Below are 55,823 nucleotides of genomic sequence, written 5' to 3'. Positions count from 1 at the left end.
GGTGTCGAAGACGCAATAGCCATGCGTGATCGTCACCGCCGCCGTGGTGAAGACCGGGTCCAGCGTCGAAAGGTTGGATTGCGGCACGAAGCGCAGCGTGGCCGGCGTGGAGGCGCGCGCCAGCTTCGGCGCGGCCAGGGGCAGGAGCAGCGCCCCCGAAGCTTGCAGAAGGCCACGGCGGCCGAAGGTGCTGGACTTCATCTTTCTCGACTTTCTGGGTCCTGGCGGGCCGGGCGCCATGGAACGCGCCCGGCCCGCCGAAGCTGAAGGGAGCGTGGCCCCCGGATGGCGCCGGCCCTTGTCAGATCCCGGCGAAGCGGCGCACCACATTCTCCAGCATCCGGGAGACGGGGCCATCGAAGGCGGTTCCGTTCCACAGGCTGCCACAGAATGTGATGGAGCCGACAGCAAAGACTGAACCGCCGCCCGGAACGTCGAAGATGATGATCTCCGCGCGCTTCAGCGCCTCCGGGCTCTCCCCCGTCACGGTCGCGATATGGGAGAGCAGTTCCTCGGGCACCGTGACAAAGGAGGCCGGCGGCTGTTCCGACCGCGCCAGGATCACGGTGCCGGGCGGCGTGCCGAGGCGCGGGTCGGCGCGGTCCAGCTCGAACCCCGCCGCCCCGCCGCCAGACAGGCCGTAGTCGCCGATGATCTCGGGCACGCCCTCGAAGATCCAGGCATGACGGGGGTCCTCGGAGGCCGGCAGGCGGCGGTAGAAGGTGCCTTCGAACAATCCCTGTGCGCTGAAGCCGAGGCCCACCAGCGCCTGGGGCGGCCGGCGGTTGCGCCGCCACAGCCCGCCCAAGGCGCCGTCGAGCTGGTGGTAATATTCGCCCGCTTCCGCCGCCCAGGCGCGGATGCCGCCCTCGGCGCGGCGGATCTCGATGACATGCGGGCGGGCGGGATCGCGCGCGATCCGCCAGTAGAAGCCGTTGCCGCCGAGGTAGCACAGCTTGCCGCCATGGTCGCGATAAGCCGTCAGCGCATCCAGCATCCGGCCGGTGTGGTATTCCGGGTGGGAACCGGTCAGGACGGTGCGGTAGGGCGACAGCAGCGCCTCGCCCTCGTCGTCGAGGTCCTCGTCGGTGACGACGTCGAATTCGATGCCGCGCGCTTCCAGCCAGGCGAGCAGGTGGGAATCGGCGGGATAATGCCGCAGCCCGGAACCCTTCGCGTCGTTGAAGGTCAGGAAGCCCGGCCGCATCGTCAGGATCGGCCGCAGCCGGGAGGAGAGCGAGATGCCGCTGTTGTCAGGATGGCGATTATAGGTCGAATGGCTGAAGGCCGGAACATCGTCCGGGTTGTGCGGATAGGCGCCCCAGGCGGCGACGCGTTCCTTGTAGGCGGCATCGGCATTGCCGCGCGCGTGGTTGGCATAGGCCTGGTAGGTGAAGGTGGAGGCCAGGAAGGCCACCGGGGCATGCGGCCCGTCCCGGCGCGGCAGGATGTAGAAGGGCAGCCAGTCCTCGCCATCCTCGCAGGTCAGATGGAAGGCATAGGCGCCGCTGCGCATCCCCTCCGGCACGTCGAAGGCGAAGGAGGGCGCCCAGCCGCAATCGCTGAGGTTATCGGCATGGAAATGGATGGCGGCGTATTCCGCGGGGGCGTGGCGCCAGCAGGTCTCGTTGCCGGTCCAGGCGGCGCCGACCACCCCGCGCGTGGGAAGGTTGATCAGGCTGCCATGCAGCGCATCCGGGCCGGTATCGGTGACCTGCTCGGTGGTGATGCCGTCCGAAAAATCCCAGCGGGCGCGCAGGCTTTCCGCCGGAGCGGCGAGGTGGAGGGGATCGGGCCAGGATTCGACAAAAGCCGCCGCCACCAGCGGGTCCTCGACCTTGCCGGTGAAGTGGTCGCGCGGTGCCGAGGCATCCCGCGCGGCGAAGGTGATGGCGGTGATGGGCGCGGCCCCGCCCGCCGCAGCCTGTGCCGTGACGGCCACGGCGCCCGGCGCGCCCAGCGGCGCCTGGCCCAGCACCACCCGCCCCGTGGCTGGATCATGCGACAGCCAGAGGCGGTACCACACCGCCGGCCGCAGCGGCATGTCCGTGCGCAGGCGGGTGGTGGTGGTGCCAAGGGTGATTTCGGCCTCGGCGCCCTCGGCGCCCGCGCGGATCACGATGCTGTCCGACCCGCCCTCGGCGGCCAGCACCGTGGCGGCGGGCAGTTCCGCCAGCAATTGCACCAGAACCGCCCAGCAGCGCGACTGCCCGGCCTCCAGGCGCGGGCCGCCTTGCACCAGCCCCCAGGACCCCAGCCGCACGGGCTGGTGGTGGCCGTCGAAATGATGGTCGAAAGCCTCCGGAACGGGCCGCAGGTCCAGGCCCGGCCCCGCCGGATTGGGGTCGGCCGAAACCACCCGCACAATCCGCGCGCGGCAGGGGCCGGGGTGGCGCAGGCTGACATGCGCGGTGATCTTCTCGCCCGGGCGGCGGGAGAAGCGGTCGAGATAGCCTGTGACGGGCGGCAGCATCCCCGTCATGCCCGGCGCAGGTTCCAGGGCACGGGGCGCGGCCCTTCCAGCATGCCGGTGAGCGACTTGCGGTAGGCGGTGCGGATGAAGAACTGCCCCAGCGGCACGGTCGGCACGTCGCGGAAGGCGAGCTGCTGCATCTCGTCGCCGATCCGCATGCGCTCCTCCTCCGTGGCCACGGAAAGCCAGCGCGCATTCATGGCTTCCATTTCCTTGCTTTCATACCAGCCGGTCCAGCCGCCCTCGCCCTGGCCGCGGATCAGCGCGTTCTGGCTGGGGGTGACGATGCCCATGCCGCTCCACCAGACCGGGAAGATGTTCCACCCGCCCTCGGAGGGCGGCTTGCGCTGCACGATGCGGCCGAGGACGCTGCCCCAATCCGTCGAAACCAGCTCGGTGTTGAAGCCGATGCGGGTCAGCAGGTCGTGCGCGATCAGCCCGAAGGGCGCGATGGAGGCGAAGTCCGAGGGGTTGAGAAGAACCACCTTCTCCCCCGCATAGCCGCTTTCCTTCAGCAGGGCGCGGGCGCGGTCCAGATTCGCCTCCGCCATCGGATCGGGCGAGGAAGCGCGGCCATAGGGCGTGGTGCAGGGAAAGAAGGAATGACAGACATTGTAGGCTGTCTCGTCGCTGTTGGTCACCGCGCCCATGAAGTCGGGCTGGTGGATGGCGGCGAGCACGGCCTGCCGCGCCTTCGGATTGTTGAAGGGCGGATGCAGATGGTTGAAGCGCAGCACGCCCATATAGCCGGCCGGGTCGCCATTCGCGATGGTGATGTCGCGGCTGCGGCGCAGCACGGGAATCAGATCGGCGCCGACCTGTTCCCACCAATCCACCTCGCCGGCCTGAAGGGCGGCGGCGGCGGTCGCCTGGTCGGGCATCATGATCCATTCGACGCGCTCGAAATGCACCACCTTGCCGCCGGAGGTCCATTCCGGCGCTTCCTGCCGGGGAACGTAGCGGTCGAACTTCCGGTAGGCGGCGCGGCTGCCGGGGACGAATTCATCGGCCGCGAAGCGATAGGGGCCGGAGCCGATGACCTCGGTGAAGGGCTTGGTGGCTTCCGTGTTGCCGATGCGCTCCGGCATGATGAAGGCGGGGCTGGTGCCGGGCTTGGCCAGGGCGTCCAGCAGCAGGGGGAAGGGGCGGGACAGGCGGATCACCAGGGTGCGGTCATCCGGCGTCTGCCATTCGGCCACGGCATTGCCCAGGGTGCGGCCGAAGGTGTCGCGGCTGCACCAGCGGCGCAGGCTGGCGGCGCAATCGCGCGAGCGCACCGGCTCCCCGTCATGGAAGAACAGGCCTTCCCGCAGGCGGATGGTCCAGGTCAGGCCATCATCGGACACGCTGTGGCCCTCGGCCATCTGCGGCTTGACCCGCATCTTGGCATCCATACCGTAGAGCGTGTCATAGACGTAGAAGCTGTGGTTCACCGCGACGCCGGCGAGGGAGGCCACCGGATCGGTGATGGACAGCGCGGCCTGCGGCACGAAGCGCAGGATGCGCGGATCGGCGCGCTGGGCGCGCGAAAGGGACGGCGCCGCGAGCGCCGCGCCCCCGAGCAGGAGCGCGCCGCGGCGCGTGATCTTCTGACGCATAGCCTGTTCCCCTGTCTGCGCGGGACTAGCGGAGTACGCCTTCGGCCCGCAATTCGGACGCATAGTCATCCAGAACGGCGCCAAGCCGTTCCGCAAGGATGTCGATCTCATCTGGCGTGATGGTCAATGGCGGAGACAGCATCAGCCAGTCGCCATAAGCCCCGCGCGAGGTGCGGCGGCAATAAAGCGCCAGCCCGTGCCGCAGCGCGAGCTGCTTCACCCGCTCCGGCGCCACCTTCTCCAGCGGGATCATCTGCTTGCTTTGCTTGTCGGCGACCAGCTCCACGGCCATCAGCAGCCCCTTGCCGCGGATGTCGCCGATCAGGGGGCTCTTCGCGGCCAGGGCTTCCAGCCGCTGGCGCAGCAGATCGCCCATCCGGGCGGCGTTGCCCACCAGGTCGGCTTCCTCGACCTCCCGCAGCACGGCGGCGCCGACCGCGCAGCTCATCACATGCGCGTTGTAGGTGAAGCCATGCATGAACCCGCCCGCCGCGGCCACCACCCGGACCATCTCCTCCGACACCAGCGCGGCGCCGAGCGGCGCGTAGCCGGCGGACAATCCCTTGGCCAGCACGGCGATGTCGGGCCGCGCGGCCGGCCAGTGATCGGCCGCCAGGAAGCGGCCGGTGCGCCCGGCGCCACTCATCACCTCGTCGAAGATCAGCTTCACGCCATGGCGCGTGCAGATCTGCCGCACCGCCTCGTAATAGGAATCCGGCGCCACCAGCGCGCCGGTCGCGAGGCCGCCCACCGGCTCCATGATGAAGGCCAGCACCGTGTCCGGCCCTTCGCGCAGGATCGCCTCCTCCAGCGCGGCGGCGCAGGCACGCGCATGGCTTTCAACCGTGTGATTGGGCGGCAGGCGGTAGCCCAGCGGCGCGGGCACGCGCGGCACCGCGCGCATCAGCGGCCCGAAGATCTCATGCGCGTGCTCGTCGCCCGACACGGCGAGGGCGCCGAGCGTATTGCCATGATAGCCGGGCTGCCGGCCGATCACCTTCCAGCGCGAAGCCTGCCCGGTGACGACAGCATGCTGCCGGGCGAATTTGATGGCGCTTTCCACCGCTTCCGACCCGCCGGACACGATAAAGGCGCGGTCGAAGCCCGGCCCGGCGAGGCGGGCGAGGCGTTCGGCGAATTCCAGGTTGGCCGCGCTTTCGAACTGGCTGGGATAGGCGAACACCGCCTGTCGCGCCTGCGCCTCCATCGCGGCCAGGATGCGGGGATGGCCATGGCCGAGATTGCTGGCGACCGGCCCGGAGGAAGCGTCGAGATAGCGGTTGCCCTCGGTGTCGATCAGCCAGATGCCCTCGCCCCGCGCGATGCGCGGCAGGGGCGACGCGCCGGGCGGGCGCGTGAAAGCCTGGAGGCCGAAGCCGATACCGGAAGAACCCCGCGCGCCATCCATCGAAAGCCCCCCATTCCCCATCCTGTTGTTTGACCATGGGCGTTCGTCGCGCATACGGCCCGGCTGCATCGAGTTGAACGCACTCTTGAGCGCTGCGCAAGAGGCTTCCTCGCGGAAGGCGGCGTTGATATGAGGTCGCCATGCCCGGGAATGTCGGAAGGCCAGGAACGATAGTGTCACGCCAATCCGCGCCGTCCCGCGCCCGCGCCGCGCCGGTCGCCGTGGGGCTCAGCCGGGAAGCGATCCTGGCCGCCGCCCTGGCCGAGATCGACGGCAAGGGGCTGGCCGCCTTCAGCCTGCGCGGGCTGGCCCGGTCGCTCGGCGTCAATGCCAGCGTGATCGTGTGGCATGTCGGCAACCGCGACGCCGTGGTGGCGGAGGTGATCGCCCTGGTGCTGCAGGACAGCGTGCCGCCGCGCATTCCCGGCCAGCCCTGGCAGGACTGGCTGCGCAGCCTGTTCACCCGGTTCCGCGACGCGGTGCGGCGGCATCCCAACACGGCGCCGCTGATCGGCGCCGACGCCGTCTCGAACCTGCGGCCGGACCTCGCGCTGGTCGAGGCCGTGCTGTCCGTGCTGGCGGAGGCGGGCGTGCCGGAGGAGCGGCTTTGCGAAACCTACAACGCCATCCAGGCGGCGCTGGTGGGCTTCGTGACGCAGGAACTGGCCCGCATGCCGACGGAGGATCTGGCATCCTGGCAGGCCGGCATCCAGGCCAACCTGGCGCGGGCCGATGCCGCGCGCTATCCGCATCTGGTGCGGCTGCTGCCTCGCCTGGCGAACCGCGCCTTTATCCTGCGCTGGCAGAATGGCGCCAGCGCGCCGATGGACAGCAGCTTCGAGATTTTCGTGAACTGCATCATCGCCGGGCTGGAGGCATCCCTGCCCGCGCCGGCGCGGGACTGACCCTCCCGGCCGCCGGAAGCCTGCTCCGGCGGGGAGGGGGGTCTCCCGCGAGCCGGAGCGGGGCAGGCGCATGGGGCCATCCCGGTGCGCGAAGGGAAGATGCCCGATTCCCGCCCCCTTCCGGCGGGCCGGGAGGGGCGGGCAACGCCTCCATGGATGCGGGAGGCATCGCCGCGGCGGCGCAGCCGCCCGGGTTTTTCTTGGGGAGCCGGAATGATAAGGTGCCCGGCCCGTTTTTTCGCCCTGGAGAATTTCAGAAAAACAAAGCAAATTCGGATGGAAGGGGACCAAGGGACATAACTGTCAGTTGATTCGCACAAGTGATGAAATTTGATAGCCTTGGTTGCCTTCTCGCAAGGCAGCGCATCAAAACAGGACCTCGCCCATGGCACGCCCCTATCAACCGGCTTCCTCGCAGATCTTTGGCGCGGCTGGCGGCACCCTTCGCGGAACAGCCGGAAATGACGACGTTTACGCCGGCGCCGGCAATGAGATCGTCTATGGGGGCGGGGGCTTCGACTTCATCGATGGTGGTCCGGGCTTCGACATCGCCTTCTTCGACGGCGCGAGCAGCCGGTACAATGTCACAACCGTTGGTGGCGTGGTGGTGGTCGATGACCTCCAGACCGGCACCTATGACTACCTGGTGAATGTTGAGCGCCTCGATTTCAGCGACGCGCAGATCCCGGTCTCGGTGCCGGCCTTCAGCCCGCAGCGCTACACCGCGACGCATCCCGATCTGGCTCTCGCCTTCCGCGACAATTCCGCGATCGGGGCGTGGCATTATGCCGAGATCGGCGCCGCCGAAGGCCGCGCCGCCGCCGGCTTCGACCCGCTGGCCTATATCGCGAGCTATGCCGACCTTTCCGACGCGCTCGGCGTCAATGTCGGCGCCGGCATCAACCATTACGTCCGCACCGGCGTTGTCGAGGGCCGCAGCGTCACCTTCGACAGCTTCACCTATATCGCCAGCAATGACGACCTGATCCAGGCCTTCGGCGCGAATTCGAATGCCGGCTCCACCCACTACATCCAGAGCGGCCGTTTCGAAGGCCGGCCCGTCAACAGCTTCAACGGCCTGGAATACATCGCCTCCCATGATGACCTGATCCAGGCCTTCGGCGCCGATTACGCGAGCGGCACCGTCCACTTCATCACCAATGGCTTCAATGAAGGGCGCGCGCGGGATTCGTTCGACGCGGCCGCCTATCTTTCGAAATATGCCGATCTGCAGCAGGCCTTCGCCGGCAACCTGGATGCGGCGACGGCGCATTACATCAGCTTCGGCTTCAATGAAGGCCGCTCGGACGACCTGATCGGCTGATCCGCGGCGGCAGGGCCAGGCCTTCATCCGAAGGCCTGCGCCACGTCATGCAGCACTGAAAACAGAAAGCCGCCTGCCCCGATCCGGGGCGGGCGGCATTAGCATAGGCATGGCGGCGGGGTTTGGCCCCTGGCCTAGCCGTCCGCGTTGCAGTCCAGAAGATCCTGGATCCTGACACTGGCGGGGTCGGCCGCGGCCCTGGTCTGCAGCCGCACGCAACGGGCGCCGGGCGGCTGGCGGCGCCGGGGATCGAGCGCGGTGGAACTCGCCTGCCAGTCCATCCCCAGCTGCGGCTCGAAAACGCTGGCCGGGTCGAGGCCCAGCGCGACATAGATTTCCCCCAGCAGTGCCGGCGGCAGGCCCAGTTCGCTCAAGGTCGGCAGCAGCAGGCTGGCCGTTTGCAGATCCTGCACCGTCCAGCTGGCGCGGCTCTTGCCGACAAGATCCTCCAGATAGGCCCGGGTCAGCGGGTCGATACGGCGGTCCCGCAGCAGCATGGCGACCCGGGGCGGCATGATGCGCTGCGGCGAAACATCCGCCCCGCGCGGGATCACCGGGCGCAACGGCGGCGGCTCGGCCAGGCGGGGCGCGACCAGGCCCGGAATGGCGCCGCCCGGCACGGCCTGTCGCAGGGATTGGCAGGCCGGGCCGTTGTTCGATGGCCCACAGGCCACGGCGGGAACGCCGGGCTGCCCGGGCAGCGATGGCTGCGCCAGAACCGGCGCTGTCGCCAGGGCCACCATGAGGAAGACAATGGCGGGATCAGCGCGCACCGGCGCCTCCCCGCCCGAATTGCTGGACCTGAATCGAGCCGGCACGGCCGGACTGGGTGATGGCGATGCCGGGCACGCCGCCCGATTGCGCCGCATCGGCGCGAAGCCCGTGGCCGGACTGGCGGATGGCGGCGGAATTGCCGGCGCCGTCCTGCCGGATCGTGGCGCGGTTTCCGGTGCCGGACTGAATCGTCTCGGCGAGGTTGCCGGAGCCTTCCTGGATGATTTCCGCGATATGGCCGCCGCCGCGGGCCAGCAGGCGCTGTTGCGAAACCTGCTCGGTGGTGACGAGGCTGTCCTGGGCAGCGGCCGGCACGGCCGTGAAAGAAGCGAGCAGAGCGAGAAGCTTGCGCATGATGGTCCCCCGAGATGCGCCGGCCAGGATGCCAGGGCGGGCCGGAATGGACCTCAGGGGCGGCATGGCTGCCGCCCCTGAGGAAAGCCGGGGCCGCTGGAGGTGCGGCCCCATCAGCGTCAGCGCTGGTTCTGCACCGCGCGGTTGTTCGTGCCGCCGACCTGCAGGGCGGTCGCGGTGTTGTTGTAGCCGTACTGCGTCTGGAGAACCGTGTTGTACGAGCCGTTAGCAGTCTGGCTGGCGTAGGCAACGTTCTTGGAGTTGTGCTGAATTTGCTGGATCAGGCTCCCCTCGACGTTCGCCTGAACGGCATCGGCCTGATTGGAGTCGCCCTTCTGGTGCTGGATGATGGTGCTGTAGCTGGTCCAGGACTGCTGCGCGCCGGCCCGGTTGTCGCCGCCGTCCTGCTTCTGCTCGATGGTCACGTTGTTGCTGTGGGACTGGCTCGCCCAGGCCTCATTGTCACGGCCGCCCTTCTGCTCCTGCCTGATCGTGCCGTAGCGCACATTGTTCTGCGACGCGTCGGCCGTGTTGCTGCGAACGGACTGCGTCTGGGTGATGTAGGAGTGGCTGGATGCCTCCTGCTTCGCGTTTGCATCCTGGAACGAGCCGCTCTGCGTCTGGCTGATCGCGGAGTTGTCCGAGTGCAGCTGGCGTGCCGAGGCGCTGTTGGAGTGGCTGAGGCTGATGCCGAAGAAGCTGGCGTTCTGTTGTTCCTGGGTGGCCGTGTTGTTGTAGCCGCCGACCTGCTCGATGAAGGCCGAGCTGTTGTCGGAGGCGAAAGCCGCGCCGGACAGGGCGAAGGTCGCGACGGTAGCGAGGAGGAGCTTGCGCATGCTATTTCTCTGAATGGATGTGGGTTGCTGCCTAGGCACCCCGGGGGCTGCGGTTGCCGCCTCCGGAAATCCATCGCGGTCGGAGGGGCATCCTCCCGCCGCGACGCGTCCCCCGGCCATGGCGGGTTGCAGCCCGCCATGGCCGGTTTCTCATAAGCGCCCCGTGGGGCGCGTGCCGTCACTGGCACTGCCGGGCCCGCTCTGCGGTGCCACGGCGGCTGCCAGTGCCGGAACCTCTCCGTCGCGCGTTTCCAGGTATTCCTGGATGACGGCCTGGCCACGCGCCTCGTCGGCGAAGGCCCAGTAGCCCTTCTCGGCGCCTTCCAGGACCATGGCGTGGACCGCCTTCTCGATGGCCTGGCGGACGGCGAGCTGGCGCGGCTCGTTGGTGGTGACGCCAGCCTCGATCTGCAGCAGCTTGTTCCAGCCGACATAGCGGTTGGCCATGCCCTGCAGCCCGACGGAATAGATGGTCTTGTCGGCGGTGACGCTGACCAGCACCTCGCCCGTGGCGATGCTCACGGCGCGGAGATAGATGGACACGTTGTCGCGCCGGTAATCGGTGCTGCCGCCGATGCCCAGGAAGCTGGCGCCGACGCCGCCGGTCAGGACATTGCTGTCATAGCCGATGATCCCGCCCGTCAGCATGACGCCGGCATTGCGCAGGGGCGCCACGGGCGGCAGGCGCTGGCCATCCGGCCCGGGATGCTCGGACCGGTTGGCACGGATGATCTGGCGTTCCTGCAGCAGGTCCGCCAGGCGGTTGCGCTCCAGCACGTTGAACCAGCGATCCGGGCCACCCGCTTCCTTGAGGGCGTTGATCAGGATGCTGGCGCCGCCCTGCGTCACCGCGAAGGAATATTCCGCGAAATTCTCGTTGGGGCGGTGCTGGCCGGTCTGGTCCTGGAAGTTGAACACGGCGACATCCAGCCTGTTGCGCGGGGCGGGCAGGGCGCGGAGTTCGCTGGTGGAATGCGGGCGGGCGCCCAGGCTGGGCCGTTCGGCCATCATGCTGGCGGGGGCGGTGCCGCAGCCGGCGAGGGCGAGAAGGGCGGCGGACAGGGCGAGGGCGGTGCGGAGCGACATTGCGGCGGGCCTCAGTACTGCGGCACGGGAATCTGGATGTTGGTGCGGCCGCCGGTGGTGGCTTCCGTGATGTCGATGTTGATCTGGCCGCCGATGCGGTTGAACTGCACGCTGGTGCCGCCGACGCTGAAGGTGCCGCTGTCGCGCGCGTTCTCGCCCAGGATCTGCTGCCCGACGGTTGCCGCGATCTGGCTCAGCAGGCTGGAGGTGATCTGCCGCTCGAACTGCGCCGCGGGATCGGTGCCGCCAAAGAGCGCGTCCTGCTGCGCCCTCTCCTTCTTGGCTTCCGGGCTTTCCGTGTAACGGAAGTTGTTGGCCCCCGCGAGGCCGAGCAGATAGCTGCCATTCAGCGGGTTGCCGCCAAAGGCGGGGTTCACCGGCTGGTAGACGAGGTCACGCGCTCCTGCCTGGAGCGGAAGGCAGACGGCCATGGCGGCGGCCACAAGCAGGATCCTCATCAGCTCTTTCCCTGGACTGGTTGATGTTTTTTAGACGAATCGCTGAGGAAGACTTAAAACGGATGCAACCGGGGCTGGCAATCCGAAAGTTGCATAAGTTTGCTGTAGGACTTCTCACCTTTGGTTGATGTTCGTTATCGCGCTGTAATTGTTGCGCTTTCGGTTGAAGCCATTTTCAGGGTCCCGCCCGGCAGCGCCAGGGCGCGCCCCGCTCCGTCAGGGGAATCCGGCGGCAAGCGGCTTTTCGGGCTGGGAGGCAGGCGGGGCCTCGGCGGCTGGCGGAACGGCCGCGCCGGCAGCCTGGCTTCGCATGGGGAAAGGGCGCGGCGGCCGGGAAGCTTGCCGCCGTGATCCGGCGGAGATCCTGCTTCCCGGCGGGGTCCTCAGTTCCGCGTGGCCAGGGTGCGTTCCCGCGCGCGGCGCACCCCCCATTCCACCAGGAGCGCGGCGCAGGTCACCGCGATCAGCAGGCTGCTGACGGCGGCGATGGTGGGCTCCACCTCCAGCAGCAGGCTGTTCCAGATCCGCACCGGCAGCGTTTCGGCGCGGATGCCGGCCAGGAACAGCGAGATGACCAGCTCGTCGAAGGAGGTGAGGAAGGAGAAGAGCATGGCCGAAACCACGCCCGGCAGCACCAGCGGCAGCACCACCCGCCGGAACACCCCCATGCGCGTGCAGCCGAAGATCATGGCCGCGCGCTCCAGATTGGGGTCCACCACCTTCAGCGCCGATTGCAGGATGACCAGCACGATGGGCAGGGCCACCACGCTGTGCGCGACCGCGATCCAGGGCTTGAATCCAATGAGCCCGAAGCGCGCGGAAAGGAAGTACAGCGCGATGGCCGTCACCACATGCGGCACGATGAGCGGCATCAGCAGCAGCGCGGTGATGGTCTTGCGGATGCTGAAGGTGCCGCGCGCCATGGCATAGGCGGCGAGGAAGCCGAGCACCGTGGACAGCACGCAGGTCATGGCCGCGATCAGGAAGGAGTTCCACAGCGAGGCCAGCCAGCGCGGATCGCCCAGGAAGCGGACATACCAGCGGAGCGACAGCGTGTCGGGCGGGAACTTCAGGTAACCGTCGCCGCTGAAGGAGGCGATGACGACGATGATGATCGGCGCCAGCATCGCCGTGCACAGCAGCACGACGAGGAGTTGCAGGGCCGCGGTGCGGAGCGTCGGTCCGATCATCGGGCGAAGCCTCCCTCGGCCTTGTCCGAGACGCGGCCATAGAGAGCATAGAGCGCCAGGGTGATGCCCAGCAGCACGATGGTCATCAGCGCGGCGACCGGCCAGTTGTGCGACAGCTCGATCTCGCGCTCGATCAGCATGGCCATCATGATGTCGCCCGGCCCGCCCATCAGCGCCGGCGTGATGAAGAAGCCCAGCGCCAGGATGAAGACGATCAGCGAGCCCGCCGTGACGCCATGCAGGGTGAGCGGCAGGAACACCTTGGCGAACACCGCCATGGGCTTCGCACCCATGCCCTCCGCCGCCTGCAGCAGCCTCTGGTCCACCGCCTTCATGGCGGCATAGAGCGTCAGCACCATGTAGGGCAGCAGCACATAGGTCATGCCGATGATGACGCCGGTGCGGTTGTAGAGCAGGTCCACCGGCTCCGACACGAAGCCGAGGCCGAGCAGGATCTGGTTGATCAGCCCGTTGCGCCCGAGGATCACCATCCAGGCATAGGTGCGCACGATGACGCTGGTGAAATAAGGAATGACGATGCAGAGCAGCACCAGGGAGAAGGCAAGCCCCCTGGCCCGCGACAGCGCGTAGGACAGGGGATAGCCGATGACGAGGACCATCACGGTCACCGTCAGGGCGATGCCGTTGGTGTTGAGGATGGCGCCCAGGATGGCCCGCGAGCCCAGCACGGCCTGGGTTTCGAGCCACACCTCCTCCAGGCTGCCGAGCTCGGTGAGGGATTCCCAGATGAACCAGCCGATGGGGGTGATGAACAACAGAAGCAGGAGCGCCAGGGCGGGCGCGATCAGCGCCCATTTCGCGGCGAGGCGTAGCGGCATCGGCTCACGCCTCCAGAAGCAGGGCGTCGGCCCTCTGCCAGCCGAGGCGGACCGCCTCCCCCGGCTGGCGCAGCACGGTGCCGGACGCGTTGGTGGCGTCGCACAGCACGATCTGCCCGTCGGGCAGCGTCACCTCGTAGCGCACCACATTGCCAAGAAAGGCCGTGTGCCGCACCGTTCCCGCGATCTGGTTGGCCGATGGCGCGCCCCCCTCCGGCAGGATGGACACCTTTTCCGGCCGCACGAAGACCTGCCCCCCGGCGGCCTGCGGCCGGTCGGACGCCACCTCGAACCAGGCGCCGCCGGCGCCGCGCAGCGCGCCGCCCTCGCGCTTCGCCGCAATCAGGTTCGCCTCGCCCAGGAAGCGGGCGACAAAGGCGCTGCCAGGGCGCTCATACACCTCCCGCGGCGGGCCTATCTGGGCGATGCTGCCGCGGTTCATGATGGCGATGCGGTCCGACATGGTCAGCGCCTCCTCCTGGTCATGCGTGACATAGATCACGGTCATGCCCAGGCGGCGGGAGATTTCTTTGATCTCCACCTGCATGTGGTAGCGCAGGTTCTTGTCGAGGGCGCCGAGCGGCTCGTCCATCAGCACCACGGGGGGATGGCCGACAATGGCGCGCGCCAGCGCGACACGCTGCTGCTGGCCACCCGAAAGCTCCCGCGCGAAGCGCTTCTCGAAGCTGGTGAGCTTCACCATCTCCAGCGCCCCGGCCACGCGCTTCGCGACTTCCGGCTTCGGCACCTTGCGCACGTTCAGCGGAAAGGCGACGTTCCCGAACACGTCCAGATGCGGGAAGATGGCGTAGTTCTGGAACACCATGCCGAGGCCGCGGTCGCGCGGCGGCGCGCGCGTCGCGTCCTTGCCGTCGATATGGATGCGGCCGCCATCCGGCAGCGTGAAGCCCGCGATCATCGACAGCGTCGTGGTCTTGCCGCTGCCCGATGGCCCAAGCAGCGTGAAGAACTCGCCTTGCGGAATGGTCAGGGAAATGTCCCTGACCACCGTTTCCGAACCATAGGTCTTGCTGACCGCCTCCAGGCGGACACCCTGGGAAGTGGATGTGCTCATCCGAGAATCCAGCGCGACCACTGGCGGTTGACCCGCTCGCGGTTCGATTCCCACCAGCTCACATCCCGCATGAAGCCGATCTGCTTGGAATTGGGGCCGCCCGGCATGCGCGTCAGATGCTCGGCCGGGACGTGGCCGAAGGCCTTCTGGTTGGTGGGGCCGTATTGCAGGTCCATCGAGTATTTGGCCTGCACCTCGGGCTGCATCATGAAGTCGATCAGCTTCTGGGCATTGGCCTGGTTGGGAGAGCCCTTGAACACGCTGAGCGCCTGGACCTGGATCATGTTCTCGTTCCAGTCGAAGCCGAGGGGCGCGCCCTTGTCGATCAGGGTCTGCAGGCGGCCGTTCCAGATGGAGCCCATCACCACCTCCTGGTCGGACAGCATCTGCGCCGACAGCGCGCCGGTGTCCCAGAACTTGCGGATCTGCGGGCGGATGCGGCTGAGCGACTTGAAGGCGCGGTCGATGTCGATCGGGTAGATCTTGTCGCGCGGCACGCCATCCGCGAGCAGCGCGATCTCCAGATCCGGCTGGCCGGATGCCATGTCGGCCAGCATGCGCGGCCCGGGGAACTTGCCCGCGTCCCAGAAATCGGCCCAGCTCCTGGGGTGTTGCCCTTCGGGGAACCTGGTCTTGTTGTAGGCCAGCACGGTGGAATACACGAAATTGGCGACGCGGGTGTCGTGGCGGTAATCCGCGCCGACATCCTCGGGCTTGCTCCACTTCCAGCTGCCATAGTCGATCGGCGCCAAGGCACCCATGCGGCCCAGCGTCACCAGCGGGCCGTCACCGGTGTCGATCAGGTCCAGCTCCACATTGTTGGCGCGGAACATGGCCAGCAGCTTGGACACGGTGGCCGCCACGGGCATCACGGTGATGCCGGTTTCCTTGGTGAACGGCTCATAAACATGGCGGCGCATGATGTCGTCATAGGCGCCGCCCGGCGTGCGGACGATCACCTGCCCGGCGGCCCTGGCCGGTCCGGCGATGACATAGGGGGCGGCCAGGGCCGCGCCGCCCAGCATGAGGAAGCGGCGCCTGGAGGGTGAAAGGGTCAACCTGTCGTTTCGCATGTCGGAACTCCTGTCAGGTTTCGCGGCGTTGACGGTCAGAAGCGGGTCGCCGAATAGGGCGCGGGATCAATGGCCGTCGGCCGTCCGGCGGCGAGCTGCGCCACGAGCTTGCCGCTGGGCGGCCCGCCGGTCATGCCGAAATGGCTGTGGCCGAAGCAAAGGAACAGGCCGCGATGCCCCGGCGCCGGCCCGAGAACGGGCAGGCTGTCCGGCGTCGAGGGCCGGTGGCCCATCCACAGCCTCGGCTCCTCGGTGCGCAGGTCCGGGAACAGGCGCCGCGCCTGCTCGTGCAGCACCTTGGCGCGCCTTTCGTCGGGCGCGGCCTCCAGCCCGGCGATCTCCACCGTGCCGGCGACGCGGATGCCCTCCTCCATCGGCGTCATCCCGAAATTGCGGCTCTTCTGCAGGATGGGCAGGCGCAGGGAGATGGAGGGGGCGGGCAGCATGGCGTGGTAGCCGCGCTCGGTTTCCAGCGGCACCCGCACGCCCAGCGGCGCCAGCAGCTGGTTCGACCAGGCGCCGCCGGCCAGGACGACCTTCTCCGCCCGGTGGTTGCCCACATTGGTGAAGACCAGCCAGCCACGCCCTTCCTCGGGGATCAGCTTCAGCACCCGCTCGGGGAGCACGGTCCCGCCCTCGGCCCGGAACATCCCGGCCATGGTGCGGAGGAGGCGGGGCGGGCTCACCGTGTGGCCATTGCCGGGGATGAAGACGCCGCGCACCACATCCCGCGCCAGGCCCGGGAACATCTGCCGGAGGTCGTCGGCGCCCAGTTCCTCGCTGCGGATGCCATGTTCCTCGCGCAGGCCACGCTCGATCCGGCCGGTCGCGGTTTCGGTGGTGGAATCCCACATCTGCACCTGGCCGGATTGCCGGATCAGGTCGCGATAGGCCGCGTCCCCCAGCAATTCCTTCCAGTCGTGGAAGGCGTTCACATGCAGGGCGCGCATCGCCTTTGCGACCTCGCGGACCCGCTCCATCCGGCCCGAGCGCACCCATTTCATCAGCCAGGGCGCGGCCTTGGGCATGTAGGCGGGGCGGATGGACAGCGGGCCGAGCGGATCGTTCAGCCAGCCCGGCACCTTGCGCAGCATGCCCGGCAGGGCGATCGGCACCACCGTGTCGGCCGACAGCAGGCCCGCATTGCCGAAGGAGGCGCCGCCCGGGGAAGGCAGGGGGTCGATCAGCGTGACGGACTGCCCCATCCGCAGCAGGTTCAGCGCGGCGGACAGCCCCGCCACGCCGCCGCCCACCACGATAACGCCGGAGGGCGCCTCCGCCGCCATGTCACGCGGCTCCCAGATGCGCCGTGGCGATCATCTCGATGCGCATGCCGGGCGCCAGCAATTCCTTGACCACCACGGTCGCGCGGCAGGGGAAGGGCTCGGTGAACACGTCGCGCCACACCGCGTTCATGGCGGGCGCGTCGGCGCCGTCCACCAGGAACACCTGCACCATCATGACATCGGCGAGCGAACCGCCCGCCCCTTCCATGGCGATCCGGAGGTTGTCCAGCGTGCGGCGGGTCTGCACCGTGATGTCGCCCTGGACGATCTCGCCGGTGACGGGGTCCTTCGGGATCTGCGCGGTGAGGACGAGCGGCCCCTTGCGCACCACGCCGGAAATCGGCCCCTTGGAAGGAACCAGGCCGGTCTTGACGGCTTCGAACATGCTCAGTCTCCGATGTCGTTGATGATGAGGCCGCGGGGAAAGCGGGTCAGGCGCTCGGGCCCGTCTTCCCGCACCAGCACGGTTTCGCTGATCGAGGCGCCGCCGGCCGAGGCATAGATGTGGAAGACCATGCCGGCCTCGACCTTCCACCCGGCGCCGGGATGCAGAATGCGGGTGAAGTCGCTGGTGCGCGGCGTTTGCGGCGCGTAAAGCCCCAGCGTGTAGCCGGTGATGTTGTCATAGGCGGGCCGCAGGCCGGTGCGGATCACGCCGTCCCGCAGGATGGCATCCACATCGGCGGCGACCGCGCCGGGCCGCAGCGCGGCGATCTGCTCGTCCTGCAGCGCGACCAGCGTGTCCGCCGCTGCCGCCAAGCTGGCCGCCGGCCGGCCGAGGCTGACGCAGCGCATGATGCGGGCGCTGTAGCCGGCGATGCGCGGCGTCAGCTCGATATGCACCACGTCGCCGGCGGAAAGCGGCACGTCGCTGAGATGGCCGTGCAGGAAGTCCCAGCCGGTTCCGGCGCTGATCGGGCCGGGCGGGCTCGGATCGGCGCCGAGCTCCACATAGGCCGAGACGGCGATGCGGGCTGCGTCGCGCTGCGTGCCGCCGGGGACGCAGGCGGCGGCGGCGCGGCGCAGTGCCTCGTCGGCGACCGCCGAGCAGCGGCGCAGCAGCCCGATCTCGGCGGGCGACTTGATGAGGCGCAGCTCGTTCACCATCGGCCCCATATCCACCAGCTCCATCCCCGGCAGCGCGGCGCGCAACTGCCCGAAGCGATGGACCGACATGGCATAGGAATTGAAGTCGAGGCCAAGCCTCGCCCGCGACAGGCCCCTTTCGGCCAGGGCGGCGGCGAGAACCGGCATCGGGTCCTCCCAGTCGCGATAGGTCGGGATGTCCTTGATCCAGGTGCGCTGCCGGCATGGCGCGGCGTCGAGGGCGCGGATCAGGAAGAAGGGCTCGGCATCCAGCGGCACCACGACGCAGCGCCAGCGGTTGAGCGAGCTGCCATAGCCCGACAGCCAGGTCATCGCCTCGATCTCGTCGAGCAGGGCGACGCCGATGCCGGCGGCCTCCATGCGGTGCCGCAGCGCGGCGAGCCGGTCGGCGTATTCCTTGGTGGGGAAGGGCGTGTTGTCCATCACGGCCGCGCCTTGGCGGGGGCGGAGCGCCAGCCATCCATCCGGTCCCGGAGCTGGTAGGAAGCGCCCACCAGGGGCAGGAACCAGGGCCGGCCGGAATAGCCGGGCATGGTCGGGAAGGGCATGCGGGAAAAGGCGGAAGCGCGGTTGGCGGCGCCTAGCATCTGCCGCGCCGCGCAGCGCCCGAGATGCGTCATGGTGACGACGCCGCTGCCATTGCAGCCCAGCGCGTAATGGACGCCATCCTGCTGGCCCACATGCGGCATGTAGTCGAAAGCGAAGGCGACATTGCCCTTCCAGCCATGGGTCACGCGCATGCCCGCCAGGTCCGGCATCAGCCCGGTCAGGAAGCCGTGCAGCCGCGCCGCGGAGCGGGTGGCGTCGGCATCGAGGAAGCTGGCGCGGCCACCGAACAGGATGCGGGTGAAATCCGGCGAAGGGCGGAAATAGTAGAGCACCTTCTTGGTGTCGCCATAAACGCGCAACCGGGGCAGCAGGGCGCGCACGCGCTCCTCGCCCAGCGGCTCGGTCGCGATCATGTAGCTGGCGACGGGCACCAGGCGGCGGCGGTGCCAGGGCGTCGCCTCCGCCGTGTAGCCATTGGTGGCGACCATGACCTGCCCCGCCGACACCTCGCCGAGGCTGGTGCGGACGCGGTGCCGGGCGCCGTCCTTTTCCAGCCCGGTCACGGTGACGCCGCCGCGCAGCCCGGCCCCCAGCCTGGCGGCCGCCTTGGCCAGCCCCTGGACGTAAAGCCCCGGATGGAGCGACCCCGCGCGCTCGATCAGCAGCCCGCCATGGTAAAGGTCGGTGGCCACTTCCTCATGGACGCGGCCCCGCTCCAGGATGGTCGCGGTGTCGCGGCCGGTGCGGTTCAGCATCTCCGCGCGCCGCTTCAGCGTGTCCAGCGCCTTGGGCGCATGCGCGCCGACGAAGCGGCCGGTCCTGCGGAAGAAGCATTCCACGCCTTCGCGCTGAAGAAATGTCTCGAACTCGTCGAAGGAGCTTTCGGCCTCCTCAACCATCTCCTCCAGCAGCCTGGCGTCGAGGGTGTGCAGGTCCGAGCGGGCGCGCCCGAGGCTGCCCGCCCCCGACAGCGCCCCGCCATTGCGGGAGGAGGCGCCCCAGCCGATCGCCTCGCGGTCCAGGACCAGGGCTTTCACCCCGCTCCGGCCCAGCTCGATGGCGGTGGACAGCCCGGCGATGCCGCCGCCGATGATCACGACATCGGCCGTCCCGGGCAGGGGCTGCGGGCTGCCGGCGGGCGGCGGCGGGGCCAGCTCCCACCAATAAGGCCGCTCAACGAAATCGGGGGTGAAAAGGTCTGGTTTCATGCTCACGCCGGAACTCTGGCATGCGTCCGGCGCGGGCCACCATCCCAACTCCGGTTATGCGGCCCAGCGCTGGTTATGCCGGGGAGTTTGCGCCCAGGGGAAGTCATGCTCAGGGGAAGTTCCACCCAGGGGAGGTCAGGCCAGGGGAAAGTCAGGCCGGCGGAAAGTCAGGCCAGGCGGGTGACACGGCCGGGCGGCGCTTCCGACAGGATCTCCTCGGCGCATTGGCTCAGCAGCCGGAGAAAGGCGGCCCTGTCGAAGGGGTTGCTCATCCCTTCCGACCAGATCGCCCGGTATTCGAAGAACATGGCGGGATCGAAATCGCGCAGCACCAGGCCGCGCGGAATGAAGGGCCGGGCGGCGAAGGCATCGGTGAAGGCGATGCCGACCCCGGCATGGGCCATGCCCGCCGCGCCGATGATGAGCGGGCATTCCGCCATTTCCACCGGCCGCACGCCCTCGTCCTGCAGCACCCGGTCCACCAGGGTTTGCGAACCCTCATGGCGGGAAATGGCGACAAAGGGCTGCCCATGGAGGTCGGCCGGCCGGATGGTGTCCCGCTCCGCCAGGGGATGGCCCGGCGGCAGGGCGCAAAGCGCGCGCGCCCGGGCGATCAGGAAGGAGCGCAGGCCCGGCACCCGGGGCGAGGCGCTGGTCAGCCCGAGCTCGGCCCGCCGGGACGCCGCCATCGCCATCACGCCCCCGCCGTCCCGCGTCGTGACCGCGAGCCGCTCCGGCCCGCCTTCCCGCAGCCACCGCCCCGCCACGGGCGGCATCAGCTCCTGCGCCAGCACGGGGATGGAGGCGATCACGGCGCGGCGCGGCTGCTCCGTCCGCAGCCGCTCCACCAGATGCGCGATCTCCTCCATGCCCATGAACAGGCGCTCGGTTTCCTCGAACAGGTTGAGGCCGCGCTGGGTGGGAACCAGCCGGCCATGCAGGCGCTCGAACAGGCAGAAGCGGCAAAGCTCCTCGGTTTGCGCCAGGATCTTGCTGACGCCCGGCTGGCTCATGCCGAGGACGCGGCTGGCGCCGGTGATGCTGCCGGTGCGCACAACCGCGCGGAAAACCTCCAATTGCCGGTGCTGCAGGCGGGGCTGTGTCATGCCCGTATTGGAGCAGCCCGGCGGCGTGCGGAGAAGGGGGGCGCGGCGCCGCGCGGAAAAGCTGAACGGACGCGCCCCGCTGTGCCAGGATGCGCCGGAGCGGAGGACGCGCCATGACCGAAACGCATTTCGACAAGGCGGAGCGCCACATCCGGGAAGCCGAGGAGCGGGTCGCCCGCCTCACCGCCATCCTGGAGGATCTGGAACGCCACGCGCCGCAGCGAACGGTGGAGGATGCCCGGCGCACCGTGATCTCCCTCCGCTGCAGCCTGGAGCTGGCGCGCGACCACCTGCAGATCGGCCGCGCGCAACAGGCTTCCTGAGGGCGGCGCCGGGAGGGATGCCCGGCGCGCCGGCCCGGCCCGCGCCCTTTCGCGCGGCCGGCGCCGTCCCCAGATGAAGCGTTCCGCCCCGCAACGCCAGGAGCCCGCCATGCCGGACCCCGACACGGACGAACAGCGCATCCGCGAACGTGCCTATCTGCTCTGGCTGGAGGAAGGCTGCCCCGAAGGCAGGGCCGAGGCGCATTGGGAAGCCGCCTGCCGGCAGGACGCGGAGCGCGAGGCCTATGTCGATGGCGAAGGCGCGGAAAGCTTCCCGGCCAGCGATCCGCCGTCCCACACCCCGGTCATGCGCGCCGGCCGCGGCGCCGGATAGGACGCGCGCGGCGGGAGCGCGCCTCCCTCAAAGGCTCATGAGGCTGGCATTGCCGCCGGCGGCGGCGGTGTTGGTGCTGACCGCGCGCTCCGCCACCAGCATGTCGAGCGGATAGATCCCCTCCCGCGCCGTGATCACCGGACGGATCGGCCCATCCGCCGCGGCGACCCGCATGGCGAGGTCGCGCAGCGCGTCCGGCGCCCCCTCGAACAACACCGCGCCGCAACCGGCGATGCCGCCGGAGCCCGCCCATGCGGCGACGGAAGGCGGCAGGCCATCCGGCCAGGCCGCCGGGCCGCCGGGGCAGAACCTGTTTCCCGTGGCCAGGCAGGCCGCGAGCTGCAGCAGCCCCCCTTCCGCCGTTTCGGCATGGCACAGCACCATGCCACGCGGGCGCAGGGCATACAGGTTCAACTCGCCCACCGGGCCGGGCAGGGCGATCTCCAGCCCAGGCCGGGCGGGGGCGGCCTGCGCCGCGCAAAGCCGCGCCTGATCCGCCATGCCGCGCCCGCGCAGCCATTCCAGAAGCTCCCGCATGGCCGGCGCGGATGGCACGGCCGGCAGGGGCAGATCGGCCGGCGCGGCGGCGAGGAGGCGGCGCAGGTAAAGCGGGCCGCCGGCCTTGGGTCCGGTGCCGGAAAGGCCGTGGCCGCCAAAGGGCTGCACGCCCACCACGGCGCCGATCTGGTTGCGGTTGACATAGATGTTGCCGGCGCCGGAACGGTCCGTCAGCAGCCGGATCGTTTCGTCGATGCGCGAATGGATGCCGAAGGTCAGGCCGTAGCCCGTGGCGTTGATGTCGCGCATCAGCTCCTCCAGGCCGTCGCGGCGGAAGCGGACAACATGCAGCACGGGGCCGAACACCTCGCGCTCCAGCTCGGCGATGCCTGCGATCTCGATGATGGCGGGGGCGACGAAGCTGCCATGGCGGCAGGAACCGGGCAGGGGATGCGCATGCACCCTCCGGCCACGGGCCCGCATGGCGTCGACATGGTCCTGGATGCCGGTTCGCGCCTCCTCCGTGATGACGGGGCCGATATCGGTGGACAGCCGGGCGGGGTCGCCGGGCGACAATTCCGCCAGGGCGCCCTTCAGCATGGCCAGGATTCGCCCCGCCACATCTTCCTGCAGGCACAGCACGCGCAGCGCGGAACAGCGCTGGCCGGCGCTGTCAAAGGCGGAGGCGAGAACATCGGCCACCACCTGCTCCGACAGGGCGGAACTGTCCGCCACCAGCGCGTTCTGCCCGCCCGTTTCGGCCACCAGCGGGATGGGATGGCCGGCGGGGCCCAGGCGGCCGGCCAGCCGGCGCTGGATCAGGCGGGCGACCTCGGTGGAGCCGGTGAACATCACGCCCTGGATTTCCGCGGCGCCGGCGAGGCGGGCGCCGACGGCGCCGCCGCCCGGCAGGAGCTGGAGAACCGCTGGCGGCACCCCGGCCTCGTGCAGCAACGCCACGGCCCGGGCGGCGATCAGCGGCACCTCCCCGGCGGGCTTGGCCAGCACCGGATTGCCCGCCGCCAGCGCGGCGGCGACCTGGCCGGTGAAGATGGCCAGCGGGAAGTTCCAGGGGGAAATGCAGGCGACGGGGCCGAGCGGGCGGTGCGCGGCGCCGAAGCCGCGCGCCTGTGCGGCGTAGTAGCGCAGGAAGTCCACCGCTTCCCGCACCTCGCCCACGGCATTGGGCAGGGATTTGCCGGCTTCCCGCACAAGGGTGCCGAGCAGGGCGGGCATCCGGGCCTCCATCAGCCCGGCCGCGCGGTCCAGCATGGCGGCGCGGCTGGCGGCGGCCGTGGCGGCCCAGCCCGCCGCGGCCGCCGCGGCGTGGGCCAGGGCTGCGTCCACCACCGCCTCCGTGGCCTCGACAACATGGCCCACCACATCGCGGCGGTCGGCCGGGTTGCGGATGGCCCGCGCCGCGCCGCCCGCGCCCGGCCCGCCGGGCGGTGCCGCCCGCAGCGGCGCGGCATCCGCCCGCAGCGCGGCGGCGAGGGCGGCGATGCGGCCCTCATCCGCCAGGTCCAGCCCGGCCGAGTTCGGGCGTTCATCGCCGAACAGGTTCCGCGGCTGGGCGATGCCGTCATGCGGGCGGCCCGGCGGCGACAGGGCGCGCGCTTCCGCGACCGGGTCGGCGACCAGCGCCTCCACCGTCACGGCCGGGTCGTTGATGCGGTTGACGAAGGAGGAATTGGCGCCGTTCTCCAGCAGGCGGCGCACCAGATAGGCCAGCAGCGTTTCATGCGAGCCGACCGGGGCATAGATGCGGCAGGGGCGGTCCAGCTTTTCCGGCCCCACCACTTCCTCGTAAAGCGGCTCCCCCATGCCGTGCAGGCACTGGAACTCGTATTGCCCGGGCTGCCAGCGCGCCGGGTCGGCCATGCTGTGGATGGCGGCCAGGCTGCGCGCGTTGTGGGTGGCGAATTGCGGGAACACCGCGTCGGGCGCCGCCAGCAGCCGCCGTGCGCAGGCGAGAAAGGACACGTCGGTGTGGACCTTGCGCGTGAAGACGGGGAAGCCTTCCAGCCCGTCGAGCTGGGCGCGCTTGATCTCGCTGTCCCAATAGGCGCCCTTGACCAGCCGCACCATCATCCGCCGGCCGGTGCGGCGCGCCAGGTCGATGAGGAAGTCGATCACGAAGGGCGCGCGGCGCTGATAGGCCTGGACCACGAAGCCCACGCCGTCCCATCCGGCCAGGCCCTCATGCCCGCACAGCGCTTCCAGCAGGTCGAGCGACAGGTCCAGCCGCTCCGCTTCCTCGGCGTCGATGTTGAGGCCGATGCCGTGGCGCCGCGCCAGCAGCGCCAGCTCGGCCAGGCGCGGCAGCAGCTCCGCCATCACCCGCGCGCGCTGCGCCCGGACATAGCGCGGATGCAGCGCCGACAGCTTGATGGAAATGCCCGGCCCGTCGCGCAGGCCGCGCCCGTCGGAAGCGCGGCCGATGGCCTCGATGGCGGTGCGGTAGTCATGCAGGTAGCGCGCGGCATCCGCCGCCGTCATCGCCGCCTCGCCCAGCATGTCATAGGAATAGCGGAAGCCGCGCGCCTCCAGCGCGCGGCTGTTGGCCAGCGCGTCCCCGATGGTCTGGCCGGCGACGAATTGCTCCCCCAGCATCCGCATGGCGAGGTCCACGCCGGCGCGGATCACCGGCTCGCCCGCCCGCGCCACGAGGCGGGCCAGGGTGGCGGCCAGCCCGGCCTCCCCCCTCGGCGAGGCCAGCCGGCCGGTGACGACGAGGCCCCAGGTGGCCGCGTTGACGAACAGGGAAGGCGAATGGCCCAGATGGGCGCGCCAGTCGCCGCCGCCGATCTTGTCGCGGATCAGCGCGTCGCGCGTGGCGCTGTCGGGAATGCGGAGCAGCGCCTCGGCCAGGCACATTAGCGCCACGCCCTCCTGGCTGGACAGGGCGAATTCCTGCATCAGCGCCTCGACGCCGCCGCCACGGCGCCCGGCGCGCAGCGCGGCGACGAGGCGGCGGGCGAGGGCGGCGGCCCGGGCTTCCTCCGCCGGAGCCAGGGTGGCGGCGGCGATCAGGGGCGGCAGGCAGTCCTGTTCCGGGCGGCGGCAGGCCGCGGTGATGGCGGCGCGCAGCGGCGGCTGCGGCCGCGCCTCCTCGGTCAGGGCCAGAAAGGGGACCGGCGGGTCTGAAACGGGCAGGTCTGAAACGGGCGGGTCCGGGAAAGGCGGCACGTCATCGCGCATGGCTAGGGGCCTCCTCCGCCGCGCCGGCGGCCGGGACGCGGTCATTCTGCGCCCGGACCGCGCGCCGCGCCACCAGGGGATCGGCCGCGGCAGCATGCATCATCCGGCGCCGCGGCGCGTTGACATCATGGCCGGTGCCGCACAGCCGGCCGCAACATGCGCGCGCCAGGCCGCCCGGCGGCTGGAACGATGTTGCCCGATCGGCTTCATGGGCGGCGCATGCCGTGGGTGCGAGAAGGAGACAGTCATGGCAACGCCGCATGCCCGCGACCTGATGAGCGCCGACGTCAAGAGGATTCCTCCGGAAACGCCCGTTGCAGCCGTGGCGCGGATGTTCGCCAACCAGGGCATCTCGACCGTGGCGGTGTCCGACGAAACCGGCCGGCTGCTGGGCGTCGTCACCGAATCCGACCTGATCCGCCGGCTGGCCAATGAGGACAAGCCGGCCCGCAGCGGCTGGCTGGCGCGCATGTTCGCCGATGACCGGAGCGAGGCGCAGCGCTACATCCAGAGCCACGGCGCGACCGCCGGCGACGTGATGAGCACGCAGGTCGTCACCGTGGGGCCGGAGGAAACGGCGTTCCACATCGCGCGCCTGATGGAGGAACACCGCATCCGCCGCGTGCTGGTCGTGGAGGACGGCAGGATCCTCGGCCTTGTCAGCCGCTCCGACCTCGTGCGGGTGCTGGTGACGGCGGAGCCGCTGACGCCGGACCAGCAATCCGACGAGGGGATCCGCAAGGCCGTGGTGGCGGCCATGCGGCAGGAGCCCTGGGCCGACACCGCCTATATCGACGTCAAGGTCCGCGACGGCATCGTGGAGTTCCATGGCTTCCGGCGCTCGGCGACGGAATACAAGGCGCTGCACGTCCTCGCGCAGAATGTTCCGGGCGTGAAGGGCGTGCAGGACAACACCCGTTCGCTGCCTGGCTATTTCGCCGAATAGCTCAACGGAGGAAGGAGCGGGGCGGGCGGCCCGCCCCGTCACACCACGGGGCTGCGCCCGCCATCGACATTGATGGCGGTGCCTGCGACGTAGCTGCCGGCCTCGCTGGCGAGGAACAGGGCGGTCGCGGCGAATTCCTCCGCGCGGCCGATGCGGCCGAGCGGCACGGGCCGGCCCGCTTCCTGTTTCCATTCCTCGAAGCTCAGCCCGCGCGGATCGGCGGCGTGGCGCCGCACCCATTGGTCGCTTTCGATGATGCCCACCAGCAGGGCGTTGACCAGGATGCCATGCGGCGCGCCTTCATTCGCCATGACCTTGGTGAGCGCCATGCCGGCGGCGCGCGACACGGCGGTGGGCGCGCCCTCGGCCGGCGGTGCCTTGGCGCCAGTGTTCAGCACGTTGATGATGCGGCCCCAGCGCCGCTCCGCCATGCCCGCCCAGGCGAGGCGGGAAAGCCGGATGGCGGCGAACAGCTTCAGGTCCAGGTCCTGCTGCCACAGCGCGTCGGAAACGGAAGGAAAGGCGCCGCGCTGGCTGGTGCCGGCATTGTTGACCAGGATGTCGATCCGGCCGAGCGCCGCGGCGGCCTCGCGGAAGGCGGTTTCGCAGCCTTCCGCCGTGGCGATGTCGGCGCGCACCGGCACCGCGCCGGTGGCCGAGGCGGCTTCCCGCAGATCGGCCTCGCCCCGCGCCACGATGGCGACCTTGCCGCCCGCCTCGGTGAAGGCGCGGGCCATGGCGAGGCCGAGGCCCTTCGAGCCCCCGGTGATCAACGCCGTGCGGTTCGCGAGGGATAGCTGCATGGGACGCCCTTTCTGATTGAGGGAGAGGCGGGAGCCGGCCGAGGATGCCGCTGGCCCTGGCGCCGCCGGCTTCATTCTGACCGACTTCCGGGCGTTCTCAAGCGCCGCGCGGGATTACGGCCCTGTTGACGGCATCCCGCCGTGGTTCTACCGATCTGGTAGAGCCAATTTAAGGCCGCAGGACGGTTCGCCCGTATGCCTTCCCCAAGGCCGAAAACCCCCGCGCCGATCCGGGCGCACCCCGCGCCGGCCCTGGCCGGTGAACAGGGCGCGCCGGGTCCGAAATCATCGCATGTCAGCGCCGCGCCGGCACAAGAGCGCGGCGGTCGGGAGAAAACAGCATGATCCACCGTCGTACCCTTCTGGCGGCCACGGCCGCGGGCCTCGCGGCGCCGGCCCTGGCCCGCGCGGATGCCGTCTCCGCCTATCCCGACCGTCCTGTCAGGATCGTGGTTCCGGCGCCGCCCGGCGGGCAATCCGACATCACCATGCGCCTGGTCCTGGAGGGCATGCGCGGCAGCTTCGGGCAGCCCTTCGTGATCGAGAACCGGGGCGGGGCAAGCGGCGCGATCGGCATCGACCACGTGGCCAAGCAGCCGGCCGATGGCTACACGCTGCTGGTCAGCGTCGCCGGCGGGCTGGTGGTGAACCCGCTGTTCGACAGGCGCGTCCCCTTCGACGCGCTGCGCGACTTCGCGCCGATCACCCAGTTCGGGCTTTCCACCAACTGCCTGTTCGTGCGCGCGGGCCTGCCGGTGAACAGCCTGCAGGAGCTGGTGCGATACGCCAGGGCGCGGCCGGGGGAGCTGACCTATGCCTCCATCGGCAATGGCACGATCTCCCACATCTACACGGAGCTGTTCGCGCGCACCGCCGGGATCGAATTGCTGCATGTTCCCTTCAAGGGCGGGGCCGCCGCCGTGCAGGAGGTGATCGCCGGCCGCGTGGACATGATGATCATCGACTTCACCACCGGCGACCAGCCGATGCGGGAAGGCCTGCTGCGCGGCCTGGCGGTGACGGGCACCAGGCGCTGGCCGCTCGCCCCGGAGCTGCAAACCTTCCAGGAACAGCAGGTGCCGCTGACGCTGATCGGCTGGAACGGGCTTTTCGCGCCCCGCGGCACGCCGCAGCCCATCCTGAAGCGCCTCGCGACCGCAGCCAACAAGGTGGTGCAGGACCCCGCCAACCGCGACCGCTTCCTGCAGATCGGCCTGATCCCCAGCGGCACCACGCCGGAGGAATTCGAGGCCGTCATCCGTTCCGACACGGAACAATGGCGCGAGGCGGTGCGGATGTCGGGCGCCAAGCCCGAATAACGCGGCGACCGTCCCTGCACTCCAAGACCCTGCACCCCCAAGACCGGGCACCTCCAAGACCGGGCACCCCAAGAAAGGACAAGCGAGATGAGGCGGAACAAGCTGCGGGAATTGTTGTCGGCGGGCCAGCCCACCCTGGGCACCCACCTGCTTTCCACCTGGCCCACCCTGGTTGAGCTGGTCGGCGCCGCCGCGGCGTTCGATTACGTCGAGTTCACCGCGGAATACGCTCCCTTCGACCTGCACGACCTCGACAATCTCGGCCGGGCGCTGGAGCTGAAGGGGCTCACCGGCATGATCAAGGTCGAGCAAACGCAATGGACGCACCAGGCCATGCGGGCCATCGGCTCGGGCTTCCAGTCCGTGCTGTTCGCCGATATCCGCACGGAGGCGGATGCCCGGGCCTGCGTCGCCGCCGTGCGGGCGGAGGCGCCGGGCACGGGCGGGCGTCTCGGGGTCGGCATGCGGCGGGATGTGGGCACGGTGCTGGAGGTCGGGCGGCCTTCCTATGTCCAGGCGCTGAACGATGTCGTGATCGCGCTGATGGTGGAAAAGGCGGAATGCGTCGAGGATCTGGAGCGCATCCTGTCCGTGCCGGGGATCGACATGGTGCAGTTCGGCGCGGCGGATTATTCCATGAGCATCGGCCTGGCGGGGCAGTTCACCCATCCCGACGTCAAGAAGGCCGAGCGCCGCACCATCGAGCTGGCGCTCCGCAAGGGGCTGCACCCCCGCATCGAACTGCATGACCCGGACCACGCGGCCGCCTACATCGAGATGGGCGTGAAGCATTTCTGCATCGGCTGGGATGTCCGCATCCTCCATGACTGGTGGTCGGCGAAAGGCCGGGCCATGCGGGCGATGCTGGACCTGCCGGCTCCGCAGGCGCGCGGGCCCCAGGGCGGCGAGGGCGGCGGAATCTACTAGGCCAGGGCGGCCGCGCGCTCCCTTCCCCGCCCCGTGGCGCTTCAACCAGGGCGGGGAAGAATTTTTAGAGACGCGCCTGATTATGTGATTTACATTCCATTAAAGAGACGAATAATCTTGCGCTGAAGCTTCCTCGAGGATGCTCCGAAGACCAGTTGCACCCGCTGTGGAGACCGGCGGGGCCGCGGCCTTGTTGCCATCCGTTCAGCAGGAAGATCCCCCCATGCAGGTTGCCACCCCCCTCGGTACGGCCATTGACATCCCCAACAGCCTCGCGGAGGACCGGCCCTATTTCCGGCCCGAACAGGTCGAGGAGGCCGTCGGCTATTACCGCGACGAAGGCTATGTGGTGATCCGCGGCCTGCTGCAGCCGGAGTTGTGCGACGCGATCCGCGCCGCCTACCGGACCGAGGTGCGGCCCTCCTCCACGCCGATCCTGCGCCAGAAGAACATGCGCTATGAGCGCAACAGCTTCGACCAGGACGGCTTCCTGGCCAACCCGATCTTCAACGTGCAGGACCTGGAAACGCGGCGCTTCGGCCGCTTCAAGCAGAACGCCCTGCTGGGCCTGACGCAGCCATCGCTGGCGCGGATGACGGCGGCGCTGATCGGCGCCGGCCCCACCAAGCTGATCCAGAGCATGTTCTTCGAGGCGCCGGTCGGCACCTGGGCGCATCAGGACAGCTATTACCAGGACAGCGCCGCCGGCATCGGCCGCTGCGTGGCCGGCTGGTATGCGCTGGAGGATGTGGATGCGGCCGCCGGGCGCTTCTATGTCTGCCCGCACAGCCATGAAACCATTCCCGTGCTGCGCAACGCCGGGGAGCTGGATTTCGCCACGGGCCATGACCGCTACAGGAAGGCCGTGGTGGACACGATGCGCGAGCACGGCATGGAGTTGCGCGCGCCCTACATGGCCAAGGGCGATGTGCTGTTCTGGTCGTCCCGCACCGTGCATGGCAGCCTCGCCCCGTCGGGCCGTGGCGTGTCGCGCACGTCGCTGACGGCGCATTACCTGCCGCAGGCGGACGAGATGCTGCAATTCCACACCCGCATCCGCAAGCAGAAGACGATCCCCGTCAACGGCATGCCCGTGGCGCAGCTGCATGACCAGGACGTGCTGCGGAACCGCCTCGTGCGCGGGATCGCCGCCTTTGCGCCGGATTCCTTTGCCGCCGCGCGGAAGCTCGCCATGCAGGGGCTGTTCATGGCGGGCCGGCTGCGTGGCGGCATGGCCACGCCCCGTCCCGCCGGCGCGAAGTAAGGCATGGTTGCCCACCGGGGCCGCGGCGATGCCGGCCCCGGCGGCTTGCATGGCTGAAGCGCCGCTTTGCGCGTCACGCACGCGGCGATCAGTTCTTGACACATATCGTAACGAAAGAGCAACGTCCGCGAACTGGCCGCGGACGGCTTCAACCCCTTCGTCACCAAGCTTGGCCGGAACAGGCGGTCTGCCCCACATCGTCAGGAGGCATCGTCGTGCCCGTCGATCTCACACATCCTGATCCCATTGATCTCGCCGACCCTCGATTCCAGCCGCTGCTCGAGAAGCTGCAAGGCAACATCCTGAAATCCCATGGGCGGGATTACGCGATGCACAGCTTCTTCCGCTTCCGTGGCGACCCCGCGGCGGCGCGCAGGCTGGTGGCGGAACTGACCCGGCGCTACGTGACCTCCGCGGCGGAGCAGGAGCAGCAGATCGCGCGCTTCAAGGCCGGCCATGAGCAGGAGCTTTTCGGCGCCCTGATGCTTTCGGCCAAGGGAATGAAGCTTCTGGGCCTCACGCTGCCGGCCGGCTTCGGCGAGGCCACGCTGCAGCCGGCCACCTCGGCGCCGGTCTCCTTCGCCAATCCGATGAAGGACGCGGCGGCAGTGTTCGCGGACCAGCCCGATCAATGGGACGCGGGCTATCGGGGGGGCGATATCGACGGCATGCTGCTGCTGGCCATGGGCCATGCGGAGGAGCCCTACGACGCCGATGCCATCCCGACCGCCCTGCTGGATGCCGCCAAGGACGCCAATGCGCTGATCGACGGCGCCGCCGAGGTGGTGGCCTTCGAGATCGGCCAGCAGCAGCGGCGCGGCGACGACGCGGTGGAGCATTTCGGCTTCATCGACGGCATCAGCCAGCCGGCGCTCGTCACCTCCGACCTTCCGCCGCCGCAGGACCGGACCGAGAACGATCCATCCGCCGGGCTGGCCCTGGCCCTGCTGCGCGATCCCTTTGTGCGGGACGACGATGCCTGCGGCAGCTTCTTCGTGTTCCGCAAGCTGGAGCAGAACGTCCGGCTGTTCCGGGACGAGGAAGCGAGGCTTGCCGCTGCCCTGGGCGGCATCCCCCGGGATCAGGCCGGGGCGATGATGGTCGGCCGCTTCCAGGACGGCACGCCCACGGTGCTGGCCGGCGCGCCGAGCGGCGCATCGCCCCCCGTGAACAATTTCTCCTACGCGGTCGATCCCGGAACGCCCCCGGCCTTTCCGGCGAAATGCCCGTTCCATGCCCATATCCGCAAAACCAATCCGCGCGGCGACATCGGGCGCCAGTTCGGCGGCGGCGCCGCCGTGGATGAGAATGAGCGGCAGCGCCGCGTGGTCCGGCGCGGCATCACCTATGGCTCCCGCGACAATGATCTGGGCGACGCGCCCAGCGGCGGCGTCGGGCTGCTTTTCCAATGCTACCAGAGCAGCATCCCGGACCAGTTCGCCTTCATGCAGAACAGCTGGGCCAATAACGAGGATTTCGTGCGGCCGGGCGGCAGCGGCCATGACAGCATCATCGGCCAGGGCCCGCGCGGCGTGGAGCAGACCTGGCCCGGTCCCTGGGGAAGCAACGCCACCCGGAAGCTGCCGGGCCAGCGGCAACTGGTCACCGACAAGGGCGGCGAGTTCTTCTGGACCCCCAGCATGCCGTTCCTGCAAAGCCTGACCGCGACCGCCTGAAACAAGCCGGCCGCGCCGGGAGGGGTGCCCCGCATCGTCCCGGGCGCGGCCACCGGCCACCGTGGCCATCATCGGCCGGAGGGCCACCAGCATGACGTTCAACGCGGGCCTCTACGACAACTTCATCGCCGCCCACGATCCCGTCTTCCAGCGCGTTTCCCCATCCTATACCGGCGCGGACACGGCCTTCGACATCGTGATCATCGGCTCGGGCATGGGCGGCGGCGTGCTGGCGGATGCGCTGGCCGACCGCTTCGGGAACGGGCGGCGCATCCTGGTGCTGGAAGCGGGCTCGTTTCTTTACCCGACGCATGTCTACAACTGTTCGCGGCTGCCGAACGACCAGGTGGCGCGACGCTTCGGCTGCGGCAACTTCACGCAGGCGGGCAACAGCGGCCAGCAGGATTTCATCGGCGAGCGCCCGCAACTGAATTTCGGCGGGCGCTCCATCTTCTGGTCCGGCCTGATCCCGGCTTTGCAGCCCTGGGAACTGGATTTCTTTCCCGCCGCCCTGCGGCAGGAACTCGAAGGCGGGCTGCTCGACGAAGCCGGCCTCCTGATGAATGAGGCGGTGAGCATGGGCGACACGGCGCAAGGCATCGTCGACCGCCTGCGAGCCTCGCCGCTCGCCGCCGACTTCATCATCGAGCAAACGCCCCGCGCCCTGCACCAGCCCTATCTGCAGCCGGGCGGCGTGCCCGTTCGCGACTTCTTCGTGGAATCCACGGGTGTCTTCAACACGGCGGAACTTCTGGTCAACCAGCTCAAGCTGTCCGGCGACCAGAACTCGGGCGGCAGGCCGGAAGGGCTGAACCTGCTGCTCAACCATTACGCGGAGGACATCCGGCGCCTGGGCGATGGACGGCTGGAGGTTGTCACGCGCAACACCCTGAACAACGAGGCGCGCAGCTTCCAGGCAGGCCGGGTCGTTCTGGCCGCCGGCTCCATCGAAAGCCCGAAGCTGATGAAGCGCAGCACGATCGGGCGCGAGCTCGACGGCGCCGTGCAGGACATGATGGGACGCGGCCTGACCGACCATCCCACCACCGACACGCTGCACACCCTGGCCACGCATATCGGCGATTTTCCCATCCCGCGGAACTCGACGGCGAAGATCATCTTCTATTCAAGAGGGCTGAAGGATGGGGGCCGCACCCGCTTCCCCTTCAACATCGAGATGAACGTCAACCACGAGTACTGGCACCTGCGGGAAAACGACCCGTCCGCGCCGGAAACGCCGGTCCCGCTCGACGGAACGCCCGTGGTGGACATCAAGTTCAGCTTCGGCAACCCGCTCGACCCCGCCAACGAGATCAGGCCCTGTCCGCCCTTCGGCTACGTGCCGGAGATCGTGTTCCGCAACCAGAGCTGGACCAGCCATCTTTGCGGATCGCGCTTTCCCGCCCTGGCGGGGTGGCAGATGAACGACCAGGAGGTGTTCGGCCTGCTCAACGATCTCGCGGAGCGGATCTTCGCGCGCTTCTCCAGCAACGGCACGCCCTGCGCGCCGATGGCCAGGATGGGCCAGGGCAAGGGCTTTGGCTGGGGAACGGTGCACCACGCCGTCGGCTCGCTCCGCATGCCCGGCAAGGAACGCCATGACGGCCCCTTCCTGCCGGTGAGCGTGGTGGATGAGCAATTGCAGGTGGTGGGCGCGCCCGGCCTGTATGTGTGCGACATGTCGGTGATGCCGTTCAGTTCCGCGGCGAACCCGGTCCGCCATCTCGTGGCCCTGGCCTTGCGGCTGGCGCGGCACCTTCCCTGAGGCGCCAATCCCCCCACCTGCAACAGATCCGCCCCGGCCGCATTCATGCTGGTGCCCGGCATTCCCCGACCGTGCCGCGGGCGGCGAGGCGCAGACGCGAGGCATCATGCAGATCCATTCCGGCCCACCGCCTTCTTCAGGTGTCGATGCCGTTTCCGACCGCCATGCCCTGGACCGCCTGGACGTGCTGGCGAGGCTGCTGGACAGCCGCTGGCGGGTTCCGGGGCTCGGCATCCGGTTCGGCGCGGACGCGCTCATGAGCCTGGTGCCGGGGCTGGGGCCCGCCGCCTCCACGGTTGTCTCGGCCTACCTCATCTGGGAGGCGCGCCGGCTGGGCGTTTCCACCGGCACCCTGCTCCGCATGATCGGCAATGTGGGGCTGGATTCCCTGATCAGCGCCGTGCCGCTGGCGGGCACGGTGGGCGATGTCTTCTTTCGCGCCAATCTCCGCAACATGGCGCTGCTGCGCAAGCATGTGGCGGCGCGGGGCGGCGGCTCTGGATGATCCCGGCGGGCTCCACATGCCGGCTTCCACCATGAATATTGCATTGCAATTCAATCTATCTGGTTTTACCAGATGGGATGGCCTCCAATCCTTCCTCCCCTCACCGGCAGCGCTTCGGGTTCGAGTTCGCCGTGCTGGCCCGGCAATGGCGGCGCACGCTCGACCGTCGCCTGGAACGTGCCGGCCTCAGCGACGCCACATGGGCGCCGCTGATCCACCTCCAGGAATCCGGCGACGGCATCACCCAGAAGGAATTGTCCGCCCTGGTGGGCACCGACGGCTCCAGCCTGGTGCGGCTGCTGGACATCCTGGCCGGCAAGGGCCTCATCGAACGGCGGGTGGATGAAGGCGACCGCCGGGCGCGGCTGATCTTCCTGACTGATGCGGGCCGAAGCGCCATCCGCGACATCCGCTGCACCCTGGCGGTGGCCGAGGCCGAGATGCTGTCTGATCTCAGCGACGCCGAGCTGGCGCTGATGACCAGCGCCTTCCAGCGGATCGCCGCCCGGCTGCGGGCCCTCCAGCCGGGGCGGGCGAAGCCATGAGCCGGGCTCTCCGGCGGGCCTGGCACGGCATCGATCCGCAGCGCCTGCGCTTCTGCCTGCGCACGGCGCTGGCCGCCTGCCTTGCTTTGCTGGTGGCCTGGCTGGCTGGGCTGGAGCATCCCCAATGGTCGGCCATGACGGTGTTCGCGGCGTCCCAGCCGGCGCGCAACATGCTGATCGAGAAAAGCTTCTTCCGCATGGCCGGCACCCTTGTCGGCACGGTCGCCGGCACGCTGGTCGTGCTGGCCTCGGGCGCGGAGCCGCTTCCGCTCGTCATTGGCCTGTCGGTCTGGCTCGGGGCCTGTGCCTGGCTGGGCAATGTGCTGCGCGGGCTGACCTCCTATGGCACGCTGCTGGCCGGCTATTCCGCGACCATGGTCGCGATGCTCGACACGGCCCGGCCGGGCCATCTTTGGGCCCTTGGGGCGGATCGCCTGCTGACCGTGCTGACGGGGGTGGTGATCGCCCTGCTGGTCGGCCTCCTGTTCACGCCGCGGCGCGGCCGCGATCCGATCCTCGACCAGACCCGGCGCCTGGCGGCCAGCGTGCTGCGCCACCTGGCCGGGCGGCTGCGCGGTGGCCCGGACGGGATGCGGGGGAGCCATCGCGGCCTGCTGCGCGAGATGGCGCTGCTGGACGAGGCGGTGGACCCGCACGGCGCGGGCTCCCTCCGCTCGCGCAGGTCGGCACGCGCCATTCGCGCCGTGATCTCGGCCCTGGTATCCGCCCTGCTCTGGCTCCGGAACGACCGGGCTGTTCCGCCCACCCCCGCGGCCGCCGATGCGCTCGAAGCCGCCGCCCAAGGGCTGGAAGCTTCCGCCCCTCCGGCCGAGGTGATGGAAGCCCTGGCACTCGCCGCGGCCCTGTCCGCCTCCTGCCCGGAGGTCCGAGACATCATTCTCGGCATCGAGGGAGCCTTGCGGGGGCATCTTGGCGGCGGCGGCGATCAGCCCCGCGCGCCCCTGCCCCGGCATCTCTTGACCGTGCACCGTGACTGGATCGGCGCGCGCCATGCCAGCTTCCGCGCAACCGGGATCATGCTGCTCCTGGGCGGCGTCTGGGTTCTCACCGGCTGGCCGGCGGGGCCGTACCTCCTGCTCGGCACCTCCGTCATGGCGACGCTGTTCTCGACCTGGGAGAACCCGGCCTGGATCATGCAGCAGGTGCTGATCGGGCAGGCCTTTGGCGGCCTGGCGGCGGTGGCCTGCCGCTGGCTGGCATGGCCCATGGCGGGCTCCGAGCTGATGCTGGTGTTCCTGCTGATGCCCTTCATCCTGCTGGTGGTTCCTCCGCTGGCGCATCCCCGGACGATGTTCGGCGCCACGGATTACGTCATGGCGCTGCTGTTGCTGTCGCAGCCGGCGCTGCCGCTGCGCGGCACCCTGGCCGAGCACCTGTCCCTGGTTCTCGCCGTGCTGGCCGGGCCGATGATTGCCTTGCTGGCCTTCCGCTTCATCCTGCCGGCCGATGCCGGCCGGCGGATGCGCATGCTGGCGCGGAGCATGGTCAATGAGTTGCAGGCCATGGCCGGCGCCCCGGACGCCGCCCATGATGGCGATGTGTGGCGGGCCCGGTTGAACCATCGCCTGCTGGCGCTGCTGCGCTGGTCGGAGAAATCCGCGTTGCGGGGCACGGCGCCAGATGACGGCGCGCTGGCTGTTCTGGCGGTGGGATCGGCGGTGCTGCGGATGCAGGAGCTTCGCGCCCGGGCGCAACTGCCGGCTGGGTCCACCCGCGCCATTGATGCCGCCCTGTCCCGCATCCGGTCGGTCTCCTCCCGCCCCGAGCGGGCTGCCGCCGCACTGGCGCGGGCTGCGGCAAGGCTTGCGGCGGAAGCGCCAGGGGAGGCTCGCCTTCTGCGCGAGGCAAGCGCCGCGCTGCGTTCCAGCCCGGCCTTCTTCCGGCTGGCCGCCTGAAATCCGAGCCGCGCCCCCTTCCCTTCGCCTTTTTCCCGGCGCTTCAGGCCTTCTCGCGCGGCATGGAAAGCCGCGTTCGCTTGTCCGCGCGGACAGCCCTGGCCTGTTCCGCCAGGTATTTCGAATAAAGCGTTTCCATCTGGTCCAGCAGGAAGGCATCGAAGCCGGGTGCGGAACGCTTGTCGATCGTCAGCACCGTGGCGCGCCCCGTGGACGCGATCTTCAGGATCTCCGCGCCGGTGGAATGGGCCCAGGAGCGGGCGGGCTCCCGCTCCCGCCGCAGGCCGTCCTTCTCCGCCCCGGGAGCCTTGGGTGGCTGGCTGAACCGGTCGAGAACCTGCCGGAACCGTTCATCCGACTCCACCGCGCGGAAATCCGGCTGTCCGAGCAGCGCGTCCAGTTCACCCGGCGCTCCGCCCTGGTGGAAGGCGCTGGCGAGTTCCACCCAACGGTCACGCCCGGTCCCGGGCGCCGGCCCGATGGCATCGATGATCGCGGCCGGGATGCGCTCGATCACGGTGATCAGGCGGGATACGGTGGTCTTGTCGGCGCTGAGCGCCAGCATGATCGTCTCGCGGTCATAGCCGCCTTCCTCCAGCCGATGGGCAAAGCGCGCCCGCTCGATAAAGGAAAGATTGGCGCGGGCGCTGTTCTCCTGCCCCTGGGCCAGGATCAGGTCACGGTCGGAAAGCTGGCGGACCACGGCGCGGACCGGCTTCAACAGTTCCGCCGCCGCCCGCAGGCGCCGGTGCCCGAAGGCCACCTGGAAACGGCCCGGGGCAGTCGGGTGTGGCCGCACCAGGATCGGCGATCCCTGCCCGCTTTGCGCGATGCTGTCCCGCAGCGCCCGGTAGTCCTCGTCATCCTGCGCCATCCGGTCGGCGACAAAGGACGCGTCCACGATGCCCGGATCCAGCTCCACGATCACCTGACCCGAGGTCAGCCGCGCTTCCAGCTCCCTGGCCGCGTTGGCGCGGCTGGCCAGGTCGTCGATGCTGCGGGTGACGGCGCCGACCGCGCCGCGTCCGGCATAGGGCAGCCCTCCGGGCCGGGCCGGCTGCGAGAGCGGGGCATCCGGGTTGACGGCCGTCAACTTTGCTCCGGTCAGCCCGGCCAGCAGGTTCTTTCGCGCCATCATCCCCTCCCCCAGGCGGCATGGATCAATTGTTCGACCTCGCCATTCACGGCATCCAGGCATTCCATGGCGCGGTCATAGGTGGCGGGCGTGAACAGCCGGCGCTCGACCTCGTAGAGCGTCTGCTTGGTGATGCCGGCATCGGCGATGGCGACGCTTTTGAGCATCGGATGCGTCAGCACATGCTGCCCGAACAGCGAGCGCATGAAGGCCACCATCTGCGTCTGCGGGCCGTCGCTCGGTTCGTAGCGGGTGACCAGATAACGCAGCCAGTCATAGCGCAGGCTGGTTCCGGCGGCCTTCAGATGCCCCAGAACATCCCCCAGCATCAGCAGGAACTGGCACATCGACATCACGTCCAGCATCTGCGGATGCACCGGGATCAGCACGGCGGTCGCCGTGCACAGGGCCGCCATGGTCAGGTAGCCAAGCTGCGGCGGGCAGTCGATCACCACGACATCGTATTCATCCGCGACGCTGGCCAGAGCGTTGTCGAGGCGGGCGAAGAAATCCCGTCCCGTGGCGCCGCCCTCATGCGTCGCCAGCACCCGCGGCGTGTCGTATTCGAATTCCATCAGCTCGATATTGGCGGGCACAATATCGAGGCCGGGAAAGTTGGTGCGCCGGATCAGGTCGCGCAACGGCCGCGCCTCCTCGTCATAGCGCAGCGCGGCGTAAAGCGTCTCATTTGGGGCGAGGTCGAATTCCGGCTGGAAGCCGTGCAGCGCCGAAAGGCTGGCCTGGGGATCGAGATCCACCGCCAGCACCCGGTGGCCGGTCAGCGCCAGATGCTGCGCCAGATGCGCCGTGGTGGTGGTCTTGCCGCTGCCACCCTTGAAGTTGACGACGGCCACGACCTGGATGTGCTCAGGGCCCCTGCGATGCGGCACATAGCGCCGGCTGGCCCGGCCATTCTCCTCGAGATAAGTGCGCAGTTCCTGGATCTGCTCGGCGGTGTAGGAGCGGCGCCCGGTGCTGGTCACGGCCGGGGCAGGGCCCTTTCCTTCCAGCGACAGGTTCCGCAGATAGCCGCTTTTCACCCCGAGCAGCTTGGCCACCTCTGCCGCCTGGAAGGAACGCAACGGCTTCTGCGCGGCGGGCGGGAACAGTTCCAGCCGGTGCGCCTGGAGCTTCTCCGACAGTTCCTGCGCCTGGGCGCTGATGATGGTGTCGATATCCGCAACCGCCTTGCGGTTTCCGGCCAAGCTATCCATGGTTTCCACTCGCAGATGCGGCTGTAAAGGCACTTTCGCCGCAATATCGCACTTTGCGCCGCTGGCCGGAAGCCAGGTCCGGCGAGGCGGCGGAGTTGACGGCCGTCAACTGGAGGCGCCGCCGCCGCTCAGCATCGCGCAAGCCATGGATGCTGCGTTCCAGATGAAGCTGGCCCTGCCCCGCGCGCCGCAGCATCCCGCGCAGATACCCGCCCGCTCCGCAGGAATGGAAATATTCCGCCGGTTTGGTCGAGATGATGGCGATGGCCACCGCCGCTCCTGGCCGCCCGAGAGCCCGGCACGCCTCCCCATACAGCGTGCGGGGAACGCCCAGGTGGCGCGACAAGGCGGCTGCCGCATCGGCGATGTCGCCCCAATCGGGATGCCGTGTGGCCAGGTAGTCTCCCAGCCTCGGAGCCAGCCGCGCCATCTCCTTCGCAAACAGCCGCGTCCCCTCCACGGGCACCTCAGCCTCCATGGGAAGCAGCGCCAAAGCGGCCGTTGCTTCCCGAGCCGCTACAATAGACCCTTCGGGCTCCGTGGGTTTGTTTGTAGGTATTATGGGCCTGACCACGGTGTCGCCCGAGCCTGACATTTCCGCGTTTTTCACCGCCTGTTCCAGCCAGGCACGGCCCGCCGCCGCCGAGGCCCGCAAGGCAGCGGCCAGGTTTTCGAGGCGTTCCGGGTCCTCGATCCGGCGCGCCTCGCCTGCCTGTTGCCGGGCGGCGTGCAGCCTTTCCTCCAGGGGAAGGGCAGGGAGGCCATGTTCGTGCGCCAGTTCCAGCAGCTGGGCCAGGAACTGGCGCGCCATGCCGGCTTCGCGCCGCAATTCCCGGCAGCGGCGCCGCACCCGTTCGCCTTCCTCCGCCGCATGGAGGAAATCCGCGTGGCGTGCCGCCATGGGCCGCAGGTTGAGCCCCCAGGCCCAGACGATGCGGCCATCCTGGCGGAAGCCGCGGCGCCGGCGGTCCGCGCCGTCGCGCGCCACGATCAGCCGCGCCTCGATGGCGGCCGCGATCAGGCGGCTGACATGCCTCTCGCTGCAATCCAGCACCAGGGCCAACTCGTCATTGCTGGGCCATACGATGGGTTCGGCGCCGGGTTCCCAATCCTGCGGCTGGGTCCAGCGGAACAGCGCCTCCATCAGCGGCAGCAGGCGGTTGTAGCCCAGATAGGGGGCCGCCCGGCGCATCGCCGCCAGAAGCTGGTTCGGGTGCCTGATGCCAGGCGGCAAGCCGCGCGCCTGTTCGACGAGGCGGGCGGCGAGCAGGTGATTGGTCGTCAGCTTGCGCAGGCCGCGCGTCATTCCGCGCGGGAATGCCGGTGTTTCCACGATGCCCATTCCTTCGGTAAAGATGGACCGAGGCGGGCACACGCCCTCGTCAGCGGCGAAACTGCATTTCGCGCTTGACCAGGAGCGGGATGTAAACCTAGAGGAATGACTGTCCAGGACATTCCCTAGGCCATCACGGCCGGCTCGGTATGTTCAGCAAGCCCCGCTCTGCAAAGCGGGGTTTTGCGTGTTCAGGGTTTGCCGTTCGCTTCGCCATCCTCCGTTTCAGGCAAGGGTTCCCCAGCCGCCGCGATGAAGGGGCGGCGGGAAAGCTGGGCCCTGGGCCGGGCGGTGAAGGTCACGATGGTGCCCTCATAGCCGGGCCGCCCGCGCCGCTGCGTCTCGGAAGCCGGGCGGTGCAGGCCGATATCGAACTCGATCAGGCGCTGCGTCTGCTCCAGCTCCGTGAGGAACTGCCCGAAATGCCGCAGCAGGCCACGGGTGCCGACGCGCGCATGCAGATCCTCGATGCCGATCGACCAGCCGGCCTCGTCCACGTCCTCGGATTTGGCGATCTCGTAAAGCCGGCGCTCCAGCGGGGCGAGGTCGAAATACTCGTCCGCGAAGGTCAGCAGGCGGGTGTCGTTCAGGATGCCGCGGTAAAGCCAGGCGCAAAGCGTCACTGAAACGCTGACCAGCTCCTTTTCCTTGCGCGCATTGCGGCGGTAGCGGGTGTTGACCGCGTCGATCCAGGAAAAGACGCCATCCGTGCCTTCCCCCGCCATCTCGATGTTGGTCCGCACCTGGGTGCCCTGCAGCCGCTGCAGCATCTGCAGCAGCCGGTCATAGGCCTTGCCCGCCGTGTCGCGCCCGGCGACGCGGAAGAAGTCATGCGCGGTGAAGGTGAATTCACGGTCCGGCTTCGGGTCGTCGGGCCGCAGCTCGCCTCGCCGCAGCTTCTCGGCCATCAGGGAGGCGATGTAGAGGATCAGGTCCTTGTCGTAGATGGTGGCAATGCCGGCGGGGCCTGGCGCCACCTCGATCCGCACCTGCCCGTCATCATAGCGCAGCACCTCCCGCGTCGGCGCGGTCTTGCCGAGGTGGAAGAACGGATAGGCCATCACGCTGCGCTGGCCGCGCACCTTGCCATGCAGGGGGCTGTCGAACAGGTCGGGCATCAGGGCCCGGCCGCGGCGGGCACGCGCGGCGACGGAGGCCTTGCCCTGCGCTGGCGGGGCAGGGGCCTGGTCGGGAGCCATCGGGGGCTCCTGCCGCGGGGATGTGGTGCGTGCCATCGCTCGGAAGGTGACGTGTCTGCTGTGTTACGGTTCCAGCATGCACAACCCTGGCGGAACCGCGAGGGGCAGGGTTCGGGTTTTCGCCTCCGAAAGCCCTGCAAAGATTCGGGTTTTCGCCTCCGAAATAGGGATTCAGAAGCGAATTGCCCGACGGAGGGCAGTTCGAAACGCATCTGCGCCTGCTGCCTTACATGCCCTCATTCGGGGAAACGGCTCCGAAAAGGCGGGCGAATCGGAGGCTTTCCCGACTCGCCCTCCGCCGAAGGTGACGGGCGGGCAGGATTAGGTGCGATTTCGCGGCTGGAATGCCCTGCGGACCGTTTCCAGCCGGGCCAGCGGCGACCATCCGTGCCGCATCCAGGCCGATCCCGCATGGCAAAGGCCGCGCTCTTTCTGGCCATGCGCCGCATTCGGGGTTTCGCCTCCGTTATTCCGCTGTTTTCCTGGGCATGGCAGGCTGTGCTCCCGTCTGGCTGCCAGGCATAGCGATGATGCAGCGCTGTAGGCCGCAGCTCGTGATTTGTCAATATATTCCTATTTGTGCGCCTGGAACTCGGAACCTCGTCGGGACACGGCGCCGGAAGCTTGATCAGGCCACCGGAGGACGTATATACAAATTGTCTATACGAAAGGAGGCGTGATGACCAGAACCTCGCTCTTCCTGAGCAACAGGACGCAGGCGGTGCGGCTGCCCAAGGAGGTGGCCTTTCCGCCCGGCATCCGCGAAGTGACCATTATCCGCGAAGGCGCGCGGGTGATCATCGCCCCCGCCGATGCGCTGTGGGATGATTTCTTCAACGCTCCGGGCGTTGATCTCGGGGAACGGGCGCAACTGCCGCATCAGGAGCGGGAAGCCTTCTGATGCTGCGCAACATGCTGGACACCAATCTGTGCATCCGGCTGCTGCGTGACCGCCCGCAGGGCTTGCGGCCCCGCTTCAACGTCGAGGCCGACACGCTTTGCATCACCACCATCACCCTGACTGAGCTGCTTTACGGCGCCGCCCGGTCAGCCCGCCCAAACGAGCACCGGCGGGAGGTGGAGGCCTTCGCCCGCCGTCTCGCCGTGCTGCCCTTCGACGAGGATGCGGCGGCGCATGCCGGGGACATCCATGCCGACCTGGCGCGCCGGGGCTGCCTGATCGGCCCTTATGACATCCTGATCGCCGGGCATGCGCGCAGCAGGGGGCTGGTTGTCATCACCGGCAATCTGGGCGAGTTCCGGCGTGTCGAGGGGCTCCGCTCGGAAGACTGGCTGGCCCCGCAATAACAGGCGGGTCCGGGCCATGGATGCCGCGGGGGCCTGCCGGCGCGGCATCCCGGGCACCCCGTCGCGCCCTGTTCGCCGAGGAGCAGGCGGGCCAGGGGAAAGCGGTGGTGGCGATGGCCGCGATCCCCACGGAACGGGCGCCTGCCGGAGATCGCGACGGACCGCCCCTGCGCGACATTGACATACAATCTGACCTAACTGACGCTCGCGCACAGCAAGGGATGCCCAGCCGGCAGGCCGGTCCGGACATCCCCAACCATGCGGAGGAGGAAACCGGGTGGAGCAAACAAGCATGGACGTGGCGCCCGCCAGCACCGACACCTGGCCGGACGAGTTGTTCGACCTGCTGAAAGCCTATGAGGTCCGGCAGGTGGCCTATGTCCCGGATGCCGGGCATTCGCGGCTGATCCGCCGCTGCCAGGCCGATCCCGGCATCAAGGCCATTTCCCTGACCACCGAGGAGGAAGGCATCGCGCTGATGCTGGGCGCCTGGCTGGGCGGCGAGCGCGGCGTGCTGCTGATGCAAAGCTCGGGCGTCGGCAACTGCATCAACATGTTGTCGCTGGCCATCCTGCACCGCACGCCGATGCCGATGCTGGTGACCATGCGCGGCGATTTCGGCGAGTTCAACCCGGCCCAGATGCCGATGGGCAACGCCACCCAGGCCGTGCTGGAGGCCATGGGCACCGTGGTGCGCCGCGCCGACCATGCCGCCGATGTGGCGCCCACCGCCGAGGCCACGCTGCGCATGGCCTTCAACACCTTCCGCCCCACCGCGACGCTGATCGGCCAGCGTGTGCTGGGCGCCAAGACCTTCGGAAAGGACTGAGCCATGGGCAACACCGTTCCTTCCGGCCGCCTGCGCCGGCGCGAGGTCGTCCCGGCACTTCTGGCCGACCGTGGCGGGCTGCTGGTGGTGGCCGGGCTCGGCGCGCCGGCCTGGGACATCACCGCGGCGGGCGACCATCCGCGCAACCTGCCGCTCTGGGGCGGCATGGGCGGCGCGGCGATGATCGGCCTCGGCCTTGCCCTGGCGCAGCCCGAACAGCCCGTGCTGGTGATCACCGGCGATGGCGAGATGCTGATGAGCCTGGGCGCCCTGGCCACCATCGCCGTGGCGCGCCCTGCCAACCTGTCCGTCGTGGTGCTGGACAACGAGCATTATGGCGAGACGGGGATGCAGCCCACCCATACCGGCTCCGGCGTCGACCTGGCCGGCATGGCCCGGGCGGCGGGCATCCCGCGCGTGCCCGCCGTCGCCACCATGGAGGAGGTCGCGGCGCTGCGCGGCGCCATCCATGAGCGCTCCGGCCCGCTTTTCGCGCAGGTGAAGATCGACGCGGAAACGCTGCCCCTGGTGCTGCCGCCGCGCGAAGGCGCGCTGTTGCAGGCGCGGATGCGGGAATCGCTGCTGGGTCCGGAGGCGCATCTCGCCTGACGGCAAGCCCGCGGCCGGCCACCGGCCCGCGGGATGGCGGCACCGGCCCCGGCGGGTGCCGCCATGAGGCCCCGCCGGCGCATCGCCGCCGGCCACGCTGACCTGCAAACGACATCAAAGCTTCACGCAACCCCAACCGCGCCGTCATGCGGCAATTGTAGAGGCAGCCCCGACGCAGAGTTCGGAGCGGCAGTTTGGCGGGCATTTCCCTCACATCGGTAACCAAGAGCTTCGGCGGCAACACCGTCCTGCACGGCGTTTCGCTGGACATCGCGGCAGGCGAGTTCGTGGCCCTGGTCGGCCCCTCGGGCTGCGGCAAGACGACGCTGATGCGCATCGTCGCCGGCATCGAGCAGGCCAGTTCCGGCACGCTGCGGATCCAGGGGCGCGACGCCACTTCGCTGCGCGCCGGCGAGCGCGATGTCGCCATGGTGTTCCAGTCCTATGCGCTTTACCCGCATCTGACGGTGGCCGAGAACATCGCCGTGCCGCTGGCCATGCGCCGGCTGAACGCCTGGCAGCGCCTGCCCCTGCTGGGCGGCCTGATGCCCGGCGCCCGTGCGACCCGGAGGCGGATCGCCGGCGAGGTCGCGGCGGCGGCGGAATCGCTTGGCCTCGGTGCCCTGCTGGACCGGCGCCCGGCGCAACTGTCCGGCGGTCAACGACAGCGCGTGGCGCTCGCCCGCGCCATGGTGCGCCGCCCGGCGGCCTTTCTGATGGATGAGCCGCTGTCCAACCTCGATGCCAGCCTCCGGGTGCAGACCCGGCGGGAGATCGTGGCCATCCATCGCCGCGCCGGCGCCGCCACTCTTTATGTCACGCATGACCAGTCGGAAGCGCTGACCATGGCGGACCGCGTGGCGGTGATGCAGGGCGGGCGCATCCTGCAGGTGGCGCCGCCGCGCGAGATCTATGCCGACCCGGCCGATCTGCGGGTGGCGACCTTTATCGGCTCCCCCCGCATCAACCTGCTGCCGGGCGAGGCGGGACGGGACGGGCTGGTCCGCGTCGGCGACCGGCTCATCGGCCTGCGCTGCGCGGCGCGGGGGCCGCTGACGCTTGGCATCCGCCCCGAGGCCTTTGTCCTGGCCGCCGAAGGGCTGCCCGCGCGGGCCGAGGCGGTGGAGTTCCTGGGCGAATCCGTGCTGCTGCACACCCGGCATGAAGCGAGCGGATCGCCGCTGGTGCTGCGCCTGCCGCCCGAGGCGGCGGGGCGGCTGCCCGCTTCCGGCGCGGCGCTGCATCTGGGCTTCGCGCCCGGCGCGGCGCTGCTGTTCGATCAGGACGGGGCGCGCCGCCGCGCCGAAGCCGTCGTGGCGAGGGAGCCGGCGCTTGTCTGACCTCGCCATTGCCGCGCCGCATCGGCGCGCCGCCGGCACGGGGGAGGCGATGGCCGCCTGGGCGCTGACCCTGCCCGCCGCCATCGCCTATCTGCTGATGCTGCTGCTGCCCACCCTGGCCACCGCCGCCCTGGCCTTCACCGATTACGAGCTGGGCCTCGACGGCTTCCGCTGGATCGGCCTCGGCAATTTCGCCGAGATGCTGGAGGATCGCGGCTTCCTGCAATCCCTGCGCAACACGCTGGTCTATGTGGGCCTGGTGACGCCGGGCTCCATCATTGGCGCGCTTCTCCTGGCCCTGGCGATCGAGGCCGGGACGCGCGGCCGCACGCTGTTCCGCGCCGTGTTCTTTCTGCCCGTGGTGTCGCTCAGCGTCGCCATGGCGGCCGCGTGGCAGTACCTGCTGCACCCGACCATCGGCCCGCTCAACGCCGCGCTGCGCGTGATCGGCATCGAGGGGCCGGCCTGGCTGTCCTCCTCGGACACGGTGCTGCTGTCATTGGCTGCCATCGGCATCTGGGAAAATCTCGGCTTCAACCTGGTGCTGTTCCTGGCCGGGCTGACGGCGATCCCGCGCGAGCTTTACGCCGCCGCCGCCGTGGATGGCGTGCCCTCCGCCTGGGAGCGCTTCCGCCTGGTCACATGGCCGCTGCTGGGGCCGACCACGCTGTTCGTGCTGACCATCACCATGATCCGCTCCGTGCGCGTCTTCGACACGGTGGTGGTGCTGACGCAGGGCGGGCCGAACAAGGCCTCCCAGGTGCTGCTCTACACGCTGTACGAGGAAGGCTTCACTTATTTCCGCATCGGCTATTCGGCGGCCATCACGCTGGTCTTCCTGGGCATCGTGCTGGCGTCGATGTGGCTGCAAACCAAGGTTCTCGACAAGCGGGTCCATTATGCCTGAGCGCACCCCCCTGCTGCGCGACCTGCCGCGCCTCCTGTTCCTGACGGCCGCCGGGCTGCTGATGCTGATGCCCTATATCTGGATGGCGGCGGCCAGCCTGAAGCCGCTGGACGAGATCTTCCGCGCTTCCCTTTCCCTCTGGCCGGAGCGCTTCTTCGCCGCCGAGAACTACGGCAAGGTGTTCGAGCGCATCCCCGTGGGCCGCTACCTCTGGAACGGCGTGGTGGTGTGCGGCGGCATCCTGGCCTTCCAGATCCTCTTTGCCGTGCCGGCGGGCTATGCGCTCGCCAAGCTGCGCTTCCGCGGGCGGGAGCTGGTGTTCGGCGCGGTGATGCTGGGCCTGCTGGTGCCGCCGCACGTGCCCGCCCTGCCGCTCTACGTGGCCTTCAGCCAGATGGGCCTGCTCAACAGCTACACGGCGCTGATCGCGCCCTTCACCATCTCGGTCTTCGCCATCTTCCTGTTCCGGCAGTTCTTCAAGTCGCTGCCGGACGACCTGATCCATGCCGCGCGGCTGGACGGCATGAGCGAGATGGCCATTGTCTGGCGCGTGGTGCTGCCGAATGCATGGCCCGCCGCCACGGCCTTCGCCATCTTCTCCGTCGTGGCGCATTGGAACGACCTGTTCTGGCCGCTGATCATCGCCAATGGCGACAGCCACGCGACGCCGGCCCTCGGCGTCATGTTCTTCCGCTCGGCCGAGGCGGGGGATGATTTCGGCGCGCTGATGGCCGCCGCGGTGATCATGACCGCCCCCCTCGTCATCGCCTTCCTGCTGGCCCAGCGCCGCTTCGTCGAAGGCATCGCTTCCACCGGCCTCAAGGGCTGAAACGCTTCTTCCCGGAGATTCCACCCATGGACACCACCATCTCCCGCCGCGCCGCGATCCGTGTTGCCTGGGCGCTACCCGTCGGCCTCGCCATGCCTGCCATCGCGCGCGCCCAGGCCGGCACCACCATCACCGTCCATTACGCGCAGCCCTTCATCTACAAGGACAGCTACGACGCCATCCTGGCGGAATTCGCGAAGCGCGAGCCGTCGATCAAGGTCAACACCGTCACCACCCCGAACTACGAGGAAGGCGCGCAGCTCATCCTGCGCCAGGCGGCGACCAACCAGTTGCCGGACCTGTCCTACCAGGGCTTCAACCGCCTGCGGATCTTCGCCGAGCGCGGCATCGCGCAGGACCTCGCGCCGCTGCTGCGCACGGAAGGGGAGCCGGTCAAGGCGGGCTATTCGCCGAACCTGCTGGCGCTCGGCCAGTTCGGCGGCATCCAGGCCGGCCTCGCCTACGCCGCCTCCAACCCGATCTGCTACTACAACGCCGGCCTGGTGAAGCGCGCCGGCGGCGACCCCGACAATTTCCCGCGCGACTGGGACGGCGTGCTGGCCCTGGCCGCCAAGATCGACACGCTCGGCGATGGCACGGACGGGTTGTGGTACACCTGGAACGGCGATGACTGGATGTTCTCCGCCCTGCTGTTCGGCCATGGCGGCCGGATGCTGAACGCGGACGAGACCGATGTCGGCTTCGCCGGGCCGGAGGGCCTCGCCTCGCTGAAGCTGATCGAGCGGATGGTGAAGCAGGCCGGAATGCCGAACCTGACCGCCGCCGCCGCGCGGCAGGCCTTTGCCGCCGGCAAGCTCGGCATGATCTTCCAGACCACGGCGCTGGTGCGCGGCACGGTTTCCGGCGTCGGCCAGAATTTCGAGCTGCGCACCACCGGCATGCCGGTGATCGACGCGGAGAAGGGCCGCCTGCCGACCGGCGGCGCCGCCGGCATGCTCTGCGCCAAGGACCCGGCGAAGCGGGAGGCCGCCTGGAAGTTCCTGCGCTTCTCCACCGGCCCCGAGGGGCAGGCGATGATGGTGAAGAACACCGGCTACCTGCCTTGCAACCAGATCGCCATCGACGACCCGCAATATCTGGGCCAGTTCTACCGCGAGAACCCGCTCTTCGTGCCATCCGTGAAGCAGATCCCGATCTCCATCCCCTGGTATGCCTTCCCCGGCAGCAACAGCGTGCGGGTGACGCAGACCATGGTGGACAACCTGGCCCGCATCGTCGAAAGCCGCGCGACGCCGGAGGAGGTGCAGAAGGACATGGCCACCGAGGTGCGCCGCCTGCTGCCGAGGAAGTCCTGATCCATGGCGTTCCGCATCGCGCAGATCAGCGACACCCATCTCTCGGAGCGGCATCCCGGCTTCACCGCCAATTTCGACGCCCTGGCCGCGCATCTGCGCGCCGATGCGCCGGACCTCGTGGTCAATACCGGCGACCTTTCGGCACATGGCGAGCTGGCGGGGGACGACCTGGCCTTCGCGCGCGAAAAGCATGAGGCGCTCGGCCTCGACTGGCTGGCCATTCCGGGCAACCACGATGTGGGCAATGATCCCGCCCTTGGCGGGCCGACGCCGGCCGATGCCGCGCGGCTGGCGCGCTGGCACGGCATCATGGGCGCCGACCGCTTCCGGCGCGATCTTCCAGGCTGGCGGCTGATCGGGCTGAACACCCTGATCACCGGCACGGATCTGCCGCAGAACGAGGAACAGTTCGCCTTCCTGGAGGAGGCGCTGGCCACGGCCGGCGGCCGCGCCATCGGGCTGTTCCTGCACAAACCGCTCTGCGAGGAAACCATCGCCGAGACGGAGATCACCTACTGGGCGGTGCAGCCCCGCCCGCGCCGCCGCATCCTGGAGCCGCTGGCGCGGCATCCGGCGACCTTCATCGCCTCAGGCCATGTTCATCAATGGCGGGATCGCGGGGCGCCGGAAGGGCTCCGGCAGGTCTGGGCGCCGGCGGCGGCCTTTATCGTGGGCGATGCCTGGCAGCACCGCCTGGGCGCCAAGCCGGTCGGCTATGTCGAGCATCTGCTGCATGAGGATGGCCGGCATGAGTGCCGGCTGGTGGAGCCCGAGGGCATGCGATGCCATGACCTCGGGCTGATGCCGGGCATCTATCCGGCGATGGAGCCTGTCGTGGCCTGACGCCACGCGGGCGGCCGGCTGGCGGATGTCCGCGAACCGGCCGCCCTTGAAGCCCCGCCATGGCGCGCGGGATGAAGCGTCGCCATGGGGCGGATGATCGACCGCTTTCCCGCCCTGCCCAGCCCGGATGCGCGGGCGCCTGCGCTCTCCCTCCCGTCCTCGGCGATGGCCGAGACTGGCGGGCCTTCCTGTGTGAAGATCGGCAGCCCAGTTCAGGCCGCTATGCGGCGCGGCATTTCCCGCGCATGCGCGGCGGGCACTGCCTGTTCGCCTTGCCGCCGCCGCCGGAAGTCGCGATCCAGCCCGTGGGGAGGCTGCCGGCGGCCTTTCATCGAGCCCCGCCGCCAGGAACTCGCCTTGGGCCGTGGGAAGCATGAAGGAGGGCCGGCATGGCCCCGCCGCAAGCACGGCGCCCGTTCCGCCCGCCGGAGCAAGCGCGGGGAAGGAGAAAGGTGGAGGCGGCGAGGCGAGGATGCTTCCGCCCGGGGGGCATTGGCGCAGGGCCGGACCGGGCGGCGGTGCCCGGCCCCGCGCGCCCGCTTCAGCGCAGGGTCGGGTCCAGCCGGTCGCGCAGCCAGTCGCCCAGCATGGAAACGGCCAGCGTCGTCAGCACGATGACGACCGAAGGTGCCAGCAGGATCCAGGGCGCGCGCGTCAGGTATTCCCGCCCATAGCCCACCATGTTGCCCAGCGAGGTGCCCGGCGGCTGCACGCCGAGGCCGAGGAAGGACAGCCCGCTTTCCAGCAGGATGATTTCCGGGAAGGCCAGCGTCATGGAGACGATCAGGGTGGAGGCGATGTTGGGCAGCACATGCCGTCCGTAGACCCGCCATGGCGAGGCGCCGAGCTGCTGCACCGCCGCCGCATAGCCCTGCGCGCCCGCGCTGATGGCCAGGCCCCGCGCGATGCGGGCATAGCGTTCCCAGCCATTGAGGCCGAGCAGGCAGATGAACAGCGCCAGCGAATTGCCGAAAAAGGCCAGCACCGCCAGGGCCAGGATCAGGAAAGGCATGGCGGCCTGGAAATCCACCAGCGCCATCACCGCCTGTTCCGCCAGCCCGCGGAAATGCGCCGCCAGGAAGCCCAGCGCCACGCCCAGCGCCGCCGAGATCAGCGTGGCGCCGAAGGCGATCAGCAGCGACATGCGGATGGAAACGATGAGACGGCTCAGCACGTCCCGCCCGAGCTCGTCCGTGCCCAACGGATGGGACCAGGAGCCGCCCATGAAGACCGGCGCCGCCAGGCGGTTGCGCAGATCCATGGCGGTGAAGGCGTAAGGGTTGATCCAGTCCGCGGCCAGGGCGACGAACAGCACCAGCCCGATCCAGCCCAGCGCCAGGATGATGGCCAGCGGCATCCCGGCGCGCCGACGCGCCGGCGCGGTGGCCGTGGCGGTTTCGATGGTGGTGTCCGACATCAGGTCCTTCCCGCCGAGATGCGAAGGCGCGGGTCCAGCACGCCATAAAGCAGGTCCACCACCAGGTTGGCGGTGACCATGGTGGCTGCGACCAGCAGCAGGATGCATTGCACCACCGCCAGGTCCCGGTTGGACACGGCCACCACCAGAAGCCGCCCGACGCCGGGCCAGGAGAAGACGCTTTCCACCACCACCGCGCCGGCGAGCAGCGAGCCCACCATGAAGCCGACGATGGTGACGGTGGGGATGGCGGCATTGGGCAATGCGTGGCGGCGCACCGCGACATGCCAGGGCACGCCCTTGGCCAGCGCCGTGCGCATATAGGGCTGCCCCAGCACTTCCAGCATGGCGGAGCGGGTGAAGCGCGCCAGCACGGCGGCACCGCCCATGCCCAGGGTGATGACCGGCAGCACCGCATGCCGCCAGCTTTCCTGCCCGCCGGAAGGCAGCCATCCCAGTTGCACCGCAAACAGCAGCACCAGCAGCAGCCCCAGCACGAAGGACGGCACGGTGAAGCCGGCCACCGCCAGGAACATCACGCCACGGTCGATCCAGGAATTGCGGTGCAGGGCGGCATAAACCCCGGCGGGGATGCCAAGGCCGATCTTGATCAGCAGCGCCGGCAGCGTCAGCGCCAGGGTGGCGGGCACACGCTCGGCCACCAACTCGATGGCGCCTCGTCCGTCGCGCATAGACTGGCCAAGGTCGCCATGCAGGATGGCGCCGAAATAACGCAGGTATTGCACCCAGAGCGGGTCATCCAGCCCCCAGGCGCGGCGAAAGGCGGCGATGGCCTCGGGCGGCGCGTCGGCGGACATGATCAGCAGCGCCGGGTCGCCGGACAGGCGCAGCACCACGAAGGCGAAGGTGACAACCAGCACCAGCGTCAGCAGCGCGCGCGCCAGACGGGTGCCAAGGAAACGCAACATCTCAGGCAGCCTTTCGCATCGGCGCAGCCTCGCCCTGGGCGACATGGCAGGCAACCAAGCGGCCATCGCCGGGACGCGGCTTCAGCGCCGGCGCCTGCCGCGCGCAGAGCGACACCGCCAGCGGACAACGGGGATGGAAGGCGCAGCCGGAAGGCCGCGCGGCGGGGTTGGGCGGGTCGCCTTGCAGCACGATGCGGTTGCCGCGCCGCGTGGGGTCCGGGATGGCGGAAACCAGCGCCTGGGCATAGGGATGCGCCGGGTCGTGCAGCACCGCGTCCGGCTCGCCTTCCTCGACGATGCGGCCGAGATACATCACGGCGACACGGTGGCTCATCTGCCGCACCGCGCGCAGGTCGTGGGAGATGAACAGGAGCGCGATGCCACGCTGCTGCTGCAACTCCACCAGCAGGTTCATCACCTGCGCCTGGATGGAGACATCCAGCGCGCTGATCGGCTCATCGCAGACCAACAGCACGGGGTCGGTGGCCAGGGCGCGGGCCAGCACGGCGCGCTGCCGCTGACCGCCGGACAGTTCATGCGGGTAGCGCTCCGCCTGGTCCGGGCGCAGGCCAACCTGCCGCAGCAGGGCATGCACACGGGTGGCATCGGCGGGCAGGCCATGGATCTGCAATGGCTCGGCCACCTGGACGCCGATGGGAAGGCGGCGGTCCAGCGCGCCCAGCGGGTCCTGGTAGACCATCTGCATCCGCGCGCGCTGGCGGCGCCAGGGCAGGCTGCCGGGGGGCGGCATGGGTGCGCCCTCGAACTGCACGTCGCCTTCGTCCGGTGCTTCCAGGCCCAGCACCATGCGGCCGGTGGTGGATTTGCCGCAGCCGGATTCACCAACGAGGCCCAGGGTGCGGCCGGCTTCCAGCCGCAGCGTCACGCCATTCACCGCGCGCACCTCGACCGGGCGGCCCAGCATGCCGCGCCGCATGGAATAGCGGCGCACCAGCTCACGGGCTTCCAACAACGGCGTCATGCGGGCAGCAGTTCCGGCGAGAGGGGCGCGCGGGCGGAAACCGCGCCGGGGCGGATGCAGGCGGCGCAATGGCCGGGCGTGACCGCCACCAGCGGCGGCGGCGCGGCATCGCAGGCGGCGACATGGCGCGGGCAACGCGGTGCGAAGGCGCAACCCGGCGGCATGGCCCAGGGCTCGGGCACGGAGCCGGGGATGGCGGCCAAGGGCCGGCGCGGCCCATGGATCGGCGGCAGCGCGGCCATCAGGCCCTGGGCATAGGGATGGGATGGCGCAGCAAAGAGCCGCTCCGTCCGCGTTTCCTCGACGATGCGGCCGGCATACATGACGCAGACCCGCTCGCAGGTCTCGGCGATGACGCCGAGGTCGTGCGAGATCAGCACCAGGGCCATGCCGGTATCGCGCCGGATCTCGGCCAGCAGAGTCAGGATCTGCGCCTGGATGGTGACATCCAGCGCCGTGGTGGGTTCATCCGCCACCAGCAGCTCCGGCTGCCCGGCCAGGGCGATGGCGATCATCACCCGCTGATTCTGCCCGCCCGAGAGTTCATGCGGATAGGCATCCAGCCGCCGGCGCGCATCGGGCATGCCGACCTGGTCCAGCAGCCGCCGCGCTTCCTCCCGCGCCGCGGCGCCGGAGAGGCCGCGATGCAGTTGCAGCGCCTCGGTGACCTGGCGGCCGATGCGGTGCACCGGGTTCAGGCTGCTGGCGGGGTCCTGGAAGATCATGGCGACACGGCCACCGCGCACGCGGTCCAGCGTGGCGGGCGGGGCATGCAGGATCTCCTGCCCCGCCAGCCGCACGCTGCCGGTGACGCGCGCCTTGCCCGGCAGCAGCCCCAGCGCCGCCAGCCAGGTGACGGACTTGCCGCAGCCGCTTTCCCCCACCAGCCCGAGCGATTCACCCTTTCCGATGGAGAGCGAGACGCCGCGCAAGGCCGGCGTCCTGTCAAAAGCGACGGCGAGGTCGCGGATCTCGACCAGCGCGGCGCCGGCCATGCTCAGCCGCCCCAGTTGTTGGCGCGGAACTCCATCGCGAAGGCAGGCGCCGCCTTCCACTTGATGTCGCGCCGCTTGGCGGTGAAGGTCGCGTTCTGGTGCAGCACCTGATACACCGGGTCCTCGCGCTCGCAGATTTCCAGCATGCGGCGAAAGGCCTTCTTGCGCTCGGCATGGTCCGTGCTGGTTTCCAGCACCACCGCCATGCGGTTGCTTTCCTCGTTGCTCCACATCCCGACCTGCTGCGCCTGCCCATTGGGGCCGAACTGGTTGACGATGCAGGAGACAGGATCGTTGAAGGGCGCGCTGGCCGACCAGTCGTAGACGCCACGCTCGCCATTGCGGTCGAGGATCTGGGTCCAGTTCTCCTTCATCTCGATCTGGACGTTCAGGCCCACGGCCTTCCACATCTCCACCAGCACCTGCGCCGTCGGCGTCTGGTTGGTGTAGTAGTTGTTCAGCAGGCGGTAGGGGATTGGGTCGCCCTTGTAGCCGGCGGCCTTCAGCAGGTTCTGCGCTTCCTTTGGGTCGTATTTCGGCGCAGCCCAGTCGGGCACCATCATGTCGCCGTAGTAGTCCCACTGCAGGCCCTTCGGCACCACGGTGCGGCCGGCCCAGAGGCTGTCCACGATCGCCTGCCGGTCGAGGGCATGGGTCATGGCGCGGCGCACGCGCGGGTCCTTCAGCACCGCGTGGCTCTGGTTGAAGACGCTGATGCGGTGGTTCAGGATCGTGCCGCCCTGCACCTCGTATTTCGTGTCGCCCTCGATGGCGCCGATCTGGTCGGGCGGGATGTCGCAGGCGAATTGCACCTCGCCCGAGCGCAGCATGTTGATGCGCGCCGGCACCTCCGGCACCTCGATGAAGCGGATGCGCTTCAGCGGCGGGCGGCCGCCCCAGTATTCGTCATGCGCTTCCAGCACCAGAAGCTGGTCCGGACGGAATTCCACCACCTTGTAGGGGCCGGTGGTGACGGGCTTGCGCGCCCAGTCAAACCAGGTCCCGGCCTCGGCGAAGGCGCGGCGGCTGATGATCTCGCTGCCATAGCGGGCCAGGCGGCCTTCCAGCGTCACGTCCGGCGAGGCGTTGTGGAAGCGGACCGTGTACTTGTCCACGACCTCCACCCGCTCCAGCGCCGGCCAGGAACGGCGGGCAACGGCGGGGATCTCCGGCGGCAGCTCGCGGCCCGCGCGGGTCGGGATGCCGTCGCCGCGCACGGGAATGGTGCGGCCCTGCGCCGTCGCCGGCGTATCGCCGAACATGCGGCTTGAACCGAAGGAAAAGGCGATATCCTCGGCCGTCATCTCGTCGCCGTTGTGGAACTTCACGCCGGGGCGCAGCTTCAGCTCGATGGCGCTGTCGCTCAGGCGTTTCCACTCGGTGGCCAGCAGCGGCACGGTCTTCAGCTCATCCAGCCAGGCACGGCCGATCAGCCCTTCCCAGAGGGAGGAGAAGAAGATCCGCTCGCCCACATTGGACTGCTCGCGCAGCACTTCCAGCGTGTTGGAGTTGCTGATCTTCTGCACGGCGATGCTGATGGTGGGCCGATTGTCTGCCTGCGCCAGGGCGAAGCGGGGCAGCACCAGCGCGCTGGCACCGGCACCCAGCAGGGCGCGACGGGAAATGTCGATCATGGCTGTCTCTCCTCAAGGCCGTGCGGCGTGGAGCGGAAATGGGTCAGCGTGCGCTCGGCATGCTTCATGCGGTGGGACAGGGCGCGCTGCGCGTAATGCGCGACGGTCGCGGCATGCGCCGGGTCATCCGCCAGGTTGTTGAGCTGCGCCGGGTCTGCCTCCAGGTCGAAGAGCAGCGGCGGCAGCGCGGCGAAATGTACGTACTTCCACTTGCTGTCTTGCACGACGCAGAGCGAGCTGTCGTCCATGTTGAGGCCGAGCACGCCTTCCGGCTTGGAGTAATGCACGTCGCGGAAATCGTATTCGTAGAACAGGTGGTCCCGCCAATCGGAG

At 69.4% G+C, this 55,823-nt stretch carries 52 protein-coding genes (2 of these 52 cut by a window edge); 22 read left to right on the top strand and 30 right to left on the bottom strand.

Annotation, left to right across the window (positions count from 1 at the left end; translation table 11 throughout):
- The 4 genes from F0Q34_RS12580 to F0Q34_RS12565 form a co-directional block, all read right to left on the bottom strand.
- Window positions 1-201, bottom strand: partial view of an ABC transporter substrate-binding protein gene (locus F0Q34_RS12580; protein ID WP_149812570.1) — the 5' portion only. The gene continues 1,395 nt to the left of window position 1, outside the view; 201 of the gene's 1,596 nt are visible here — the first part of the coding sequence; it begins with the start codon at window positions 199-201; the stop codon falls past the left edge of the window.
- 100 nt (window positions 202-301) lie between these two features.
- Entirely contained in the window at window positions 302-2,482 is a 2,181-nt protein-coding gene (locus F0Q34_RS12575; RefSeq protein ID WP_241665462.1) for a N,N-dimethylformamidase beta subunit family domain-containing protein, read from the bottom strand.
- Window positions 2,479-4,071 (bottom strand): ABC transporter substrate-binding protein, encoded by a 1,593-nt coding sequence (locus F0Q34_RS12570; protein WP_149812569.1) that lies wholly within the window; start codon window positions 4,069-4,071, stop codon window positions 2,479-2,481. The genes F0Q34_RS12575 and F0Q34_RS12570 overlap by 4 nt, the downstream gene beginning before the upstream one ends.
- 25 nt (window positions 4,072-4,096) lie before the next feature.
- Complete coding sequence (locus F0Q34_RS12565) at window positions 4,097-5,479, bottom strand: aminotransferase family protein (RefSeq protein WP_149812568.1); 1,383 nt, start codon at window positions 5,477-5,479, stop codon at window positions 4,097-4,099.
- Between the two features lie 173 nt (window positions 5,480-5,652).
- On the opposite strand from F0Q34_RS12565, the gene F0Q34_RS12560 reads away from it, so the two are divergent.
- On the top strand, window positions 5,653-6,384 hold the full coding sequence (locus F0Q34_RS12560) for a TetR/AcrR family transcriptional regulator C-terminal domain-containing protein (protein WP_161600867.1): 732 nt from the start codon (window positions 5,653-5,655) through the stop codon (window positions 6,382-6,384).
- A 385-nt stretch (window positions 6,385-6,769) separates the two neighbouring features.
- A complete protein-coding gene (locus F0Q34_RS12555) occupies window positions 6,770-7,708 on the top strand; it encodes a hypothetical protein (RefSeq protein WP_149812566.1) in 939 nt (312 codons plus the stop codon).
- Window positions 7,709-7,842: 134 nt separating this feature from the next.
- Here F0Q34_RS12555 and F0Q34_RS12550 read toward each other — a convergent pair whose 3' ends face one another.
- From F0Q34_RS12550 to F0Q34_RS12485, 14 genes are all read right to left on the bottom strand, one after another.
- A complete protein-coding gene (locus F0Q34_RS12550) occupies window positions 7,843-8,481 on the bottom strand; it encodes a hypothetical protein (RefSeq protein WP_149812565.1) in 639 nt (212 codons plus the stop codon).
- On the bottom strand, window positions 8,471-8,836 hold the full coding sequence (locus F0Q34_RS12545; protein ID WP_161600866.1) for a hypothetical protein: 366 nt from the start codon (window positions 8,834-8,836) through the stop codon (window positions 8,471-8,473). Before F0Q34_RS12545 ends, F0Q34_RS12550 begins: the two co-directional genes overlap by 11 nt.
- A 119-nt stretch (window positions 8,837-8,955) precedes the next feature.
- Complete coding sequence (locus F0Q34_RS12540) at window positions 8,956-9,672, bottom strand: hypothetical protein (protein ID WP_149812563.1); 717 nt, start codon at window positions 9,670-9,672, stop codon at window positions 8,956-8,958.
- A 150-nt stretch (window positions 9,673-9,822) separates the two neighbouring features.
- Window positions 9,823-10,758 (bottom strand): CsgG/HfaB family protein, encoded by a 936-nt coding sequence (locus F0Q34_RS12535; RefSeq protein WP_149812562.1) that lies wholly within the window; start codon window positions 10,756-10,758, stop codon window positions 9,823-9,825.
- A gap of 11 nt (window positions 10,759-10,769) precedes the next feature.
- Window positions 10,770-11,216, bottom strand: coding sequence for a curli assembly protein CsgF (locus F0Q34_RS12530; RefSeq protein WP_149812561.1), 447 nt, complete (start codon window positions 11,214-11,216; stop codon window positions 10,770-10,772).
- A 383-nt stretch (window positions 11,217-11,599) separates the two neighbouring features.
- Entirely contained in the window at window positions 11,600-12,406 is an 807-nt protein-coding gene (locus tag F0Q34_RS12525) for an ABC transporter permease (RefSeq protein WP_149812560.1), read from the bottom strand.
- Window positions 12,403-13,245, bottom strand: coding sequence for an ABC transporter permease (locus tag F0Q34_RS12520; protein WP_149812559.1), 843 nt, complete (start codon window positions 13,243-13,245; stop codon window positions 12,403-12,405). Before F0Q34_RS12520 ends, F0Q34_RS12525 begins: the two co-directional genes overlap by 4 nt.
- Window positions 13,246-13,249: 4 nt before the next feature.
- Entirely contained in the window at window positions 13,250-14,320 is a 1,071-nt protein-coding gene (locus tag F0Q34_RS12515; protein ID WP_149812558.1) for an ABC transporter ATP-binding protein, read from the bottom strand.
- A complete protein-coding gene (locus tag F0Q34_RS12510) occupies window positions 14,317-15,393 on the bottom strand; it encodes an ABC transporter substrate-binding protein (RefSeq protein WP_149812557.1) in 1,077 nt (358 codons plus the stop codon). Before F0Q34_RS12510 ends, F0Q34_RS12515 begins: the two co-directional genes overlap by 4 nt.
- Window positions 15,394-15,428: 35 nt before the next feature.
- Window positions 15,429-16,679: an NAD(P)/FAD-dependent oxidoreductase gene (locus tag F0Q34_RS12505; RefSeq protein ID WP_149812556.1), complete on the bottom strand. Its 1,251-nt coding sequence runs from the start codon at window positions 16,677-16,679 to the stop codon at window positions 15,429-15,431.
- 1 nt (window position 16,680) lies between these two features.
- Complete coding sequence (locus tag F0Q34_RS12500) at window positions 16,681-17,064, bottom strand: RidA family protein (protein ID WP_149812555.1); 384 nt, start codon at window positions 17,062-17,064, stop codon at window positions 16,681-16,683.
- 2 nt (window positions 17,065-17,066) lie between these two features.
- A complete protein-coding gene (locus F0Q34_RS12495; protein WP_149812554.1) occupies window positions 17,067-18,209 on the bottom strand; it encodes a M24 family metallopeptidase in 1,143 nt (380 codons plus the stop codon).
- Window positions 18,209-19,543, bottom strand: coding sequence for an NAD(P)/FAD-dependent oxidoreductase (locus F0Q34_RS12490; RefSeq protein WP_149812553.1), 1,335 nt, complete (start codon window positions 19,541-19,543; stop codon window positions 18,209-18,211). The genes F0Q34_RS12495 and F0Q34_RS12490 overlap by 1 nt, the downstream gene beginning before the upstream one ends.
- A 167-nt stretch (window positions 19,544-19,710) precedes the next feature.
- Complete coding sequence (locus F0Q34_RS12485) at window positions 19,711-20,649, bottom strand: LysR substrate-binding domain-containing protein (protein WP_149812552.1); 939 nt, start codon at window positions 20,647-20,649, stop codon at window positions 19,711-19,713.
- Between the two features lie 113 nt (window positions 20,650-20,762).
- On the opposite strand from F0Q34_RS12485, the gene F0Q34_RS12480 reads away from it, so the two are divergent.
- Together F0Q34_RS12480 and F0Q34_RS12475 are read left to right on the top strand one after the other, a co-directional pair.
- Window positions 20,763-20,972, top strand: coding sequence for a hypothetical protein (locus F0Q34_RS12480; RefSeq protein ID WP_149812551.1), 210 nt, complete (start codon window positions 20,763-20,765; stop codon window positions 20,970-20,972).
- A 109-nt stretch (window positions 20,973-21,081) separates the two neighbouring features.
- Window positions 21,082-21,306 carry a DUF2934 domain-containing protein gene (locus F0Q34_RS12475; RefSeq protein WP_149812550.1) on the top strand — a complete coding sequence of 75 codons (225 nt, stop codon included), beginning with the start codon at window positions 21,082-21,084 and terminating at the stop codon, window positions 21,304-21,306.
- Between the two features lie 27 nt (window positions 21,307-21,333).
- Here the strand turns inward: F0Q34_RS12475 and putA are convergent, their stop codons facing one another.
- Window positions 21,334-25,005 carry a trifunctional transcriptional regulator/proline dehydrogenase/L-glutamate gamma-semialdehyde dehydrogenase gene (gene putA / locus F0Q34_RS12470; RefSeq protein WP_206668010.1) on the bottom strand — a complete coding sequence of 1,224 codons (3,672 nt, stop codon included), beginning with the start codon at window positions 25,003-25,005 and terminating at the stop codon, window positions 21,334-21,336.
- Between the two features lie 247 nt (window positions 25,006-25,252).
- On the opposite strand from putA, the gene F0Q34_RS12465 reads away from it, so the two are divergent.
- On the top strand, window positions 25,253-25,951 hold the full coding sequence (locus tag F0Q34_RS12465; RefSeq protein WP_161600865.1) for a CBS domain-containing protein: 699 nt from the start codon (window positions 25,253-25,255) through the stop codon (window positions 25,949-25,951).
- Window positions 25,952-25,989: 38 nt separating this feature from the next.
- Here F0Q34_RS12465 and F0Q34_RS12460 read toward each other — a convergent pair whose 3' ends face one another.
- Complete coding sequence (locus F0Q34_RS12460) at window positions 25,990-26,754, bottom strand: SDR family oxidoreductase (RefSeq protein ID WP_149812547.1); 765 nt, start codon at window positions 26,752-26,754, stop codon at window positions 25,990-25,992.
- Between the two features lie 341 nt (window positions 26,755-27,095).
- Between F0Q34_RS12460 and F0Q34_RS12455 the strand changes: the two genes are divergently transcribed.
- The 8 genes from F0Q34_RS12455 (at window position 27,096) to F0Q34_RS12420 (ending at window position 36,671) form a co-directional block, all read left to right on the top strand.
- Window positions 27,096-28,073, top strand: a complete 978-nt coding sequence (locus tag F0Q34_RS12455; RefSeq protein WP_149812546.1) for a Bug family tripartite tricarboxylate transporter substrate binding protein — start codon at window positions 27,096-27,098, stop codon at window positions 28,071-28,073.
- A gap of 87 nt (window positions 28,074-28,160) precedes the next feature.
- Window positions 28,161-29,000: an HpcH/HpaI aldolase family protein gene (locus tag F0Q34_RS12450; RefSeq protein WP_149812545.1), complete on the top strand. Its 840-nt coding sequence runs from the start codon at window positions 28,161-28,163 to the stop codon at window positions 28,998-29,000.
- A 223-nt stretch (window positions 29,001-29,223) separates the two neighbouring features.
- Window positions 29,224-30,264 (top strand): phytanoyl-CoA dioxygenase family protein, encoded by a 1,041-nt coding sequence (locus F0Q34_RS12445; protein ID WP_161600864.1) that lies wholly within the window; start codon window positions 29,224-29,226, stop codon window positions 30,262-30,264.
- 215 nt (window positions 30,265-30,479) lie between these two features.
- Window positions 30,480-31,940, top strand: coding sequence for a Dyp-type peroxidase (locus F0Q34_RS12440; protein WP_149812543.1), 1,461 nt, complete (start codon window positions 30,480-30,482; stop codon window positions 31,938-31,940).
- 91 nt (window positions 31,941-32,031) lie between these two features.
- Window positions 32,032-33,705 (top strand): GMC oxidoreductase, encoded by a 1,674-nt coding sequence (locus F0Q34_RS12435; protein ID WP_149812542.1) that lies wholly within the window; start codon window positions 32,032-32,034, stop codon window positions 33,703-33,705.
- A 106-nt stretch (window positions 33,706-33,811) separates the two neighbouring features.
- Window positions 33,812-34,210: a DUF4112 domain-containing protein gene (locus F0Q34_RS12430; protein ID WP_149812541.1), complete on the top strand. Its 399-nt coding sequence runs from the start codon at window positions 33,812-33,814 to the stop codon at window positions 34,208-34,210.
- Between the two features lie 77 nt (window positions 34,211-34,287).
- Complete coding sequence (locus tag F0Q34_RS12425) at window positions 34,288-34,755, top strand: MarR family winged helix-turn-helix transcriptional regulator (protein WP_149812540.1); 468 nt, start codon at window positions 34,288-34,290, stop codon at window positions 34,753-34,755.
- Window positions 34,752-36,671, top strand: a complete 1,920-nt coding sequence (locus F0Q34_RS12420; RefSeq protein WP_149812539.1) for an FUSC family protein — start codon at window positions 34,752-34,754, stop codon at window positions 36,669-36,671. Before F0Q34_RS12425 ends, F0Q34_RS12420 begins: the two co-directional genes overlap by 4 nt.
- Before the next feature lie 43 nt (window positions 36,672-36,714).
- Here F0Q34_RS12420 and repB read toward each other — a convergent pair whose 3' ends face one another.
- The 4 genes from repB to F0Q34_RS12400 all read right to left on the bottom strand — a co-directional run bounded on the left by repB (window position 36,715) and on the right by F0Q34_RS12400 (window position 41,552).
- Complete coding sequence (gene repB / locus F0Q34_RS12415; protein WP_161600863.1) at window positions 36,715-37,806, bottom strand: plasmid partitioning protein RepB; 1,092 nt, start codon at window positions 37,804-37,806, stop codon at window positions 36,715-36,717.
- Window positions 37,806-39,020, bottom strand: a complete 1,215-nt coding sequence (gene repA / locus F0Q34_RS12410) for a plasmid partitioning protein RepA (protein WP_149812537.1) — start codon at window positions 39,018-39,020, stop codon at window positions 37,806-37,808. The genes repB and repA overlap by 1 nt, the downstream gene beginning before the upstream one ends.
- A complete protein-coding gene (gene repC, locus F0Q34_RS12405; protein ID WP_161600862.1) occupies window positions 39,013-40,353 on the bottom strand; it encodes a plasmid replication protein RepC in 1,341 nt (446 codons plus the stop codon). The genes repA and repC overlap by 8 nt, the downstream gene beginning before the upstream one ends.
- A 191-nt stretch (window positions 40,354-40,544) precedes the next feature.
- Window positions 40,545-41,552 carry a replication initiator protein A gene (locus F0Q34_RS12400; protein WP_161600861.1) on the bottom strand — a complete coding sequence of 336 codons (1,008 nt, stop codon included), beginning with the start codon at window positions 41,550-41,552 and terminating at the stop codon, window positions 40,545-40,547.
- 679 nt (window positions 41,553-42,231) lie between these two features.
- Between F0Q34_RS12400 and vapB the strand changes: the two genes are divergently transcribed.
- The 9 genes from vapB (at window position 42,232) to F0Q34_RS12355 (ending at window position 49,533) form a co-directional block, all read left to right on the top strand.
- The gene (vapB, locus tag F0Q34_RS12395; RefSeq protein WP_241665461.1) at window positions 42,232-42,453 is read left to right on the top strand and encodes a type II toxin-antitoxin system VapB family antitoxin; all 222 of its coding nucleotides are present in this window, start codon (window positions 42,232-42,234) and stop codon (window positions 42,451-42,453) included.
- Window positions 42,453-42,860 carry a tRNA(fMet)-specific endonuclease VapC gene (gene vapC / locus F0Q34_RS12390; protein ID WP_149812533.1) on the top strand — a complete coding sequence of 136 codons (408 nt, stop codon included), beginning with the start codon at window positions 42,453-42,455 and terminating at the stop codon, window positions 42,858-42,860. The genes vapB and vapC overlap by 1 nt, the downstream gene beginning before the upstream one ends.
- 292 nt (window positions 42,861-43,152) lie before the next feature.
- Window positions 43,153-43,689 (top strand): thiamine pyrophosphate-binding protein, encoded by a 537-nt coding sequence (locus F0Q34_RS12385; RefSeq protein WP_149812532.1) that lies wholly within the window; start codon window positions 43,153-43,155, stop codon window positions 43,687-43,689.
- Window positions 43,690-43,692: 3 nt separating this feature from the next.
- Complete coding sequence (locus F0Q34_RS12380; protein WP_149812531.1) at window positions 43,693-44,298, top strand: thiamine pyrophosphate-dependent enzyme; 606 nt, start codon at window positions 43,693-43,695, stop codon at window positions 44,296-44,298.
- Between the two features lie 194 nt (window positions 44,299-44,492).
- Entirely contained in the window at window positions 44,493-45,638 is a 1,146-nt protein-coding gene (locus tag F0Q34_RS12375) for an ABC transporter ATP-binding protein (protein ID WP_149812530.1), read from the top strand.
- Window positions 45,631-46,545 (top strand): carbohydrate ABC transporter permease, encoded by a 915-nt coding sequence (locus F0Q34_RS12370; RefSeq protein ID WP_206668008.1) that lies wholly within the window; start codon window positions 45,631-45,633, stop codon window positions 46,543-46,545. Before F0Q34_RS12375 ends, F0Q34_RS12370 begins: the two co-directional genes overlap by 8 nt.
- Window positions 46,538-47,374 (top strand): carbohydrate ABC transporter permease, encoded by an 837-nt coding sequence (locus tag F0Q34_RS12365; RefSeq protein WP_149812529.1) that lies wholly within the window; start codon window positions 46,538-46,540, stop codon window positions 47,372-47,374. The genes F0Q34_RS12370 and F0Q34_RS12365 overlap by 8 nt, the downstream gene beginning before the upstream one ends.
- A 26-nt stretch (window positions 47,375-47,400) precedes the next feature.
- On the top strand, window positions 47,401-48,690 hold the full coding sequence (locus F0Q34_RS12360) for an ABC transporter substrate-binding protein (RefSeq protein ID WP_149812528.1): 1,290 nt from the start codon (window positions 47,401-47,403) through the stop codon (window positions 48,688-48,690).
- Window positions 48,691-48,693: 3 nt separating this feature from the next.
- The gene (locus F0Q34_RS12355; RefSeq protein ID WP_149812527.1) at window positions 48,694-49,533 is read left to right on the top strand and encodes a metallophosphoesterase family protein; all 840 of its coding nucleotides are present in this window, start codon (window positions 48,694-48,696) and stop codon (window positions 49,531-49,533) included.
- A gap of 541 nt (window positions 49,534-50,074) precedes the next feature.
- Here F0Q34_RS12355 and F0Q34_RS12350 read toward each other — a convergent pair.
- The 6 genes in view from F0Q34_RS12350 to pehA are tightly spaced (at most 2 nt apart) and all read right to left on the bottom strand, a layout consistent with a single transcriptional unit that may run on beyond the window.
- Entirely contained in the window at window positions 50,075-50,950 is an 876-nt protein-coding gene (locus F0Q34_RS12350) for an ABC transporter permease (protein WP_149812526.1), read from the bottom strand.
- Window positions 50,950-51,879, bottom strand: coding sequence for an ABC transporter permease (locus F0Q34_RS12345; RefSeq protein ID WP_149812525.1), 930 nt, complete (start codon window positions 51,877-51,879; stop codon window positions 50,950-50,952). Before F0Q34_RS12345 ends, F0Q34_RS12350 begins: the two co-directional genes overlap by 1 nt.
- Window position 51,880: 1 nt before the next feature.
- Window positions 51,881-52,861 carry an ABC transporter ATP-binding protein gene (locus F0Q34_RS12340; protein ID WP_149812524.1) on the bottom strand — a complete coding sequence of 327 codons (981 nt, stop codon included), beginning with the start codon at window positions 52,859-52,861 and terminating at the stop codon, window positions 51,881-51,883.
- Window positions 52,858-53,856: an ABC transporter ATP-binding protein gene (locus F0Q34_RS12335; protein ID WP_149812523.1), complete on the bottom strand. Its 999-nt coding sequence runs from the start codon at window positions 53,854-53,856 to the stop codon at window positions 52,858-52,860. Before F0Q34_RS12335 ends, F0Q34_RS12340 begins: the two co-directional genes overlap by 4 nt.
- Window positions 53,857-53,858: 2 nt before the next feature.
- Window positions 53,859-55,490 (bottom strand): ABC transporter substrate-binding protein, encoded by a 1,632-nt coding sequence (locus F0Q34_RS12330; RefSeq protein WP_149812522.1) that lies wholly within the window; start codon window positions 55,488-55,490, stop codon window positions 53,859-53,861.
- Window positions 55,487-55,823 carry the 3' portion of a phosphoric/sulfuric ester hydrolase PehA gene (gene pehA, locus F0Q34_RS12325; protein WP_206668007.1) on the bottom strand. The gene runs 1,196 nt beyond the window's last position, so the window shows 337 of its 1,533 coding nt (coding positions 1,197-1,533); its start codon lies off the right edge, out of view; it ends in the stop codon at window positions 55,487-55,489. The genes F0Q34_RS12330 and pehA overlap by 4 nt, the downstream gene beginning before the upstream one ends.

Source organism: Teichococcus oryzae (assembly GCF_008386565.1).
GTDB lineage: Bacteria > Pseudomonadota > Alphaproteobacteria > Acetobacterales > Acetobacteraceae > Pseudoroseomonas > Pseudoroseomonas oryzae.
The sequence above is the reverse complement of the archived record's forward strand: the minus strand, read 5'-3'. Positions and strand labels throughout refer to the sequence as shown.

Excerpts from the sequence above, each read along its gene's own strand:
- F0Q34_RS12425 (WP_149812540.1), top strand. The coding sequence starts at position 34,288 with ATGGCCTCCAATCCTTCCTCCCCTCACCGGCAGCGCTTCGGGTTCGAG.
- F0Q34_RS12540 (WP_149812563.1), bottom strand. The coding sequence starts at position 9,672 with ATGCGCAAGCTCCTCCTCGCTACCGTCGCGACCTTCGCCCTGTCCGGC.
- F0Q34_RS12430 (WP_149812541.1), top strand. The coding sequence starts at position 33,812 with ATGCAGATCCATTCCGGCCCACCGCCTTCTTCAGGTGTCGATGCCGTT.
- F0Q34_RS12570 (WP_149812569.1), bottom strand. The coding sequence starts at position 4,071 with ATGCGTCAGAAGATCACGCGCCGCGGCGCGCTCCTGCTCGGGGGCGCG.
- F0Q34_RS12520 (WP_149812559.1), bottom strand. The coding sequence starts at position 13,245 with ATGCCGCTACGCCTCGCCGCGAAATGGGCGCTGATCGCGCCCGCCCTG.
- vapC (WP_149812533.1), top strand. The coding sequence starts at position 42,453 with ATGCTGCGCAACATGCTGGACACCAATCTGTGCATCCGGCTGCTGCGT.
- vapB (WP_241665461.1), top strand. The coding sequence starts at position 42,232 with ATGACCAGAACCTCGCTCTTCCTGAGCAACAGGACGCAGGCGGTGCGG.
- F0Q34_RS12365 (WP_149812529.1), top strand. The coding sequence starts at position 46,538 with ATGCCTGAGCGCACCCCCCTGCTGCGCGACCTGCCGCGCCTCCTGTTC.
- repA (WP_149812537.1), bottom strand. The coding sequence starts at position 39,020 with ATGGATAGCTTGGCCGGAAACCGCAAGGCGGTTGCGGATATCGACACC.
- F0Q34_RS12565 (WP_149812568.1), bottom strand. The coding sequence starts at position 5,479 with ATGGATGGCGCGCGGGGTTCTTCCGGTATCGGCTTCGGCCTCCAGGCT.
- F0Q34_RS12445 (WP_161600864.1), top strand. The coding sequence starts at position 29,224 with ATGCAGGTTGCCACCCCCCTCGGTACGGCCATTGACATCCCCAACAGC.
- F0Q34_RS12450 (WP_149812545.1), top strand. The coding sequence starts at position 28,161 with ATGAGGCGGAACAAGCTGCGGGAATTGTTGTCGGCGGGCCAGCCCACC.
- F0Q34_RS12340 (WP_149812524.1), bottom strand. The coding sequence starts at position 52,861 with ATGACGCCGTTGTTGGAAGCCCGTGAGCTGGTGCGCCGCTATTCCATG.
- F0Q34_RS12490 (WP_149812553.1), bottom strand. The coding sequence starts at position 19,543 with ATGAAACCAGACCTTTTCACCCCCGATTTCGTTGAGCGGCCTTATTGG.
- F0Q34_RS12345 (WP_149812525.1), bottom strand. The coding sequence starts at position 51,879 with ATGTTGCGTTTCCTTGGCACCCGTCTGGCGCGCGCGCTGCTGACGCTG.
- F0Q34_RS12500 (WP_149812555.1), bottom strand. The coding sequence starts at position 17,064 with ATGTTCGAAGCCGTCAAGACCGGCCTGGTTCCTTCCAAGGGGCCGATT.
- F0Q34_RS12525 (WP_149812560.1), bottom strand. The coding sequence starts at position 12,406 with ATGATCGGACCGACGCTCCGCACCGCGGCCCTGCAACTCCTCGTCGTG.
- F0Q34_RS12360 (WP_149812528.1), top strand. The coding sequence starts at position 47,401 with ATGGACACCACCATCTCCCGCCGCGCCGCGATCCGTGTTGCCTGGGCG.
- F0Q34_RS12485 (WP_149812552.1), bottom strand. The coding sequence starts at position 20,649 with ATGACACAGCCCCGCCTGCAGCACCGGCAATTGGAGGTTTTCCGCGCG.
- F0Q34_RS12475 (WP_149812550.1), top strand. The coding sequence starts at position 21,082 with ATGCCGGACCCCGACACGGACGAACAGCGCATCCGCGAACGTGCCTAT.
- F0Q34_RS12460 (WP_149812547.1), bottom strand. The coding sequence starts at position 26,754 with ATGCAGCTATCCCTCGCGAACCGCACGGCGTTGATCACCGGGGGCTCG.
- F0Q34_RS12480 (WP_149812551.1), top strand. The coding sequence starts at position 20,763 with ATGACCGAAACGCATTTCGACAAGGCGGAGCGCCACATCCGGGAAGCC.
- F0Q34_RS12545 (WP_161600866.1), bottom strand. The coding sequence starts at position 8,836 with ATGCGCAAGCTTCTCGCTCTGCTCGCTTCTTTCACGGCCGTGCCGGCC.
- F0Q34_RS12465 (WP_161600865.1), top strand. The coding sequence starts at position 25,253 with ATGGCAACGCCGCATGCCCGCGACCTGATGAGCGCCGACGTCAAGAGG.
- F0Q34_RS12385 (WP_149812532.1), top strand. The coding sequence starts at position 43,153 with ATGGACGTGGCGCCCGCCAGCACCGACACCTGGCCGGACGAGTTGTTC.
- F0Q34_RS12515 (WP_149812558.1), bottom strand. The coding sequence starts at position 14,320 with ATGAGCACATCCACTTCCCAGGGTGTCCGCCTGGAGGCGGTCAGCAAG.
- F0Q34_RS12510 (WP_149812557.1), bottom strand. The coding sequence starts at position 15,393 with ATGCGAAACGACAGGTTGACCCTTTCACCCTCCAGGCGCCGCTTCCTC.
- F0Q34_RS12555 (WP_149812566.1), top strand. The coding sequence starts at position 6,770 with ATGGCACGCCCCTATCAACCGGCTTCCTCGCAGATCTTTGGCGCGGCT.
- F0Q34_RS12535 (WP_149812562.1), bottom strand. The coding sequence starts at position 10,758 with ATGTCGCTCCGCACCGCCCTCGCCCTGTCCGCCGCCCTTCTCGCCCTC.
- F0Q34_RS12350 (WP_149812526.1), bottom strand. The coding sequence starts at position 50,950 with ATGTCGGACACCACCATCGAAACCGCCACGGCCACCGCGCCGGCGCGT.
- F0Q34_RS12330 (WP_149812522.1), bottom strand. The coding sequence starts at position 55,490 with ATGATCGACATTTCCCGTCGCGCCCTGCTGGGTGCCGGTGCCAGCGCG.
- F0Q34_RS12420 (WP_149812539.1), top strand. The coding sequence starts at position 34,752 with ATGAGCCGGGCTCTCCGGCGGGCCTGGCACGGCATCGATCCGCAGCGC.
- F0Q34_RS12400 (WP_161600861.1), bottom strand. The coding sequence starts at position 41,552 with ATGGCTCCCGACCAGGCCCCTGCCCCGCCAGCGCAGGGCAAGGCCTCC.
- F0Q34_RS12495 (WP_149812554.1), bottom strand. The coding sequence starts at position 18,209 with ATGGACAACACGCCCTTCCCCACCAAGGAATACGCCGACCGGCTCGCC.
- F0Q34_RS12435 (WP_149812542.1), top strand. The coding sequence starts at position 32,032 with ATGACGTTCAACGCGGGCCTCTACGACAACTTCATCGCCGCCCACGAT.
- F0Q34_RS12355 (WP_149812527.1), top strand. The coding sequence starts at position 48,694 with ATGGCGTTCCGCATCGCGCAGATCAGCGACACCCATCTCTCGGAGCGG.
- F0Q34_RS12455 (WP_149812546.1), top strand. The coding sequence starts at position 27,096 with ATGATCCACCGTCGTACCCTTCTGGCGGCCACGGCCGCGGGCCTCGCG.
- F0Q34_RS12505 (WP_149812556.1), bottom strand. The coding sequence starts at position 16,679 with ATGGCGGCGGAGGCGCCCTCCGGCGTTATCGTGGTGGGCGGCGGCGTG.
- F0Q34_RS12380 (WP_149812531.1), top strand. The coding sequence starts at position 43,693 with ATGGGCAACACCGTTCCTTCCGGCCGCCTGCGCCGGCGCGAGGTCGTC.
- putA (WP_206668010.1), bottom strand. The coding sequence starts at position 25,005 with ATGCGCGATGACGTGCCGCCTTTCCCGGACCCGCCCGTTTCAGACCTG.
- repB (WP_161600863.1), bottom strand. The coding sequence starts at position 37,806 with ATGGCGCGAAAGAACCTGCTGGCCGGGCTGACCGGAGCAAAGTTGACG.
- F0Q34_RS12575 (WP_241665462.1), bottom strand. The coding sequence starts at position 2,482 with ATGACGGGGATGCTGCCGCCCGTCACAGGCTATCTCGACCGCTTCTCC.
- F0Q34_RS12335 (WP_149812523.1), bottom strand. The coding sequence starts at position 53,856 with ATGGCCGGCGCCGCGCTGGTCGAGATCCGCGACCTCGCCGTCGCTTTT.
- F0Q34_RS12530 (WP_149812561.1), bottom strand. The coding sequence starts at position 11,216 with ATGAGGATCCTGCTTGTGGCCGCCGCCATGGCCGTCTGCCTTCCGCTC.